Source organism: Kitasatospora sp. NPDC058190 (assembly GCF_042883685.1).
GTDB lineage: Bacteria > Actinomycetota > Actinomycetes > Streptomycetales > Streptomycetaceae > Kitasatospora.
Window position 1 is genome coordinate 1 of the sequence record NZ_JBHVVI010000049.1, and the last position, 57,671, is coordinate 57,671.

Genomic DNA, 57,671 nt, shown 5'->3' on the forward strand with positions numbered 1-57,671 from the left:
CCTTCGTCGTCGCCCTCAACGGCTTCGACGGGCACCAGCCGCACACCGCGGAAGAGGTCCGCGAGGCGCTCCAGCTCGGCGAGAACACCCCCGTCATCACGCTCGACGCCCGGCGCCGCGACAGCGCCAAGAGCGCCCTCATCACCCTCGTCGAACACGCCCTGCTCGCCCGACTTCGGTGACGCCCGCGCCGAGAGCGCCCCGAACATGCCTGCGGCCCACGGGACTTCACCAAGTCACGCGGGCCACAGGCATGTTCGGGGCGGCTACTCGGTCGGCTCCAGCCCGGCCCGGATCAGGCCGTAGGTGTACGCGTCCTCAAGTGCCAGCCAGGAGGCGGTGATCACGTTGTCGGCCACGCCGACCGTGGACCAGGTCGCGGTTCCGTCGGTGGACTCGATCAGGACCCGGGTCTTGGAGCCCGTGCCGTGCTGGCCCTCCAGGATGCGGACCTTGTAGTCCACCAACTCGAAGGTGGCCAGCGGCGGGTAGATGCCCTCCAGGGCACTCCGCAGCGCCTGGTCCAGCGCGTTCACCGGGCCGTTGCCCTCACCGATGGCGATCCGGCGCTCACCCTTGGCCCACAGCTTGACCGTCGCCTCGTTGCCGGAAATCCCGTTCGGCCCCTGCTCGCTGATGGTCCGCCAGGACTCCAGGGTGTAGAAGCGGTCGCGGCTGCCGCGCACCTCGTCGCGCAGCAGCAGCTCGAAGGAGGCGTCCGCGGACTCGTAGGTGTAGCCGAGGTTCTCCTGCTCCTTCACCCGGGCCACCACCCGGCCGGCCAGGTCCCGGTCGGTGGAGAGGTCGTAGCCGAGCTCCTTGCCCTTGAGCTCGACCGAGGCCCGGCCGGCCATGTCGGAGACCAGCATCCGCATGGTGTTGCCGACCAGCTCGGGGTCGATGTGCTGGTACAGGTCCGGGTCGACCTTGATCGCGGAGGCGTGCAGGCCCGCCTTGTGGGCGAAGGCCGAGAAACCGACGTACGGCTGGTGGGTGGACGGGGCCAGATTGACCAGCTCGGCGATCGCGTGCGAGATCCGGGTCATCTCGGCCAGCCGGCCCGCGGGCAGCACCCGCCGGTCGTACTTGAGCTCCAGTGCGCCGACCACCGGGAACAGGTTGGCGTTGCCGACCCGCTCGCCGTAGCCGTTGGCGGTGCACTGCACGTGGGTCGCGCCCGCGTCCACCGCGGCCAGGGTGTTGGCCACCGCGCAGCCGGTGTCGTCCTGGGCGTGGATGCCGAGCCGGGCCCCGGTCGCGGCGATCACGTCGGCGACGCTCTCCCGGACGCCGGCCGGCAGCATCCCGCCGTTGGTGTCGCACAGCACCACCACGTCCGCCCCGGCCCGGTGCGCGGTGCGGACCACCGCGAGGGCGTACTCGCGGTTGGCCCGGTAGCCGTCGAAGAAGTGCTCGCAGTCGATGAACACCCGCCGGCCCTGGGCGCGCAGGAACTCGACACTGTCCCGGATCATCTCCAGGTTCTCGTCCAGCGTGGTGCGCAGCGCCAGCTCCACGTGCCGGTCGTGCGCCTTGGCGACCAGGGTCACCACCGGCGCGCCGGAGGCGACCAGCGCGGCCAGCTGCGGGTCGTCGGCCGCCTTGCCGCCGGGCCGGCGGGTGGCGCCGAAGGCGACCAGCTGGGCGTTGCGCAGCTCCAGCTCGGCGGCGGCGCGGGCGAAGAACTCGGTGTCCCGCGGGTTGGCCCCGGGCCAGCCGCCCTCGATGAAGCCGACGCCGAACTCGTCCAGGTGCCGGGCGATGGCCAGCTTGTCGGCCACCGTCAGGTTGATGCCCTCCCGCTGCGCGCCGTCGCGCAGGGTGGTGTCGAACACGTGGAAACTGTCGTCGGTACGGCTGGCCTCGGTCATGGCCCCTGGTTCTCCGTTCGGGGAGGTTCGTACTGCTCTGCCGGATCTTCGTCCCGGCTCCACTGTCCAGGATCCCGCGTGCGCCCCCGGTGTCCCCGAGCCCCTTGTGGGGGCCGTCGGCCGGTCCGGGGAAACAAAAAGACCCCTCGCGGGTGCGAGAGGTCTGCGCGCGGGTCTGGACGCTCGTGGTCGCTCCGCATCGGGTCCTGCGGAAGCGGTCACTGCGGACCGGCGCGCCTGCTGCTAATAATCAGCGAAAGCGAGGACACGCTCGCAGTCTGGCACAGCCTCCACGATCCGGCCCGCCCGTCTCGCGATACGAAACGCGTCAGAACAGACGGCCGGTCGAAAGTTCGAACCCGAATTGTTCCGGCAGCCACAGAGGCTCTCCAACCGCGACATCCGTCGTAGTCGAATAGTCGCCCCGGCGCGGATCACTGTGCAGCGCAATCCGACCCCACGAGGTCTCGGCGTATCCGTGCGGCAATGCGGTCACGGTCCCTCCCACTGTGTTCGAGGACCCTGACGAGCGGAACGCTTCGAGGTTGCGGCCCGGGCGCCCCGGTGTCGCGGGGCGCCCCGGGCAGCGCGATCAGACGATCTTGTGCAGCCAGCCGTGGGTGTCGGGCGACTGGCCGCCCTGGATGGCCAGCAGGGCCCGGCGCAGCTCCATGGTGATCGGGCCGGGCTCGCCGGTGCCGACGGTCCAGTCGGCGGCGGCGGACTTGACCGAGCCGACCGGGGTGATGACGGCGGCGGTGCCGCAGGCGAAGACCTCGGTGAGGGTGCCGTCGGCGTTGGCCTGCTGCCACTCGTCGGTGGAGATCTTCCGCTCCTCGACCGCGTAGCCGAGGTCCGAGGCCAGGCGCAGCAGCGAGTCACGGGTGATGCCGGGCAGCAGGGCGCCGGACAGCTCCGGGGTGACGATCTTGGCGTCCTTGCCCTCGCCGAAGACGAAGTACAGGTTCATGCCGCCCATCTCCTCGACCCACCGGTGCTCGGCGGCGTCGAGCCAGACCACCTGGTCGCAGCCCTTCTCGGCGGCCTGGGCCTGGGCGACCAGCGAGGCCGCGTAGTTGCCCGCGCACTTGGCGGCGCCGGTGCCACCGGGCGCCGCCCGGACGTACTCCTTGGACAGCCAGACCGAGACCGGCTTGATGCCGCCCTGGAAGTAGGCGCCGGCCGGGGAGGCGATGATCATGAAGAGGTAGGAGTTCGCCGGTCGGACGCCCAGGCCGACCTCGGTGGCGAACATGAACGGGCGCAGGTAGAGACTCTGCTCCGGCTCGTTCGGGACCCACTCCCGCTCCTGCTGGACCAGCAGCTCGACGGCCTCGACGAAGGCCTCGACCGGCAGCTCCGGCATCGCCAGGCGGCGGGCCGAGGCCTGGAAGCGCAGGGCGTTGGCCTCCGGGCGGAAGGTCGCGATGGACCCGTCGGTCTGGCGGTAGGCCTTCAGGCCCTCGAAGATCGCCTGCCCGTAGTGCAGCGTCATGTTCGCCGGGTCCATCTCCACCGGCGCGTACGGGACCAGCTGGGCGTCGTGCCAGCCGCGGCCCTCGGTCCAGCGGATGGTGACCATGTGGTCGGTGAAGACGCGGCCGAAGCCGGGGTTGGTCAGCCGGGCCTCGCGCTCCGCTGCGGACAGCGGATGGGCGGAGGGCTTGAGGTCGAACGTGATGGGCGCCTGGGTGGGCGTGCTCATGGCTGTTTCCTTCACCGTGGGGTTGGTTCGGGCCGCCCCGCCGAAGGAACGTCACGGCGATCCAACGCCGGAACGGACGCACAACGGCACGGCCCACTGTCGATACTCGCATCCAGAGGGCCGTGCCGAACAGCTTCCCTCTCCTTGGGGAGCTGCAAGCTGCGGTTATGCGGTCCGGCCCACCTGGCCGGACCTTGTCGCGATCCGGCCGCTGGCCGGAACCCCGCATGTGGATCCGGCCCGCTGGCCGGAACCCCGCATGTGGATCCGGCCCGCTAGCCGGAACCCCGCATGTGGATCCGGCCCGCTAGCCGGATACTCGGGCGGCGAGCGCGTCGCCGACCTGGGAGGTGGAGCGGACGCCGGAGCGTTCGGCGAGGTCCGCCGCGACGGCGGCCTCCACCTGGGCCGCCTCGGCGGCGAAGCCGAGGTGCTCCAGCAGCATGGCGACCGACAGCACGGTGGCGGTCGGGTCGGCCTTGCCCTGGCCGGCGATGTCCGGCGCCGAGCCGTGCACCGGCTCGAACATGGCCGGGTACTCGCCGCTCGGGTTGATGTTGCCGCTCGCGGCGAGACCGATGCCGCCGGTCACGGCGGCGGCCAGGTCGGTCAGGATGTCGCCGAACAGGTTGTCGGTGACGATGACGTCGAAGCGCTCCGGCTGGGTGACCAGGTGGATGGTGGCCGCGTCGACGTGCAGGTACTCGGTGGTGACCTCCGGGAACTCCCGGCCGACCTCCGCGAAGATCCGCGACCACAGGTGCCCGGCGTGCACCAGCACGTTGTTCTTGTGCACCAGGGTGAGCTTCTTGCGCGGCCGCGCCTGGGCCCGGCGGAAGGCGTCGCGCACCACGCGCTCGATGCCGTACGCGGTGTTCAGGCTGACCTCGGTGGCCACCTCGTGCGGCGTGCCGGTGCGCAGCGAGCCGCCGTTGCCGACGTACGGACCCTCCGTGCCCTCGCGGACGACCACGAAGTCGATCTGCGGCTGTCCGGCCAGCGCGGACTGCACGCCGGGGAAGAGCCGGCCCGGCCGCAGGTTGATGTGGTGGTCGAAGGCGAACCGCAGCTTGAGCAGCAGGCCCCGCTCCAGCACTCCGGACGGCACGCTCGGGTCGCCGATGGCGCCCAGCAGGATCGCGTCGAAGGACTTCAGCTCGGCCAGCACGCTGTCCGGCAGCGTCTCGCCGGTCCGGTGGTAGCGCCGGGCGCCGAGGTCGTACTCGGTGGTCTCCAGCTTCACGTCGGAGGGGAGCACGGCCTCCAGGACCTTCAGGCCTTCGGCCACCACTTCCTGGCCGATGCCGTCACCCGGGACAACTGCGAGACGAATGGTGCGAGACATGTTCGGACCCTACTCCGGTGTCCCAGGTGCTGACACCTCGCGTCCAGCATCTGGACGATCAGGTCAGATCGATTTCCACTGGGAACGGCTGATCGACTTTCAACTGCTTGTGGTAGATCCCAGTGACGACATATGTCCGGGTCGCCGGTTCCAGCTCGTACACATAGACAATCGGCTTCCCATCGTCGTTGCTCTCCACGCGCCAGAAGTGCTTGATGCCCGCCGCCGCGTACTTGCGGGGCTTGGTCTCCCGGTCACGCTCCTCGGACTCCTCGGACACGACCTCGACGGCCAGCAACACGTCCGCCGCCTCACAGAAGGTCTGCTTCGGGCCGGTGACCCCTCGGTCGTCGACGACGAGCAGATCCGGTTCGGGTCGGTTACGCCGGTCCAACCTGACCGTCATCTCCCGCCAGACATCCCATCCCGTCGGTACGGCAGCCTCCAAGGCCCGCTCCAGCCTGCGGAGCGTGCGCATGTGGAACGTGGTCTGCGGACTCACGAAGATCAGGCTCCCGTCGATCAGCTCAGTGTGCGGCGGGAGATCAGGCAGCCGGTCAAGATCCTCTGCGGTGTAGCCACCAGCAGGAGGCCGAATCCAGTCGGGGTACGGCGCGATGCTCATGGTTCCTCCCATACGGGCATCCTGATGGCCCTCCCAGGCTACTCGGCAAAGCCTCCTCGGACGCCACTCCTTCGAGGGAGCGCGGGTGATCAGAGTTGCGCCGGGGGCGCCCGTAGGGTGGCGTGGTCCGGGGTTCCTGGCAGAAACGGGGCGCGTGCGTGAGGACCGAGCGGCGGCAGGAGGTGCTGGTCAGCGGGGGTGCGGCCGGGCTGGCGGCGGGCGGGTACGCGCTGGCCGCCGGGCTGCGCGGACGGTGGCCGGCCGGGGTGAGCGACCTCTCCGTGCCGTACCACGCCCACCTGTGGGACCTGCTGCACGGACGGGCCGCCGGGGACCTGCTGTTCAACTGGAACAGCGGCTACGGCGCCCCCTTCCTGCCGGACTTCTTCGCCTACCTGATGAACCCCTTCTCCTGGCCGGCCGCGCTGCTCCCGCGCGACCAGGGGCCGCTCGCCGTCTTCCTGGTCGCCCTGGCCACCATCGGCCTCGCCACCGCCCTGATGGCCCATCTGCTCGGCCGCCTGCACCCCGGCCCCCACTGGCTGCGGGCGCTCGCCGCCGTCGGGTACGGGCTCTGCGCCTGGGTGCTGGACGTGGGCGGCACGGCACCGATGTGGCTCTGGGGCCTGGTGTCGCTGCCGCTGCTCGGCCTGGTCGGGGACTGGTGCCTGCACGAGCGGCGCTGGGTGGCCGGCTCGCTGTGCGTGGCCCTCGTCTGGGCGGGCAACCTCTACACCGCCGCACTGGCCACCCTGATCGCCGGACTCCTGTTCGCCGTCCGCGCGTTCGCCACCCCGCGGCCGTTCCGGCACCGGGTCCGGGCCACCGGGCGGGCCGTCACCCTGACCACCACCGGGGTGCTGCTCGCCTCCCCCGTGCTGTTCGTCGCCGTCCGCGCCGCGCGCGGCGCCCAGCCCGAGTCCCCGGTGCAGCCGGTCGGCCCGGGTGGGCTCGGCGGCCACCTCGCCCGGCTGCTGCCCACCGCCCAGGCCGGGCAGCCGCTGCCGGACGTGGCGATCGGAGTGCTCGGGCTGCTGCTGGTGTGCGGGCTGGCGTTCAACCGCCGGGTGCGGATCCGCGAGCGGGGGGTCTGGTGCGCGGCACTGGTCCTGGTGGTGCTCAGCTTCGTCTGGACCCCGACCGTGCTGGTCTGGCACGGCCTGGCGCTCCCGGCCGGCGGGCCGTACCGGGCCGCCTTCGTGCTCAGCGGGCTGCTGGTGCTGGCCGGCTGGGTGTCGCTGGCCCACCGGCCGGACTGGCTCACCCTGCTGGGCGGCGCGGGCGTCACCGCGGTGGTCGCCGGGCTGGCGGCGAGCCGGCACGCGGTCCCCGCCTCCACCTGGGTGCTGCTGGGCGTCGGCGGCGTCGTGCTGCCGGCCGCGCTCCTGGTGCTGGACCGCCGGCACACCGACCACCGGGCGAACGTCCTCGCCACCTGGGTGCTCGGCGGCGCGGTGCTCGGCAACGCCGTCTGGTCCGGGTACGCGGCGCTCGGCGCGGCCCCGGCCGACACCACCTCCCCGGCCGCCGTGCGGGCCGGGTACGCGGCCGTCCGGGAGGCCGCCGACTGGCCGGACGGCCGCAGCGACCCCGGCCCGCACGCCTTCGGCGCCAACGACCCGCTGCTGCTGAACGGCCAGGGCGGCGGCTACTTCAGCGCCTCCCTGCCCACCGTCACCGCCCTGCTGCTGCACGACCTCGGCGCGGGCTGGACGGCCGGCGGGCGGCAGACCACCAGCGTCACCGACCCGGTCGGGCGGGCGCTGTTCGCGGTCCGCGCCCACCTGGACGACGGACCGCCCCCGGACGGCTTCATCCCCGTACGGGCGGCCGCGCCGCCGCTGGTCACCGTGCTGCCGCCGGGGGCCCGCCCGGACACCTCCTCGGTCTGGTCCCGGCAGGAGTCCCTGCTCGGCAGCCAGGTCTACGACACCCCGCTGCCCGTCCCGGCCGGCGGCCCGGCGCCCACCCTGCACGGCACCAGCGGCTGGTCGGTGCCGGGCGGCGGCGAGGGCACGGTGTTCACCGCCGACTGCACCCCCGGCGGAACGGCCTACTTCCACGGGGTCTGGTACCGCGGCACGGTCAGCGGCCTGGGCACCAGCTACCGCAGCGACGGCGAGCAGCCCACCACGGCGGTGGCGATCCACCGGCTGGGGACCGTCCCGGCGGACGGGGTGGTCCGGGTGACCCTGCGCTCGGACGTCGTCAGTCAGGTCCCCGCCCGCCCGATCGGCTGCCTGCGGGCCGGCGCCCTGGAGGCCGCCGTCGCCCGCCTCACCGCCACCGGCGCCACCCGCGTCGAGGCCGGCGGGCACACCGTCGCGGCGGCCCTCCCGGCGGGCTCGACCGGCACCGCGCTGCTCTCGGTCCCCGCCACCGAGGGCTGGACCTGCGCCGTCGACGGCCGCCCCGCCACCGCCCCCACCCCCGTCCTCGGCATGATCGGCGTCCCCCTGGGCGGCGGCGCCTCCCGCCTCACCTGCGCCTTCCGCCCGCCCGGCCTCACCGAGGGCCTCACCGTCACCTCCGGCACCGCCGCGGTCCTCGCCCTGGTCGCCGTCTTCGCCCGCCTCTCCCGCCGCCCGACCCGCATCCCGCGCCGCGACCGCCGCCTGGCCGTCCGGGGCCCCGGCGGGGCGTGACGAGGGGCGGCCCGCCGGAGTCCCGGCGGGCCGCCCCACTGGTCGGTGATCACGGCAGGGTGAGCACCTGGGCCCGCCGGTCCGCCGGGTTGAGGTGGTACAGCAGCAGGAGCCGGGAGCTGTCGCCCGCCGCCCGGTGCACGTCGAGGACGGTGCCCGGGCCGGCCGGGGCCACCACCGCGGCGGGGCCGGTGAGTCCGGCCTGGACGGCGAGGGCCGGGTGCAGGACGTCCAGCGGGACGGTCGGGCCGGTGCCGCGCAGGCCGATGGAGGAGTAGGCGTCGGCCGGATCGGGCCGGTCGGCGCCCACGACGCCGGTCCAGACGCCGTAGCGGACGGTGCTGTGGCCGGGCTTGACGCCCGGCAGGGCGCTCAGCCGGACCGGGAGGACCAGGACGTCGCTGTCCAGCAGCTCGGTGTCGGTGTCGCCCCAGCGGGCGTTGAGCGGCTGGACGTCGAGCTCGGCGCCGGTGCGCGCGTCCAGGGCTCGGGAGACCAGGACGTCGCTGCCGTGCAGCCGGTCGGCCTTGAGGATCACGTCGGTGACGCCGTCCCCGTCGGTGTCCAGCGACACCCGCACCCCGTACAGCCCGACCGGCGTCGCCGCCGGGGACCACAGCCGCACGCCCACGTACAGCTGGTCGGCGTCGGCCGCCGCCCCCGCCGCCCGCAGGTTGGCGGCCCGGTCGCCGGGGTGCTCGACGCAGAGGTCCCGCGGCTGGTCGGCCGGCTCGGCCGCGCCCGCGGGCCGGATGCCCGAACCGGGGCCGACGGCCTTGCCGCCGCCGGGCGGGCAGTCGGGCCAGCGGGCGGCCTCGCCGCCGAGGGCGAGGGCGCTGACCAGCCCGGGCCGCTCCCCGGGCGCCGCGCTGCCGCCGAGCATGACCAGGGTGCCGTCCCGAGTGGTCCGGACGGAGGCCGTCGCGGTCAGGTCGCTCGCCGGGCGCGGGGCGGCGAACACCGGCACCCGCAGCTGCGGCAGCGCTCCGTCGACCGGGCTGAGCAGCACCCGCCCGGAGAGCTCGCCCCGGTAGCTGCGGGCCTTGCCACCCTGCAGGGTGTCGATGGTCGGGTCCGGTGTGCGCCCCAACTCCCCCGGTACGGACAGCGTCACCTTCACCCGCGCGGTGCCGCCGGCCGGCACGTCCACCTTGGCGGGCGTCACCTGGTAGGAGGCGCCCGGGAGTTGGGTCGCGGCGGCGTAGCCGGTGCGGTAGGTCAGCGGAGAACCCGAGTAGTTGCGCAGCTCGATCTCCCGTCCGAGCGCCGTCGGCCCGCCGATCGCGACCGGGCCGAAGGAGACCCCGACGCTGCCCGCCTCGGCGCCCTCCCCCGCCGCGTAGGCGACCACCGGCGTGCGGACCGCCTGGTCGACCCGGGCCCGTCCGGCCCCGGTGCGCTCGGGCCCGTAGACCGGCCCGCCGTGGTCGTCGCCGAGCCAGGTGTCCGTGCTGGTGTTCATCAGCGCGGCCTTGACCTGCTCGACCGGCCAGTCCGGGTGCGCGGCGCGGACCAGCGCGGCCAGCCCGGCCACGTGCGGGGCGGCCATCGAGGTGCCGTTCTCGCGCTGGCCGCCGCTGCCGCTGCCGACCAGGGCCGACCAGATGGTCTCGCCGGGAGCCGCGAGGTCGGGCTTGACCACACCGGGCACGCCGATGCCCCGGGAGGTGAAGTCGGTGAGGGTGTCGACCCTGGACGGCTGGTTCTGGGGGACCGAGCCGTGCAGCGGGTTGCCGGGCGCGGCGAGCCGGACCCGGACGTCCCCGGCGGCCGCGGCCTTCAGCAGCCGCTCGCCGTCGGCGTGGCCGAGCAGCACGGCCGGGATCCGGTCGTCGCCCGAGATCTCGGCCAGGTGGTCGCTGTCGGCGGCGTAGAGCGCGCCGATCGCCCCGGCGTCGGCCGCGTGGTCGGCGCGCGGGCCGGAGTTGCAGGCCCGCTCGGCCTCGCCGGTGCGCCAGGTGAGCAGCGCGATCCTGCCCTTGAGCCGCTGTTTGTCGGCCGCGCTGAACGCGGTGCAGCCGTCCGCCTGGTCGACGGGCACGGCGAGCGCGCCGCTCACCTCGGCGGTGGACCAGCCCCGGTAGCGCTCGCTCCAGTGCCCGGGGACGACTCCGGCCAGCGGGGCGGGGTCGAGGACGGTGATGCCGTCCACGTCGGCGTGCCCGTGCACGGAGGCGGCGACGGTGACGGCCCGGGCGGCGGTGCCGGGGCTGCCGCCGATGCCGTACACGTCGCCCTCGTTGCCGGCGGCGGCGATCACCACGGTGCCGAGCGCGGCGAGCCGGTCGACGGCCAGGGAGTCGGCGTCGTCGGGGCTGCCGAAGCGGCTGCCGAGCGAGAGGTTGACCACGTCGAGCCGGTCGCCGAGGTCGCCGTCGCCGTTCGGGTCGGCGGCCAGGTCGAGCGCCTGGGTCATCCGGTCGGTGGCGCCGTCGCAGCCGAACACCCGGATCCCGTAGAGCTGCGCGCCGGGGGCGGCGCCTGGGCCGATCTTGAACGAGGCCGGGTCGAGCCCGGGCCGGTAGGGGCCGGTGTACGGACGGCCGTCGGTGGTGACGCCGTACCCGGCCGCCGTTCCGGCGACGTGGGTGCCGTGCCCGTTGCGCACGCAGTCGATCGGGTTGTCGCTGGGGTGCGGGACGGGCTGGTACTGCGGGGAGGACGGGTCGGGGTTGTAGTCGTCGCCGACCAGGTCCTTGCCGCCGACCACCTTGGCGTTGGGGAACAGCGCGGCCGGCGCGGGCTTGCCGCGCTCGACCGAGCGGAAGGCCGCCTCGGTACCGGGGCCGCCGAAGTCGGCGTGGGTGTAGTCGATGCCGCTGTCGATGATCCCGATCCGCATGCCCCGGCCGGTGTTCCCGGCGAGGGCCGAGTCGCCCTCCCAGACCTTCGGGGCTCCGATCAGCGGGACCGAGTAGGCGTTGTCGCGCTGCTTGTTCACGATCGGGTGGACGGCCTGGACACCGGGCAGCGCCCGCAGCGCGGGCATCCGGTCGGCGGGCGCGCTGACCGCGAGGCCGGTGAGCAGGGTGCGGGTGCGGTAGAGCTCGCGGGTGGCGGGCACCGCCCGGTGGACGGCGTCGGCGAGCCGGTCGAGCGCGTCCCCGGCCCGGCCGCGCTGGGCGGCTCCGGCCTGGGCAGCCTCCCGGCGGACGGCCTCCGGCGAGCGCTGGGCCCGTCGGGCCGTCTCGGCGGCCCGCTGCCAGGCGGGGCCGGCCGCCTCGGTGGTGAGTTCCAGCAGGACGGAGGCGGTACGGCCCCGGCCCGGGGGTCCCGCGCTGGACGGGCCGTCGGCCGCCGGGGCGGCGGCGAGCACGGCGCTGCTTGGAACGAACGCAGCTGCCAGCAGGACCAGGGTGAGACCGATCCGGGCGATCGGTCGGCGAACGGGTGGCAGACGCACTGGGCCCTCTCCCCCGGCCGGGGGACTGATCCGCACAGCGTGTCGCTGACGCCCGCCCGCGCGGACGTCGATCACCCTTCCGGGGGCCCCAAATTAGGATGATCGCGCCGGGGAGGGCGAGCAACTTCCCTCGGATGGAGTCGAGTTGCACCCTACGGAGTGACTCGCCGTCAGCCCGAACGGCCCAGTAGGCCGATGAACGCCACCGGCGGCACCGGTCAGTTGTGGCCGGTCACGCCGCCGTTGTCACGGCGGTCGAGCGAGCGCTGCAGGGCGGCGGCCGCGAAGGGGTTCCGCTCGGCGGCCCGGCGACGGCGCGGGGCGCGGACGGGGGTGGCGGCGGGGGCGGTGGTGACGTGGCGGTCAGCGGTGGAGGGCATACCGGACTCCTTGGAAGCGGCGCTGCGGACAAGCAGCACGAGAGGGAGACTCGAGAGGTGCCGCGCGATGGGGGTCCCCCGGCCGAAGGCCGGGGGAGCGTCCCAAAGGGGTGGCGCGGGCGACGGGTGGGAGCGCGGGAGCAGGGATCGCCTGCCCGTGAGGGCGCACGCGCACACGGGCCGCACGCCCTGGCTACAGGGGCGGCACACCGTATGGCTCCTCCACGGTAAGGCCCCGCCCCGGCCGTGTCTGCACGAATACTTGGATTTCCTAGTATCTGAGACGGGAACCGGCCGGGAGCACGCAGCAGGGCCCGGACCACCGTCCGAACGGCGGTCCGGGCCCTGTTCAGGCCGGGGGGATCAGCCCAGGTCGACCGAGCGCGCGAAGCGGGCGCCGATCTCGGTGGCGATCGCCGTCAGCACGTCCTGGGGGATCTCGCTGTCCACGGTGATGGAGGCGAGGGCGCTGCCGCCGTCCCGGGCGACCTGCATGCCCGCGATGTTGACGCCCGCGTCGCCCAGGTGGCGGCCGAGCACGCCGACCACGCCGGGGCGGTCCTCGTACTTGAAGAAGGCCATGTGGTCGGTGAGCGCCACGTCCACGTCGAAGGCGTCCACGCCGACGATCTTCTGGATCTGCTTCGGGCCGGACAGCGTGCCGGAGATCGCGATCTCCTCGCCGTTCGCGAGGGTGCCGCGCACGGTGATCACGTTGCGGTGCTCAGGGCTCTCGCTGGAGGTGGTCAGACGGACCTCGACGCCGCGCTCCTGGGCGAACAGCGGGGCGTTGACGTAGGACACCGTCTCCGCCACCACGTCCTCGAACACGCCCTTCAGCGCGGACAGTTCGAGCACCTTCACGTCGTGCTGGGTGATCTCGCCGCGGACCTCGACGTCCAGGCGGACGGCCACCTCGCCGGCCAGCGCGGTGAAGATCCGGCCGAGCTTCTCGGCCAGCGGCAGACCCGGGCGCACGTCCTCGGCGATCACGCCGCCCTGGACGTTGACCGCGTCCGGTACCAGCTCGCCGGCCAGCGCGAGGCGGACCGACTTGGCGACCGCGATACCGGCCTTCTCCTGCGCCTCGTCGGTGGAGGCGCCCAGGTGCGGGGTGGCGACCACGTTGTCGAAGGCGAACAGCGGGGAGTCGGTGCACGGCTCCTTGGCGTACACGTCCAGGCCCGCGCCGGCCACCCGGCCCTCGCGCAGGGCGGCGGCGAGCGCCTCCTCGTCCACGATGCCGCCGCGGGCGGCGTTGACGATGCGCACGGTCGGCTTGACCTTGTGCAGCGCCTCGTCGCCGATCAGGCCGATCGTCTCCGGGGTCTTGGGGAGGTGGACGGTGATGAAGTCCGAGATCTCCAGCAGCTCTTCCAGCGAGACCAGCTTGACGCCCATCTGCGCGGCGCGGGCGGCCTGGATGTAGGGGTCGTACGCGACGATCTTCATCCCGAAGGCGGACATCCGCTGGGCGACCAGGACACCGATCCGGCCGAGGCCGACCACGCCGAGGGTCTTCTCGCTCAGCTCGACGCCGGTGTACTTGTTGCGCTTCCACTCGCCGCCCTTGAGCGCGGCGTTGGCCGGGGAGATGTTGCGGGCGACCGAGATCAGCAGGCCGCAGGCGAGCTCGGCGGCGGTGACGATGTTGGAGGTCGGCGCGTTGACGACCATCACGCCGGCCTTGGTGGCGGCTGCGACGTCGACGTTGTCCAGGCCGACGCCGGCCCGGGCGACGACCTTGAGCTTGCGGGCGGCGGCCAGCGCCTCGGCATCGACCTTGGTGGCGGAGCGGATCAGGATCGCGTCCACGTCGGCGATCGCGGTGAGCAGCTCGGTGCGGTCGGCGCCGTTGCAGTGGCGGATCTCGAAGTCGGGGCCGAGGGCGTCGACGGTGGCGGGCGAAAGCTCTTCGGCGATCAGGACGACGCCAGATTTCACAGTGGTCGCAGTGCTCACGACAGTGTGTCCTTAACTGTCCGGTTCCCCGGCGCACGTGGGTGGCGTGGAGGGCGGGGGAAGGTGGCATGCCGCGTAGGTAGACGCACGACGCTGTGGGCCTGACGCGCACTCGGAGTGTATCGGCGGGCTCGGTGCCAGGCTGCTCCCGTCAGGCGAAATCACCCGGACGGGAGCAGCCTACTTGTACAAGGGCGTGACAAAATCAGCAGCCCCGAGGGGCTCAGGCCTTCTCGTTGACCCAGCTCATCAGCGAGCGCAGCTTCTTGCCGGTGGTCTCCAGCAGGTGGTTCTCGTCGGCCGTCTTGTACTCGTTGTACTTGGGCAGGCCCGCCTTGTACTCGGCGATCCAGGTGTTGGCGAAGGTGCCGTCCTGGATCTCGGCGAGGACCTTCTTCATCTCGGCCTTGGTGGCGTCGGTGATGATGCGCGGGCCGGTGACGTAGTCGCCCCACTCGGCGGTCTCGGAGACCGACCAGCGCATCTTCTCCAGGCCGCCCTCGTACATCAGGTCGACGATGAGCTTCAGCTCGTGCAGGCACTCGAAGTAGGCGATCTCCGGCTGGTAGCCGGCCTCGACCAGGGTCTCGAACCCGGCCTTCACCAGGGCGGCGGTGCCACCGCAGAGGACGGCCTGCTCACCGAACAGGTCGGTCTCGGTCTCCTCGGTGAAGGTGGTCTTGATGACGCCGGCCTTGGTGGCGCCCAGGCCCTTGGCGTACGACAGGGCCAGCTCGAAGGCCTTGCCGGAGGCGTTCTGCTCGACGGCGACGATCGCCGGGACGCCGCGGCCCTCCTCGTACTGACGGCGGACCAGGTGGCCCGGGCCCTTCGGGGCGACCATGCAGACGTCGACGTCCGCCGGGGGCTTGATGAAGCCGAAGCGGATGTTCAGGCCGTGGCCGAAGAACAGGGCGTCGCCGGACTTCAGGTGCGGGGCGATGTCCGCCTCGTAGACGTCGGCCTGGATCGGGTCCGGGACCAGGATCATGATGACGTCGGCCTCGGCCGCGGCCTCGGCCGGGGTGACGACGCGCAGGCCGGCCTCCTCGGCCTTGGCGCGCGACGTGGAGTCCGGCTTCAGGCCCACGCGGACGTCGGCGCCGGAGTCGCGCAGGGACAGCGCGTGGGCGTGGCCCTGGCTGCCGTAGCCGATGACCGCGACCTTGCGGCCCTGGATGATGGACAGGTCGGCGTCGTCTTCGTAGAACAGCTCGGCCACGGGGGCACATCTCCTTGCGTGTTGGTGCCGGGTGCGCGGGTCCTACCGTATGCGCAGCCGGGGGTGGTGTGGGGTCGTCGCCTCAGGGATTGAGACGGCGCTCGCGTGAGTCGCCGCGCTTGAGCCGGCGCTCGCTCAGGCGCTGCGGTCGAGGGCGCGCAGCGACCGGTCCGTGATGGAACGGGCGCCGCGGCCGATGGCGACCAGGCCGGACTGGACCAACTCCTTGATGCCGTAAGGCTCCAGCATCCGGAGCATGGCCTCCAGCTTGTCCGAGCTGCCAGTGGCCTCGATGGTCACCGCTTCGGGTGACACGTCGACGGTCTTGGCCCGGAACAGCTGGACGATCTCGACGATCTGCGACCGGGTCTCGTTGTCGGCGCGGACCTTCACCAGGACCAGTTCCCGCTGGATCGCAGCGGCCTGGTCGAGTTCGACGATCTTTATCACGTTCACGAGCTTGTTGAGCTGCTTGGTGACCTGTTCCAGCGGGAGGTCCTCGACGTTGACCACGATCGTCATCCGGGACACGTCCGGGTGCTCGGTCGGGCCGACGGCGAGGGAGTCGATGTTGAAGCCCCGACGGGAGAACAGCGCGGCGATGCGGGCGAGCACGCCGGGCTTGTTCTCGACCAGGACGGAGAGGGTGTGCTTGGACATGGGGTTCCTCAGTCGTTCTGGATAGGGGGCTGTCAGTCGAGGTCGTCGCCGAAGTCGGGGCGGACGCCCTTGGCGAACTGGATCTCGTCGTTGCTGGTGCCGGCCGCGACCATCGGCCAGACCATGGCGTCCTGGTGGACGATGAAGTCGATGACGACCGGACGGTCGTTGATCTCCATCGCCTGCTTGATGACCGCGTCCAGGTCCTCGGGGCGCTCGCAGCGCAGGCCGACGCAGCCCATCGCCTCGGACAGCAGGACGAAGTCGGGGATCCGGGTGCCCTGGGCCGGCGGCTCGATGCCGTCGTGGTCGGGGCCGGAGTGCAGCACGGTGTTGGAGTAGCGCTGGTTGTAGAACAGCGTCTGCCACTGCCGGACCATGCCCAGCGAGCCGTTGTTGATGACCGCGACCTTGATCGGGATGCCGTTCAGGGCGCAGGTGACCAGCTCCTGGTTGGTCATCTGGAAGCAGCCGTCGCCGTCGATGGCCCAGACCGCGCTGTCCGGCCGGCCGGCCTTGGCGCCCATCGCCGCCGGGACGGCGTAGCCCATGGTCCCGGCGCCGCCGGAGTTGAGCCAGGTGCCGGGCCGCTCGAAGCGGATGTACTGCGAGGTCCACATCTGGTGCTGGCCCACGCCCGCCGCGTAGATGGCGTCCGAGCCGACGAGTTGGCCGATCCGCTCGATGACCTGCTGCGGGGAGAGCTGGCCGCTCGGGGCCGGCTCGTAGCCCAGCGGGTAGGTCTTCTTCCACTCGTTGAGCTTCTCCCACCACTCCGAGTAGTCGCCCTTGTGGCCGGCGTCGAACTCGGCCTGGACGGCGACGATCAGGTCGGCGAGCACCTCGCGGGCGTCGCCGACGATCGGCACGTCCGCCGGGCGGTTCTTGCCGATCTCGGCCGGGTCGATGTCGGCGTGCACGACCTTGGCGTACGGGGCGAAGCTGTCCAGCTTGCCGGTGACCCGGTCGTCGAAGCGGGCGCCGAGGGTGAACAGCAGGTCGGACTTCTGCAGCGCGGTGACCGCCGGGACGGAACCGTGCATGCCGGGCATGCCCAGGTGCTGCGGGTGGCTGTCGGGGAAGGCGCCGAGCGCCATCAGGGTGGTGACGACCGGGGCGCCGGTCAGCTCGGCGAGGATCCGCAGCTCGGCGGTGGCCTGCGCCTTGATCACGCCGCCGCCGACGTAGAGCACCGGGCGCTTGGCGCTGACCAGCATCTTCGCGGCCTCGCGGATCTGCTTGGCGTGCGGCTTGGTGACCGGGCGGTAGCCCGGCAGCGCGGTCTCGACCGGCCACCGGAAGGTGGTGGTGGCCTGCAGGGCGTCCTTGGCGATGTCGACCAGGACCGGGCCGGGGCGGCCGGTCGCGGCGATGTGGAAGGCCTCGGCGATCACCCGGGGGATCTCGGCCGGGTCGGTGACCAGGTAGTTGTGCTTGGTGATCGGCATCGTGATGCCGCAGATGTCCGCCTCCTGGAAGGCGTCGGTGCCGATCGCCTTGGAGGAGACCTGGCCGGTGATCGCGACCATCGGCACGGAGTCCATGTACGCGTCGGCGATCGGGGTGACCAGGTTGGTCGCGCCTGGGCCGGAGGTGGCCATGCAGACCCCGACCCGGCCGGTGGCCTGGGCGTAGCCGGTGGCGGCGTGGCCGGCGCCCTGCTCGTGCCGGACCAGGATGTGGCGCACCTTGGTGGAGTCCATCAGCGGGTCGTACGCGGGAAGGATGGCCCCGCCCGGAATGCCGAAGACGGTGTCCGCGCCCACGGCCTCAAGCGAGCGGATGAGCGACTGGGCTCCGGTCATGGTCTCGGCGACGTGCTGGGGAGCGTGGGCGGCCGGGTTGTCCCCGCGGCGGGGGGATGCGGCGTGCTCAGTCATCTGCCTGTCTCTTCTCGGGTTTTGCCGGTCCGGTACTGCGGGCCCCGGTGCTGCGAGGGTGGGGTCCCGGTCCGGGCCGATCGCCGGCTCTGCCTCCATCGTCCCGCTCGAATCCGACGAATCGGACTTCTCGGGGCGATCGGGCCAGGGGTCTTGCGGGAGTGGAACAGCGTCAGTGCAACAAAAAACCCCTCGTGCCCAAGGGCATGCGAGGGGTGGCGCGTCGGTCTGTCACGAGCGGGGCGTGTGAGCCCACTCAGCCGACGCGCCCGCCAAGTACGAGAATTCGGGTGCGCATGGCAACGACCTTCCTCCTGACCGGGGTGGCGTGTCAAGCAGGTGGGATCGCTGTCTCGCCATGCGGACCAGCCCCTGGACCGGCGACGGTGCGGCGTTCGGGCAGGTCGGAGGCCCCGCGGTCGGGCTGGGGAGCCGCCTGGTGATCTCCGACACGACTCCCCGGGGCGTCCGCACAGCCACCCGTCCGGGTGTCCGCGGCCAGGCATCCGCGACGGGAGGAGAGCGAGCCGAGCGGCTTGGGCACCGGGTAGCCGCGGCGGGTCAGCGCCCGGCGCAGCCGGGTCTCGTCCAGCGGCGGGGCGAAGGCCGAACCCTGGGCCTGGCGGCAGCCCAGCTCCTGCAGCGCGGCGACCTGGCGGGGCAGGTCCACCCCTTCGGCGCCGGTGCTCATCCCGAGGTCGCGGCCGAGTCGCAGGGCGTGCCCGGCCAGGGTTCTGCTGAGCGCGGACTCTCCGAGGCCCTGGACCAGCGTGCGGTCCAGCTTGAGCCCGTCGAAGGGCAGCCGGGCGAGCGCCCCCAGCGAGCCGCTCCCGGCACCGTAGCCGGCCAGCCAGGTGGAGACGCCGAGCAGGCGCAGCGCGGCCAGCCGGCGGCCGAGTTCGTCGGCGAGCGAGTCCGGCCCCATCCGGGCCACCTCGATCACCAGCTCGCCGGCCGGCAGTCCGCTGTCGCGCAGCGCCGCGGCCACCGTCTCGTACAGGCCGGGCGAGCAGAGCCGCTGGGCGGAGAGCCGCACGGCCACCGGGAGGGGCGCCGAGCCGCCGCAGCCGCGGCCGGACAGGGCGCGCCGGTCGGCGGCGGCCGCGACCGCCTCGTGCACCAGCCAGCGGGAGAACCGGGTGCCCGCGTCGCCGCGCTCGGCCGAGCGCAGGAACTCGGCCGGGGTGAGCAGCAGGCCGCCCGCCGAGCGCCAGCGGGCCTGCGCCTCGACGCCGGTCACCGCGCCGCTGCCGAGGTCGATCAGGGGCTGGTGGAGCAGGGTGAAGCCGCCCTCCCGGACGGCCACCCGCAGCCGCTCCTCCAGCTCGCTGCGGCGCTCCAGGTCGGCCCGCATCGCCGGGGCGTAGAGCACCACCCGGCCCTTGCCCTCGGACTTGGCCCGGTACATCGCGAGGTCGGCGTTGCGCATCAGCTCGTCGGCCGCGGCTCTGGGGTCGACGGCCGGGCCCCGCTCGGGGGTGCCGAAGGCGATGCCGATGCTGGCGGCGACGCCGAGTTCGGCGCCGCCGATCCAGTACGGCGCGGAGAGCGCGGCCCGCAGCCGTTCGGCCAGCTCCTGAACCTGCAGCCGGCCGAGCGGGCCGCAGACCAGCGCGGCGAACTCGTCGCCGCCGAACCGGGCGACGGTGTCCCCGCAGCGCACCGCACCCTGCAGCCGGCGGGCCGCCTGCACCAGCAGTTCGTCGCCGACCTGGTGGCCGGCGCTGTCGTTGACGGCCTTGAAGCCGTCCAGGTCGAGGAACAGCACCGCGATCCCGGCGCCCGTCCCGCCCTGCTGGCCGCGGGCGCCGAGGGCGCCGCGCAGCCGCTGGGTGAACAGCGCCCGGTTGGGCAGGTCGGTGAGCGGGTCATGGAAGGCGTTGTGCTGCAACTGGGCCTGGAGCATGACGCGTTCGGTGACGTCCCGGCTGTTGAGCAGCAGGCCGTCGCGGTGCCGGCTGACCGCCGACTCGACGTGCAGCCACTCGCCGGCGCCGGAGCTGATCCGGCACTCCACCCGGGCCGGGGGCTCGGCGGTGCCCGGGGTGCGGTGGGCGGCGAGCCGCACCCGCGCGAGGTAGCGACGGACCTCGGAGAGCACCCGGTCCACGTCCTCGGGGTGGACCAGGTCCAGCAGGTTGCCGCCGACCAGCTCCTCCGGGTCCCGCCCGTAGACACCGAGCGCGGCCGGGGAGACGTACGAGAGCACGCCGTTGGCCCCGGCGATCATGATGACGTCGCTCGACCCCTGCACCAGGGAACGGAAGTGCGCCTCCTTGTGGCCGAGCTCCTGGGCCAGCGACAGGTTGTCGAGCAGCATCACGCCTTGCCTGAGGATCAGTGCCAGCCCTACGGTGCAGGCGGCCGCGGCCACCACCCGGTCCAACTCGCGCCCGCCGAGGGCGTTGTAGAGGATTCCGGCGGTGCACACGGCGGCCGCCGCGTACGGGGTGAGCGCGCTGAAGGTGGTGGCCACCCGACGGCGCGGCAGGCCGCCGGCCGAGGGGTGTTCGCGCAGCGGACGGCGCCAGCGCGGGGACCACGGCGCCCAGGCGAGCAGCAGGCTGCCGGAGAACCAGCCGGCGTCCAGCAGTTCGCCGGAGTGGTAGTTGCTGTGCAGCTCCGGGGAGGTGAACAGGGCGTCGCACAGCACGGTGAGGGCGAGCGCGAGCATCGCGGTGTGCACGGATGCCCGGTTGCCGTCCCGGCCACGGAAGCGCAGGCCGATCACCAGGCTGACCAGCAGGATGTCCAGCACCGGGTAGGCCAGGCTGAGGGCGATGCGCAGCGGGGAGCCGTCCTCGCCGGCCGCGATCCGGCCGAGCGCCAGGCTCCAGCTGAGGGTGAACAGCGAGCCCGCGATCAGCCAGCCGTCGAGCAGCAGGCAGAGCCAACCGGCCGCCGAGCGCGGGCGCTGGGCGAGCACCAGGACGCCGATGATGGAGAGCGGGGCGAACAGCAGGAACGCGTACGCGGCGAGCGAGTCCTGCGGTAGCGGGGTGCGCACGACCAGCTCGTACCAGCCCCAGGTGCCGTCGCCGAAGGCGACCATGAGCGAGGAGAGGCCGAACAGCAGCCAGGCCGGACGGGCGTGCCCGTCGACCGCACAGCCGTACACCAGGCAGGACAGGGCGGCCGCGAGGGCCGCCGCGGCCAGGCCGAAGTCGCCCATGAAGATGGAGAGTTGGCACGATCCCCAGCCGGCGGCCGCGCCCAGCGCGTAGGCCAGGCAGAGCCCGCCGAGGGCGAGGCCGGGCAGCGCGCCGCTCCCCAGGAGCCGGCGCAGCGGGCCGCGCCGGGCGGGTGCCGGCGGGTCGACGGCGGACGTGTCGGCGGGCGGCACGCCCGGCCGTCCGGCTCCGGGCAGCACCGTGTCGGTGGAGCTCACTCGGCCTCTCCCCCTCCGGCCCGGGGCCCGGCGCCCCGGCCACGGACCACCGGCCGCGCACCTCTCGGCCGTACGCGGTGACCTGGCGCCCCGTCAGGACGGTGGCCCAGGGGGTGGGCGGCCTTCCGGCCGCCGCACCGCACCGATGCTCCCGATCGGGACCCTACACCAATTCCGTCACTCAATGACACGCACACTCAACTTAGAGTAATGGCGACACGGTGGGTGGATGCACCGGATTCCGACGGATCGGCCCGGTTGGCGGCGGCGCGCGGGCAGGGGCTCACGCGGCGCGCACGGGAGCACGCGACGGCGCCCACCCGCCCCGCCCGTGCCGCGCGCCGACCGTCCGGGCACGGTCGGCTTCCTGCGGTCTCAGCGACCCGCGGGGTCCAGGTCGTCGGGGAACAGGCGCAGTCGGTGGGCCAGCGCGGCCGCCTCACCGCGACCGCCGACCCCGAGCTTGCCCAGGATGTTGGACACGTGCACGCTCGCCGTCTTCGGAGAGATGTACAGCTCCTCGGCGATCTGCCGGTTGGTCCAGCCACGCGCGAGCAACCGAAGCACGTCCCGCTCACGGGGGGTGAGGCCGAAGGAGTCCCCCGGGGACCCGGTCGGCGCGGCCTCGGCGGCCGGGCGACCGGCCGGGGCCAGGTTCAGCCCGGCCCGCTCGGCCAGCGCGGTGATCTGCGAGCCCAGCAGCCGGTCACCCCGGGCGGCCGCCAGTTCGGCCGCCTCGCGCAGCAGTTCGGCCGCCGCCTCGCGCCGCCCGGCCTGCACCTCGGCCTCGCCGCCGCGCAGCAGGGCGAGCGCCAGCGGGTACGGCAGTGCGGCCGCCCGCAGCGCGGTGACCGCCTCGGCCCACTGCCCGGGGGTGTCCGCCCCCCGGGCCCGGTCCAGTTCGGCCTCCAGCAGCCGGGCCCAGCCCTGGTGCAGCGGTGCCCGGGGGCGCAGTTCGGCGGCCGCCGCGGCGATCGCGGCAAGCGCCTCGGCCCGTCCCGCCTCGGCCTCGGGCAGGCCGCGGCTGTCCGCCTCCACCCCGGCGGCCTCCACCAGCAGCGGGTAGACGTCGGACTCGTGGCCGATCCGCCCGTCCTCGGCGAGCGCGGCGAGCAGTTCGGCCCGGGCTTCCAGCGGCCGCCCGCCGTACGCGGCGACCCGCATCGCCAGCCGGCTGATCGGCACGCTGTGCTGGGCCTGGCCGACCCGGTTGGCCGCCCGCGCCTGGGCCAGCATGGTCGCCGCGGTGGGCAGGTCCCCCGCCAGCAGGGCGAGTTCGCCGCGCATCCGGTCCAGGAACTCGGCGTGGGTGCCGCTCAGGCTGCTCAGCTCGCAGGCGGAGAGCACCTCGTCGGCCTCCTGCACCCGACCGAGGTCGAGCAGCGCCTCGACCAGGTTGCCGGTCAGGATGGTGCCGATGTTGCGCAGCAGGCCGTTGCCGTCCGCGAAGTCCAGGCCCTCCCGGGCCAGCCGGACGGCCTCCTCGGCCCGGCCCATCCCGCGCTGCGCGCTGGCCAGGTTGTTGATGCCGCGCAGCAGCAGATCCGGCACGCCCAGCCGGCGGGCCGCGTCGACCGCCCCGACCAGCTCGGCCAGCCCGCCGTCGGCGTCGCCCTGCACGTCGTGGCGCAGACCGCCGAGGGTCATCCGGGCGTGCACCTCGACCGAGTGCGCACCGACCTGCTGGGCGATCCGGATCGCCCGCTCGGCCAGCTCGATGTGCTCGGGGCCGGCCTTCTTGAGCATCGCGGTCCCGGCGGCCAGCGCGAACACCTCGGCCTGCACGGCGGACGGCGACAGGTGGTCGACCAGCGCGTACGCGCGGGCGATCTCCTCGTCGTCACCGGAGCGGCGCAGGTTGCCCAGCATCCGGGCCCGGTTGATCCGGAACCAGGCCGCGCGCACCGGGTGCTCGTTCTCGTCGACCAGCCGGATCCCGCGCTTGGCCAGGCTCAGGCCGCGCTCGCGGTCGCCGCAGCGCCGGGCCGCGACCACCGCCTCGGCCAGCACGTCGACCAGCTGGATCCGGTCGCAGTCCGCGTCGGCGGAGCTGTGGTCGCAGGAGCCGGGCGGGTAGGTCTCGGCCCAGTCGTACGGGCGCAGGGTGTGCGCCAGCACCTCCTCGGAGACCATGTCCCACAGCTCCAGGGCGCGTTCCAGCAGGCCGAGCTGCTCGGCGAAGGCGTTGCGGCGCCGGGCCGCGCGGGCGGCGTCCAGGGCGGTCGGCAGGGCTCGGGCCGGGTCGTGCGCCTGGTACCAGTAGTTGGCCAGCCGGGCGGGCAGCGCGTCACCGGGGACGAGCTGCGGCTGAGCCTCCACGGCGAGCGCGAACTTGCGGTTGATCCGGTGCCGTTCGCCGGGCAGCAGGTCGTCCGAGACCGCCTCGCGGACCAGCGCGTGGCGGAAGCGGTAGCCCTCGCCCTCGCTGTCCGGGCGCAGGATGTTGGCGCCGACGGCCGCGCGCAGCGCCTCGATCAGCGCCTCCTCGTCGTCCTCCAGGACGGCGGCCAGCAGGGCGTGTTCGACGTGCGATCCGCCCTCGGCGGCGATCCGCACCACCCGCTGGGCCTCCTCGTCCAGGCCCTCGACCCGGACCAGCAGGATGTCCCGCAGCGAGTCGGTCAGCCCGGCGCCGCAGCCGTCCTGGAAGGAGGTGGCCAACTCCTCGACGAAGAACGGGTTCCCCTCCGAGCGGCGGTGGATGCGGTCCACCAGCTGCTGGTCGGGGGCGGCGGTGCCGAGGATGCCGGCCAGCTGGGCGGCGACCTCGCGGCGGCGGAACCGCTCCAGCTCCAACCGCTGGACGGTGCGCAGCCGTTCGAGCTCGGCCAGGAAGGGGCGCAGCGGGTGGCGGCGGTGCAGGTCGTCGGTGCGGTAGGTGGCGACCAGCAGCACCCGGGAGCGGTGCAGGGTGCGCACCAGGAAGGCCAGCAGTTCGCGGGTGGAGCGGTCGGACCAGTGCAGGTCCTCGACGGCGAGGACGAGGGTACGCTCCGCGCCGAGCCGTTCGAACAGCCTCGCGGTGTGCTCGAACAGCCGGGCCCGGCTGTACTCGTCGTTGGGTTCGCCGTCCACCTCGCCGAACTCGGAGAGCAGGAGGGCGAGATGCCCCTCACTGCCGGCCGCGGCGGCCTCCAGTTCGGTGCCCAGCGAGCGGTGCAGCCGGCGCAGCGCGCCGGCCAGCGGCGCGTACGGCAGGCCCTCGGCGCCGACCTCCAGACAGCTGCCGAGCGTGATGACCGCTCCGCGGTCGCAGGCCCGCTGCAGGAACTCCTCCAGCAGCCGGGTCTTGCCGACGCCGGCCTCGCCGCCGATCAGGACGGCCTGGGGGCTGCCGGTGCCCGCCCGGCGCAGCGCTTCGGTCAGTTCGGTGATCTCGCTGCCGCGGCCGACGAAGACGGGACTGACCGATATCTGCTGCATGGAGGCGAGCATGCCATAGCCGGTGGCGGCGGGAGGAGGGGTTATCTCCCCGGGCGAACGCCCGGCCTCGGTCGTCGACGAGGGCGTGGACGAGGGCGTGGTGGAAAGCCCGGAGGGGGAGGCGCTCACCCGCGGCGCCTCCCCCTCCGGACCTCCCTCGGCACCGTCACGGTGCCGGACCGTCAGCATTCGGTCTGACGCGCGGGGCGCCGCTGGAAGCGGGCGGCGACCGGACGGCGGCGCAGGCGGCGCGCCTCCTTGGCCTCGCGCACCAGGCGCTCGTGTTCGGCGCGGGCCTCGAGCTCGTGGGCCTGCTGCTGGATGATCTCGTACTCGATCACTTCGGGTTCCCCTTTTGGGTCTCACTGCGTTTCGCTGTCGAGTAAGAGCTTCCTCCCCCAGGCGGGGGTGCCACATCGGGAGCGTGCCCGATCTTCCGGGGCCCGGATGCCTTAGATCGGGCCTGGAAAAAGGTTTAAGGCCCGGTCTCACCCCAATACAGAGGTGAGACCGGGCCTTAGGCCTTACTTAGAGGGCCTTAGATGCCTTAGATGCCTTAGGAAGGCAGGGTTGACAGCCTAGGTGCCCCTCAGGACTCAGGCAGCGCCCAGCTTCTCCAGGATCAAGTCCTTCACGCGGGCGGCGTCCGCCTGGCCGCGGGTGGCCTTCATGACCGCGCCGACCAGCGCGCCCACGGCCTGGACCTTGCCGTCGCGGATCTTGGCGGCGATCGCCTCGTTCTCGGCGATGGCCTGGTCGACGGCGGCACCCAGCGCGGAGTCGTCCGAGACCACGGCCAGGCCGCGCTTCTCGACGACCTCGTCCGGCTCGCCCTCGCCGGCCAGCACGGCCTCGATGACCTGGCGGGCCAGCTTGTCGTTCAGCTTGCCCTCGGCGACCAGCGCGGCGACCCGGGCGACCTGCGCCGGGGTGATCGGCTGCTCGGTCAGCTCGGTGCCGGTCTCGTTGGCGCGGCGGGCCAGCTCGCCCATCCACCACTTGCGGGCCTGGTCGGCCGGGGCACCGGCCGCGATGGTCTCCTGGATCGGCTCCACCGCACCGGCGTTGAGCACGGACTGCATGTCCTTGTCGGACAGGCCCCACTCGGCCTGCAGCCGGGCGCGGCGCACCCGCGGCAGCTCCGGCAGGGCGGCGCGCAGCTCCTCGACCCACTCGCGGGCGGGGGCCACCGGCACCAGGTCCGGCTCCGGGAAGTAGCGGTAGTCCTCGGCGTTGTCCTTGATCCGGCCCGAGGTGGTGGTGCCGTCGTCCTCGTGGAAGTGGCGGGTCTCCTGGACGATGGTGCCGCCGTCGGTCAGCACGGTGGCGTGCCGCCGGATCTCGAACCGGGCGGCCCGCTCCACGCTGCGCAGCGAGTTGACGTTCTTGGTCTCCGAGCGGGTGCCGAACGTCTCGGTGCCGTTCGGGCGCAGCGACAGGTTGACGTCGCAGCGCATCTGGCCCTTGTCCATCCGGGCCTCGGAGACGCCCAGCGAGCGGATGACCTCGCGCAGCTCGGCGACGTACGCCTTGGCGACCTCGGGGGCGCGCTCGCCGGCGCCGGTGATCGGCTTGGTGACGATCTCGATCAGCGGGATGCCGGCCCGGTTGTAGTCGAGCAGCGAGTGGGTGGCGCCGTGGATGCGGCCGGTCGCGCCACCGACGTGGCTGGACTTGCCGGTGTCCTCCTCCATGTGGGCGCGCTCGATCTCCACGCGGAAGGTCGAGCCGTCCTCCAGCTGCACGTCGAGGTAGCCGTTGAAGGCGATCGGCTCGTCGTACTGCGAGGTCTGGAAGTTCTTGGGCATGTCCGGGTAGAAGTAGTTCTTCCGCGCGAACCGGCACCACTCGGCGATCTCGCAGTTCAGCGCCAGGCCGATCTTGACGGCCGACTCCACGCCCACCGCGTTGACCACCGGCAGCGAGCCCGGCAGGCCCAGGCAGGTGGGGCAGGTCTGGGTGTTCGGCTCGGCGCCCAGCTCGGTCGAGCAACCGCAGAACATCTTGGTCTTGGTACCGAGCTCGACGTGGACCTCAAGGCCCATCACCGGGTCGTAGGACGCGAGAGCGTCCTCGTAGGAGACCAGGTTCATGACGCTCACAGCGTCCCTTCTCACTTGAAGCTTGGGAGGTACGGGCCCGGCCGCCGCGTGACGCGGGGCCGGGCCGGGGCGCTCAGCTCAGCCCAGCAGCACGTCGTCGGAGCCCAGCTGACGCAGCTCGCGCACCAGCAGGGCGGTGCCGGTGATCAGCGCGGCGGCACCGACCAGGGCGTTGACCAGCTTGAGGGTGTCGCTCTCCTCGCGGGCCTTGCGGACGTCCTTGACCACGGAGACGGCACCGAAGGCGCTGGTGCCGATGGACAGCCAGAGGCCGGGCTTGGTGTGCTTCCACCCCTTCAAAGAGGCAGACTGGGCCTTGGCCTTCTCGATCTTGCTCACAGTGCCGGTACCTCCTCCAGCAGGGTGTGCCCCCACTTGTCGTTGAGTGCGGCCTCGACGGCGCCACCCACGCGGTACAGGCGGTCATCCGCCATCGCGGGCGCGATGATCTGCAGGCCGACCGGGAGATTGTCCTCCGGGGCCAGGCCGACCGGCAGCGACATGGCCGCGTTGCCCGCCAGGTTCGACGGAATCGTGCACAGGTCGGCCAGGTACATCGCCATCGGGTCGTCGGCGCGCTCGCCGATCGGGAAGGCGGTGGTCGGCGTGGTCGGCGAGACCAGCACGTCCACCCCGGCGAAGGCGGCGTCGAAGTCGCGCGAGATGAGCGTGCGCACCTTCTGGGCCGAGCCGTAGTAGGCGTCGTAGTAGCCCGAGGACAGGGCGTAGGTGCCCAGGATGATGCGGCGCTTGACCTCGTCGCCGAAGCCGGCCTCGCGGGTCAGCGCGGTGACCTCCTCGGCCGAGCGGCTGCCGTCGTCGCCGACCCGCAGGCCGTAGCGCATCGCGTCGAAGCGGGCCAGGTTGGAGGAGCACTCCGACGGCGCGATCAGGTAGTAGGCCGGCAGCGCCAGGGTGAAGGACGGGCAGGAGACCTCGACGACCTCGGCACCCAGCTCGCGCAGCAGCTCCACCGACTCGTTGAAGCGCTGCATCACGCCGGCCTGGTAGCCCTCGCCGGCGAACTCCTTGACCACGCCGATCCGCATGCCGCGGACGTCACGCAGCTTCGCGGCCTCGACCACGGCCGGGACCGGCGCGTCGATCGAGGTGGAGTCCAGCGGGTCGTGCCCGGCGATGGCCTCGTGCAGCAGGGCCGCGTCCAGCACGGTGCGGGCGCACGGGCCGCCCTGGTCCAGGCTGCTGGAGAAGGCGACCAGGCCGTAGCGGGACACCGAGCCGTAGGTCGGCTTGACGCCGACGGTGCCGGTGACGGCGCCGGGCTGGCGGATCGAGCCGCCGGTGTCGGTGCCGATCGCCAGCGGGGCCTCGAAGGCGGCCAGCGCGGCGGCCGAACCGCCGCCGGAGCCGCCGGGGATGCGGGTGAGGTCCCACGGGTTGCCGGTCGGGCCGTAGGCGGAGTTCTCGGTGGAGGAGCCCATCGCGAACTCGTCCATGTTGGTCTTGCCGAGGATGACGACGCCGGCGTCCTTGAGACGGCTGGTCAGCGTGGCGTCGTACGGCGGGATCCAGCCCTCGAGCATCTTGGAGCCGCAGGTGGTCGGGACGCCCTTGGTGGTGAAGACGTCCTTCAGCGCCAGCGGGACGCCGGCCAGCGGGCCCAGCTCCTCGCCCTTGGCGCGCTTGTCGTCGACGGCCTTGGCGGCGTTCAGCGCGCCCTCGGTGTCGACGTGCAGGAAGGCGTTGACCTTCTTGTCGACGGCCTCGATGCGGTCCAGGTGCGCCTGGGCCACCTCGACGGCGGACACCTCGCCCTTGGCGATGGCGGCGGCGGTCTCGGCCGCGGTGTAGCGAATCAGCTCGGTCATCTCGGTCAGTCCTCCCCGAGGATCTGCGGCACACGGAAACGCTGCTCCTCGGCGGCGGGGGCGCCGGACAGCGCCTGCTCCGGGGTGAGCGACGGCCGCACCTCGTCCGCGCGCATGACGTTGGTCAGCGGCAGCGGGTGGGAGGTCGGCGGGACGTCCTGTCCGGCGACCTCGGAAACGCGGGCGACCGCGCCGATGATCACGTCGAGCTGCTCGGCGAAGTGGTCCAGCTCTTCGGGCTTCAGCTCAAGACGCGACAGCCGGGCGAGGTGGGCGACCTCCTCGCGCGTGATGCCAGGCATGCAGCGATCCTCAGGGTGAGTTCTGGTGAGACCCGGCGTCGCCTGCGGCGGTGCCGGGCCCGGGCAGGAGCAGCCTGGTTCGGCGCTCCGTCCTCGTGGTCTTTGGACCCCATCCTATGGGGCCGGGCCCGGCCCCCTTCCAACGAGTTACGGTGTGCCCCCCTTCATCACGGGCGGCGCGGCGTCCCGAGGCGCGGCTACTGCGGCCTGGTACGGGCCCAACCCTGGGTGCCGGGCGCCTTGATCTCCAGCTGCGCGGCCTGCAACGGCTGGCTGCACGGCACGGCCCGGACGGCCGGGGGCAGCACCGGCGGCAGCACCGGGGGCAGCACCGGGGGCAGCGGGGTTGGCAGCGGGGTGGGCTGGGCGACCGGCGGGGCGACCGGCTTGATGATCGACGGGAGCTGCGGCGGGGCGCCGAGGCGCTCCACCGGCGGGGCGGAGGTGGTGCGGTGCACCCGCAGCCAGGCGGTGGCCTGCTCGGCGGGCAGCGCGGCCGACACCAGCCAGCCCTGGACGGCGTCCACGCCCATGCGGTGCAGCCGCTCCCAGGTCTCGTCGTCCTCGACGCCCTCGGCCACCACGGTCAGGCCGAGCGAGTGGGCGAGCTCCACCGAGCAGCGCACCACCGCCGCGTCGTGGTCGTCGGCGACCATCCGGGAGACGAAGGAGCGGTCGATCTTCAGCTCGCCGACCGGCAGGCTGCGCAGCCGCACCAGCGAGGAGTGTCCGGTGCCGAAGTCGTCCAGGGACATCCCGACGCCGTAGCCGCGCAGCTCGGCCAGGGTGTCGGCGGCTCGCCGGGAGTCGTCCAGCAGCAGCCGCTCGGTGATCTCCAGCTGGAGCGCGTGGGCCGGCACCTGGTGGCGGACGAGGTGTCCGGCGACGCGCTGGGCGAAGCCGGGGTTGAGCACGTCGCGCGGCGAGACGTTGACCGCGACCTGCACCTGCAGGCCCATGTCGCGCCAGTAGGCGAGCTGGCCGACGGCCGCCTCCAGCACGTAGTCGGTGAGCCGGGGCATCAGGCCGCTGGACTCGGCGAGCCCGACGAACTCGTCCGGCGAGACCCTCCCCTGCCCGGGCCGCTCCCAGCGCAGCAGCGCCTCCAGGCCGACCACCCTGCCGTCGAAGGCCACCTTCGGCTGGTAGTGCAGCTGCACCTCGCCGGTCTCCAGGGCCCGGCGCAGGTCCCCGAGCAGCCCGATCCGGTACGGGGTGTCGGCGTCCTGGGTCTCGTCGTACTGGGCGACGCCGCTGCACTCGCGCTGGGCGTGGCCCATCGCCACGTCGGCGCGGCGCAGCAGCGACTCGGCGTCCTGGGCGTCCTGCGGGTAGACGCAGACACCGGCGCTGGCCTCCAGCACCAGCAGCAGGCCGTCCAGGCGGATCGGCGCGGCGAGTTCGGCGATCAGCGCCTTGGCGACCCGCTCCAGGCTGTCCGGGCAGTTGATGCCGGGCAGCAGCACGGCGAACTCGTCGCCGCCCATCCGGGCCACCATCGGGCGGCCGCGCCGGTAGTGCCGGGGCAGGCCGACGAAGACGTCGTCGATGGACTCCCGGGTGGCGCTGCCGGCCGTGCCGCCGGAGCGCAGCGCGCGGTGGAGCCGGCGGGCGATGTGAACCAGCAGCCGGTCACCAGCCGTATGTCCTAGTGTGTCGTTGAGTGATCGGAATCGATCGAGATCGAGCAGGATGAGACCGACGCTGTAGCCCTCCTCGCGCTCGGCGATCGCCTCCTGGGCGGCCAGCAACAGGGCCTGACGGTTGGGCAGGTCCGTCAGCGGGTCGGTCAGCTGGTCGCGGGCGCGGTCCCGGGCGATCCGCCAGGCGGCCACCAGCACCGCCAGCGGCACCGCGAACAGCGGCAGCAGTTCGGGTTCGTACCGGTAGACCAGGACGGCCAGCGGGATGAGCGGAGCGGCTCCGGCCAGCAGCACGCCGAGCAGCAGGACCGCACCCGCCACCCCCTGCGGCGGGCGTGTGGGCACGCCGCCGGTCGTACGATCCATAAGCCCTGTCCTCCGTCGGGCCCGCCCCCGTCAGGCCGCCTTACGGTGAGGCACCGCGCTGGTACCGACAGCTGCCGGGCATGGAGCGACCCCGAGGAGCCCCGGCTCAGCCGGTGCCCCCACCCCTGCTGACACTCTGTTGCGCTCCAGGGTATGCCGGGGTCCACCCGGTGGGCAGACTTTCGGACAACCGGAAACGCGCCACCGCGCCCGGGTGCCGCACAGTGACACAATGCCCGCTTTCACTGAACGACACCCGGTGACGCTGCATCAGGACGATAACAACACGGATCGGGGCACCGGCCGCTCGGGGCGGCCTCGGATCAGCCCTCGGTGGGCGCCTCCTGCGGCTCGACGGCCGCCTCCGGCTCCGGAAGTCCCAGGTGGGCGCGGGCGGCCGACGGTCCGTCGGCGAGCAGGACGGCGAAGCCCGCGTCATCCAGCACCGGCAGTCCGAGCTGAACGGCCTTGTCGTACTTGGACCCCGGGTTGTCACCGGCGACCACAAAATCGGTCTTCTTCGAAACCGAGCCGGTCACCTTCGCTCCGCGCGAGGTCAGCGCCTCCTTGGCACCGTCCCGGGTGTGCCCGGCCAGGGTGCCGGTGACGACCACGGTCAGGCCCTCCAGCGGGCGCTCCGCCTCCTCCTCGTCCGCGAACTCCTCGGTGAAGCCGACGCCGGCGGCGCGCCACTTCTCCAGGATGTCGCGGTGCCACTCCTCCTGGTACCACTCGACCACCGACCGGGCGATGATCGGCCCGACCCCCTCGACCGCGGCCAGCTCCTCCTCGGTGGCCGAGAAGATCCGGTCCAGGTCACGGAACTCGCGGGCCAGCTCCTGCGCCGCGACCGGGCCCACGTGCCGGATCGAGAGGCCGTTGAGGAACCGCCAGAGCGGGCGGTCCTTCACCTTCTCCAGGTTCTCCAGCAGCACGCTGGCGGTCTTCTTCGGATCGCCCTTCTGGTTGGCGAAGAAAGTGGCCTCCTTCTCCTTGCCGGTGCGGTCGTCCAGCTTGGGCATGCCCGTCTTCTGGTCGCGCACCAGCACCTTGATCGGCAGCAGCTGTTCCATCGTCAGCCCGAAGATGTCGCCCTCGTCCTTCACCGGCGCCTCGGCCGGCTCCAGCGGCTGGGTCAGCGCGGTGGCCGCGACGTAGCCGAGGCCGTCGATGTCCAGCGATGAGCGACCGCCCAGGAAGGCGATCCGCTCGCGGATCTGCGCCGGACAGAACTGGGCGTTGGGGCAGCGCAGGTCGATGTCGCCCTCGGACATCGGACGCAGCTCGGCCCCGCACTCGTGACAGTGCGAGGGCATCACGAACTCCTGCTCGGTGCCGTCCCGCAGATCCTCCACCGGCCCGAGGATCTCCGGGATCACGTCACCGGCCTTGCGCAGCACGATGGTGTCACCGAGCAGCACGCCCTTCGCCTTGACGACCTCCTGGTTGTGCAGCGTCGCGTACTGGACCATCGAGCCGGCCACCTTCACCGGCTCGGCCAGCACCGCGTACGGGGTGGCCCGGCCGGTGCGACCGATGCCGACCTTGATCTCGGCCAGCTTGCCGGTGACCTCCTCCGGCGGGTACTTCCAGGCGATCGCCCAGCGCGGGGACTTGGAGGTGGAGCCGAGCCGGCCCTGCAGGGCGATCTCGTCGACCTTGACGACCACGCCGTCGATCTCGTGCTCGACCGAGTGCCGCTGCTCCCCGAAGCGCTTGATGAACGCCCGCACTTCGTCGAGGGTCTTGACCACCTCGTTGTGCCGGGCGGTCGGCAGGCCCCACTCGCGCAGCAGGTCGTAGGCGTGCGACTGGCAGTCGATGTCGAAGCCGACCCGGGCACCGATGCCGTGCACCACCATGTGCAGCGGGCGGGAGGCGGTGACGTGCGGGTCCTTCTGGCGCAGCGAACCGGCGGCGGCGTTGCGGGGGTTGGCGAACAGCTTGACAAGGGCCTGCGGGCGCTTGCCCTCCTTGGCGCGTGCCTCGTTCTCCGTCCTGCGGCGCTCGTTCTCCGCCGCGAGTGAGGCGTTCAGCTCCTCGAAGGCCTCGGTCGGGAGGTACACCTCGCCGCGGATCTCGACCAGTTCGGGGACGTTGTCGCCCTTGAGCCGGTGCGGGATCTCCTTGATGGTGCGGACGTTGGCGGTGATGTCCTCGCCGACCCGGCCGGTGCCGCGGGTCGCGGCGAGCACCAACTCGCCCTTCTCGTACGTGAGGTTGACGGCCAGGCCGTCCACCTTGAGTTCGCACAGGTAGTGGTAGTCGATGCCCGCCAGCTCCCGGGCGACCCGCTCGGCCCAGGCGGCGAGCTCCTCGTCGTCCATGGCGTTGTCCAGGCTGAGCAGGCGCTCCCGGTGCTCGACCTTGGTGAAGCCCTCCGCGACGTCGCCGCCGACCTTCTGGGTCGGCGAGTCCGGGGTGATCAGGGCCGGGTGCCCGGCCTCGATCGCCTCCAGCTCGCGCATCAGCGTGTCGAACTCGGCGTCGCTGACGATCGGAGCGTCCTGCTCGTAGTACCGGGTCCGGTGGTCGGTGATCTCCGCCGCCAGTTCGGCGTGCCGCCTGCGCACCTCCGCCGGGATGTCCTCCCAGCCCTCGACAGCCGTCACCGCAAGCCCTCCTACGTTCTCATTCCGGGTTGTCCACCAGGCTCCGTGCCGCCCGATCGGCGAGCGACAGCGCCTTGCGCGCGTACGCCGGGGAGGCCCCGGCCAGCCCGCAGGTCGGTGTCACCAGCACGCGGCGGCCCAGCAGCTCCGGGGCGAACCCGAGCCTGCGCCACAAGGTCCTGACACCCTGGACACTACCGGCAGGGTCCGACACCGCCTGGTCGGTGGAGGGGACGACACCAGCGAGGATCGCCGTGCCCGCCTCGACCGCCTCGCCGAGGTCGTCGTCCTGGCGCTCGCCGAGGAGCGAGAAGTCGAGCGAGATCCCGGCGACTCCGGCGCGACGCAGCAGCGGGACCGGGACGTCCGGAGCGCAGCTGTGCACGACCACGGGCACGTCCAGGCCGCGGATCAGCTCCCGCAGCACCTCCTCCGCGATCTGCCGGTCGACGGCGCGCAGCCGCTGGAAGCCGCTCGCGGTCTTCACCCGGCCCGCGAGGACGGCGGGCAGCGAGGGCTCGTCCAGCTGGAGGACGAGTTGTGCGCCCGGGACGCGCTTGCGGACGTCCGCGAGGTGGCGGCGCAGGCCCTCGGTGAGCGAGCCGGCGATGTCCCGGCAGGCGCCGTGGTCGGCGAGCGCCTTCTCGCCGTGCTTGAGCTCGATGCTCGCCGCCAGCGTCCACGGGCCGACGGCCTGGACCTTGAGCGCGCCCTGGTAGCCCTGGGTGAACTCCTCCAGCGCGTCCAGGTCCTCACCGAGCCAGGAGTGGGCGCGCCGGGTGTCCCGGCCAGGGCGGTCGGCGAAGCGCCAGCCGCTGGGCTCGGTCTGCGCGAACAGCTCGACCAGCAGGCCGGCGCTGCGGCCGATCATGTCGGCGCCCGGGCCGCGCGCGGGCAGCTCGGGCAGGAACGGCAGCTGCTCCAGCGCCCCGGTGGAGGTCTTGGCGGCCTCGCGGGCGTCGGTGCCGGGCAGCGAGCCGACGCCGGTCGCGGCGCCGCGCAGGTCGGGGAAGGGGTGTGGGGTGCTCACCCGTCCGAGCCTACTCATGCGGACGGCCCCGGTGCCGAGCGCGGGGCTCGGGACCGGGGCCGTCGGTTGGGGACCGGGGTCAGCGGGATCAGTACCCCTGGTAGCCGAACTCGTCGACCACGAGGTGCAGCGGGGCGCCGCTCGCGTTGTAGAGCGAGATCTTGCCGTCCTTCACGGGGACCACGACCTGGTTGGGGATGGTCTCGCCGGGCAGGAAGTTGAGGTTCGACGCGTCCGGCAGGGTGTCACCGTGCGGGTAGACGGTCAGGTGGCCCTGGGCACCCGGCTCGGTGACGGTCACGTTCAGGGTCATCGCCGTGGCGTTGGGGACCTCGCCGACCGGGATGTCCAGGGTGCCCCAGGCCGGAACGGTGCCCGCGGGGCGGACGCCCGACTCCCAGTAGGTGTCCTCACGGGTGTCGACGACCCGGATCGGGCCGAGCGGGCGGTAGGTGACCTTGCCCTCGGTGGCGTAGTAACCCGCGAGGTCGGCGATCACGTGCACCGTGCCACCGGAGGCGTTGTAGAAGGAGACCTTGCCGTCCTTCACCGGCACCGTCACCAGGTTCGGAATCGTCCGGCCCGCGACCCAGTTCAGGTTGGAGGCGTCCGGCAGCGCGTCACCGTGCGGGAAGACGGTCAGGTGGCCGTCCTGCTGCGGCTCGGTCACCGTCACGTTCATCGTCACAGCCGTCACACCGGTGGCCGGAACCCCGGCCACACCCGTCACCGGCAGATCGACGGTGCCCCACGCCGGGACGGCCTGCGCCACCGGGACGCCGATCGGCTGACGGGTGTCCAGCAGACGCGTCGGACCCTGGGCGTGGAACAGCGAGCCCTTGGGGCTGTAGTAGCCCTCCAGGTCGGCGATCACGTGCACCGTGCCGCCCGAGGCGTTGTAGAAGGAGACCTTGCCGTCCTTCACCGGCACCGTCACCAGGTTCGGAATCGTCCGCCCGGCCGTCCAGTTGAGGTTGGACGCGGTCGGCAGGGCGTCACCGTGCGGGTAGACGGTCAGGTGGCCGTCCTGCTGCGGCTCGGTCACCGTCACGTTCATCGTCACAGCCGTCACACCGGTGGCCGGAACCCCGGCCACACCCGTCACCGGCAGATCGACGGTGCCCCACGCGGGCACGGCCTGCGCCACCGGAACGCCGATCGGCTGACGGGTGTCCAGCAGACGCGTCGGACCGGCCGGAGTGAAGGCACTGCCGAAGTCCTGGTCCTCGATCGCACCGCGGTCGCGGAAACCGCTGCCCGTACCGGTGTTGGGCACCGTCGGGTCGTCCACCGGGGCGTAGCCACCACGGTCGGTGGGCAGCATGCCCGGGGCGTTCTCGTCGGCCGAGTCGATCCGGTGGTCGACCGGAGCGTTCGGGCCCTTCGGCACGTAGGTCAGGTCGACGAAGTCGTGTGCGCCCTGACCGGTGTTCGCGGTGAACTGGTTCTGGGTGGTGAAGTTCGCACCGGCCCAGCTGTAGGCGGCGCCACCGCTGCGCGGGTCGATCAGGTTGTAGTCGACCGTGGTGCCGGAGGTCGCGTTCGCCGCGACGCTGATCCCGGTGGCGTTGGCCGGGGTGTCGCAGGCCGCGTTCTGGTTCTTCGCGGTGTTCACCACGTTGTTCTCGACCACCGCACCGGTCGACGTGCCGTCCAGCACGATCCCGTTGAAGCAGGGCGAGTTGATGGTGTTGGCCACCACGACGGTGTTGGGGGCGTCCTTGACCAGGATGCCGGTCATGTTGTCGACGCTGTTGGGCTGGATCACGTTGGTGGTCAGGACGGTCCCGGTGGAGCCGCCGTCGACCTGGAGCAGCGGGCCGGGCGCGTAGGCGAACTCGCCGCGGGCCCAGGTCACCTTGTCGGAGGCATTGGTGATCTTGACGCCGCCGCCCGAGGCCGCGATGTTGGTGAACGTGATGTCGTGCCCACCGTCGACGATGACGGACGGCCGCTGGTTGCTCGCGAGCGACAGGTTCTCGAACCGGAGGTGGTCGGCACCCTTCACCACGAGGGCGCTGTCCGGGTAGTTCGGCGCCCCGCCGGAGAAGTGCGCCTGGCTGCCCGCCGAGTACTGCTGGGCCGGGCCGCGGAAGGTGATCGGGGCGTCGGCGGTGCCGGAGTGGGTCACGGTCACCGCGGAGCCGTTGTAGCCCCCCGCGGCGATCTCGACCGTCTGCCCCGGCTGGACGACCGCTGCTGCGGCGGCGATGGTGCAGAACGGCGCCGACTGGGCACCGGCGCCGCTGTCGGTGCAGTTGGCACCCGCGGCGTTGTTGACGTAGAGCGTGCTGCCCTCGGCAGCCGCACCGCTCGCACCGACGACCGGCAGACCGACCGTCCCGACGAGCAGCGCGCCGACGGTCAGCGCGGTACGGGTTCTGGAAATGGGAGTCCCCCTGGGCATGTTCTCAGCGTGAAGGACGCTTTGTGGCCCTCCACTGTCCGAACATGATCGAACGGAGGGCGGAGCGGATCATTCCACAGCCAAGGGGGCCCCGCCAACGCGGTTTTGACCGGCCTTGGGCCTGCACATGAACGGCCCCCGGTGCCGAGCGCGGAGCTCGGCACCGGGGGCCGCCGGTGGTTCGGAAGCGGGGTCAGTACGCCTGGAAGCCGAACTCGTCGACCACGAGGTGCAGCGGGGCGCCGCTCGCGTTGTAGAGCGAGATCTTGCCGTCCTTCACCGGGACGACCACCTGGTTGGGGATGGTCTCGCCGGGCAGGAAGTTGAGGTTCGACGCGTCCGGCAGGGTGTCACCGTGCGGGTAGACGGTCAGGTGCCCCTGGGCGCCGGGCTCGGTCACCGTGACGTTCAGGGTCACCGCCGCGGCGTTGGGGAGCTCGCCGACCGGGATGTCCAGGGTGCCCCAGGCCGGAACGGTGCCCGCAGGGCGCGAGCCTTCCTCCCACTGGGTGTCCTGTCGGGTGTCGACGAGCCGGTACGGGCCGAGCGGGCGGTAGGTGAGCTTGCCCTCGGTGGCGTAGTAGCCCGCGAGGTCGGCGATCACGTGCACGGTGCCGCCGGAGGCGTTGTAGAACGACACCTTGCCGTCCTTCACCGGCACCGTCACCAGGTTCGGAATCGTCCGGCCCGCGACCCAGTTCAGGTTGGACGCGTCCGGCAGCGCGTCACCGTGCGGGAAGACCGTCAGGTGCCCGTCCTGCTGCGGCTCGGTCACCGTCACGTTCATCGTCACCGCCGTCACACCCGACGCCGGAACCCCCGCCACACCCGTCACCGGCAGATCGACGGTGCCCCAGGCGGGCACGGCCTGCGCCACCGGAACGCCGATCGGCTGACGGGTGTCCAGCAGACGCGTCGGACCCTGGGCGTGGAACAGCGAGCCCTTCGGGCTGTAGTAGCCCTCCAGGTCGGCGATCACGTGCACGGTGCCGCCGGAGGCGTTGTAGAACGACACCTTGCCGTCCTTCACCGGCACCGTCACCAGGTTCGGAATCGTCCGCCCGGCCGTCCAGTTCAGGTTGGACGCGTCCGGCAGCGCGTCACCGTGCGGGTAGACGGTGAGGTGCCCGTCCTGCTGCGGCTCGGTCACCGTCACGTTCATCGTCACCGCCGTCACACCGGTGGCCGGAACCCCGGCCACACCCGTCACCGGCAGATCGACGGTGCCCCACGCGGGCACGGCCTGCGCCACCGGAACGCCGATCGGCTGACGGGTGTCCAGCAGACGCGTCGGACCGGCCGGGGTGAAGGCGCTGCCGAAGTCCTGGTCCTCGTACGCGCCGCGGTCGCGGAAACCGCTGCCCGTACCGGTGTTGGGCACCGTCGGGTCGTCGGCCGGCGCCACGCCGATGAGGTCGGTGGGCAGCATGCCCGGAGCGTTCTCGTCAGCCGAGTCGATGGTGTGGTCGACCGGCGAGTCGGGGCCCTTGGGCGCCCAGCTGGGCGCCACGAAGTCGTGCGCGCCCTGACCGGTGTTCGCGGTGAACTGGTTCTGGGTGGTGAAGTTCGCACCGGCCCAGCTGTAGGCGGCGCCACCGCTGCGCGGGTCGATCACGTTGTAGTCGACCTTGGCGCCGGAGACGGCGTTCGCCCCGACGCTGATCCCGGTGGCCCTGGCCGGGGTGTCGCACGGCTTCTGCATGAACTGCGCGGTGTTCACCACGTTGTTCTCGACCACCGCACCGGTCGACGTGCCGTCCAGCACGATCCCGGCGAAGCAGGACGCGTAGACGGTGTTGGCCACCACGTCGGTGTTCGGCGCGTCCTTGACCAGGATGCCCACCATGTTGTCGACGTAGTTCGCCTGGACCACATTGGTGGTCACGACCGTGCCGGTGGAGCCGGCGTCCACGGTGATCGCCGGGCCCTGGGCGTAGCCGAACTGGCCGCGCCCGTAGCGCACGTCGGCGGAGCCGTTGGTGATGTGCACACCGCCACCGCTGTAGATCATCGTCCGGTCGAAGGACACGTCGCGGGCGCCGTCCACCAGCAGGGTGGTCTTCTGGAAGGCCCCGTTGATGGCGAGGTTCTCGAAGCGCAGGTGCTGGGCGCCCTTGACGGTGAATCCGTCGACGGGCTTGTCCCACGTCCCGATCTGGGTGCCCGCGCTCTGCGGGGAGGCGGACCAGTCCGCCTTGGTGGCGCGGAAGGTGATCGGCGCCTCGGCCGTGCCCGACCGGGTGATGGTCAGGTTCTCGTTGTAGGTACCGCCCGCGATCTCGACCGTCTGCCCCGGCTGGACGACCGCCGCGGCCGCGCCGATGGTGCAGTACGGCGCCGACTGGGCGCCGCTGCCGCTGTCGGTGCAGTTGGCACCCGCGGCGTTGTTGACGTAGAGCGTGCTGCCCGCGGCAGCCGCGCCGCTCGCACCGACGACCGGCAGACCGACCGTCCCGGCCAGCAGCGTCGCACCGACGGCCAGAGCCGTACGGGATCTGGAAATTGGAACCCCCCATGGGCATGGCGATGTGGCATCGCCTACGAAGAGCCCCTGCCCCCGCACTCGGGGGAAGGGCGCGGCATATCGTGCCATGGGCGGCTGGACGAGACCAGGAAGTTCGGTCGAACTCCGTGGTGCGGGCGGACGGCCGGGCCGACCGCCCGCACCACGGTGGCCTACCGCCCCGGGCGGACGGTGAGGTCGGTGATCTCGGCGTCCCGGGAGGCGTCCAGGGCGGCGATGATCGCCTTGGCCACGGACTCCGGCGCGATCCAGCGGCCGGCGTCGTACTCCTTGCCCTCCTGCTGGTGCACCTTGACCTGCATCGCGGTGGCGGTGCGACCGGGGTAGACCGAGGTGACCCGGACGCCGTTCGCGTGCTCCTCCTGGCGCAGCGCGTCGGCCAGCGCCTTGAGGCCGTGCTTGCTGGCCGCGTACGCCGACCACTCGGCGTGGGCGGTGAGGCCGGCGCCGGAGTTGACGAAGACCACGTGGCCCTTGGCGAGGCGGAGCGAGGGCAGCAGCAGCCGGGTCAGCTCGGCGGGGGCGACCAGGTTGACGTTGAGCGTCTCCTGCCAGGCCTTCACCGGCAGCTCGCCGACCGTGCCGAGCTCGACCATGCCCGCGACGTGCAGCAGCGAGTCGAGGGTGACGGGCAGTGCCTGGTGCCCGAAGGCCCAGGACAGCTTGCCGGGGTCGCCGAGGTCCCCCACCAGGGTGCGGGCGCCCGGGAAGCGGTCGCGCAGCTCGGCGGCCCGACGGGCGTCGCGGGCCAGCAGCCAGAGCTCGTCCCCGCGCTCGGCGAGCTTCTCGGTCAGGACGGCGCCGATGCCGGAACCGGCGCCGGTGATCAGATGTGCAGCCATGGCTCCGATCCTCTCAGGCCTTGAGCTGCGCAAAAACCTCGGCGGGCGTGTCGGCAAAGCTGATCAGCTCGGAGAGCGACCGCGGCAGGAATCCCTCGGCGTCCATCCGCTCCAGCTGGGTGCGCAGACCTGCGTAGAAGCCCTCGGTGTCCAGGACGACCACCGGCTTGTCGAAGATCCCGTGCTTCTTGAGCTCCAGCACCTCGGTGACCTCGTCCATGGTCCCCAACCCGCCGACCAGCACCACGATGGCGTCCGCACGGGCAGCCAACTCCCGCTTCCGCTCGGCCAGATCGGCGGTCATGACGAGCTCGTCGGCGCCGGCGTACCCCTTGTGCTTCAGCATCTCGACCAGCACGCCGACCAGTCGGCCGCCCGCCGCCTTCACCTCGTCGGCCAGCAGCCCCATCAGCCCGGCGTTGGACCCGCCCCAGACCAGGGTGTGGCCGCCCTCCCCGAGGAGCCGGGCGAACTCGGCGGCGGGGGCGGAGTAACGGTCGTCGAGCGAGTACGCGGAGCAGAAGACGCAGATATTCATAATGCCGACTGGTCTATCACGCCCACCCGCCCCCACTCACCGGCATTACGCGCAGCTACCGGCAGCCTCTAGGGTGCTGCCCTGTGCGTGCGCCAGGCCCTCGGTCGGGCCGCCCGCCGCCTGGTCGGCCCCGAGCAGCTCACCGAGGCCACCCGATGACGCCCGCCGTGCCGCTCGTCCTGCTCGGCCTGGTCGACGCGGCCTTCAGCGGCTTCCGCGCCTACGCCGGACGCGACGCCCGCATCCGCAAGCACCAGGGCAACCTCCGGGCCGCCGGGCGCGGGCTGGCAGTGGGGGCAGCCCTGCTGCTCGCGCCCGCGCTGGCCGCCGCCCTCCCGCTGCTCACGGCCTCCGACCAGGGGTGGACCTACGCCGCCCTGGCCGCCGGCGGCTGGGGCTACCTGCTCCCCCTCGCCCTCTATGCGGCAGCCGTCCTGCTCTCCCTCGCCGCCTACTTCACCCTGCCGTTCCGCGCCAGCACCCTCGCCATGGTCATCGGCCTCGGCCCGCTGACCCTGCTGCGCCCACTCGCAGTCGCCGTCGCCTGCGTCGGCGCCCTCCTCAACGGCGGCGGTGCGCCCGCCCTGCTGGTCGGCGCGGTCGCGGGCGCCGCCGTCCTGTGCGTCGAGCCCCTGGTGCACCGGCGCTGGTACAGCAAGGTGCAGTAGCGCCCCCTCACCCGCAGTTCCGGAGCATCAGTCCTTGTAGGGAACGAGCTTCGACAGGCTCAGCGTGAAGCCGAAGGGCTCGGGAATCGTGATCGCATCGCCGAACTTCCGGTCGCTACGGGTGTGATACCGGTCGTGGTTCGGCTCGGAGAACAGCGTCACCGTCTGCTGACGCGGGTCCACGATCAGATAGAGCGGGATGCGCATCACGGCGTAGTCGTGCAGCTTGTCCATCCAGTCGTTGCCCGGGTTGGACGGCGACACGATCTCCACCGCGATCAGAGCTTCCGCGGCTGGGGCCTTGTTGCCCGACGCGGAGAGGACGTCGATCGGAAGGTACGTCAGGTCCGGCTCGCGTCCCTTCGAGACGTCCGGGCTGACGATTTCGCTCCGCTCACTGGGCAGATAGCCCTCAGGAGCATGCTGCTCGAATTGCCTTCTCACCTGGGCCACGTTGAGCTGATGAATGTTGGACGGCGATGCCTGCATGATCAGCGTGTCCCCGGACCATTCGATCCGGACGCCATCCGGGGCGATCCGCTCCAGCTCCTCGATGAAGTCGCGGTGCTGCTCGTAGAAGGTCATGCCGTCCACTATGACGGACCTCGCCAACACCTCAGCCGGAAGCGCCCGCTCACTGCGGGTCGGCCCGGCGGTTCGCTCAGCCTGTGACGGGCCGATCTTCCCGGCGGCCCGCTCGGTGAGCAGGCCGCCGGGTCACAACAGGTGTCGGCCGTCGTGGGTTCGGATGCTCGGTGCCATGTCGTCCCGAAGCGCGTCCAACAGCCGCACGGCATAGACCTCGGCCATGCGGTCAGAGACCTCGGCCGGTGTGAGCCAGCCGACTTCGACCGTCTCGTTCGAGAGCCGTTCCGTCCCGCTCTCCGGTCGGCAGCGGAAGACCAGGGCGACGATCCCGCGATTCACGTTCTTGTAGACGCCGGTCAGCCGCTCCACACCGACCTTGATCCCGGTCTCCTCGTAGACCTCGCGGCGCACGCCGTCTTCGACCGACTCGGCCAGCTCCAGCACCCCACCTGGAGGCTCCCAGGTCCCGTTGTCGGCTCGCCGAATCGCCAGCACCCTGCCGTCCTCGCGCACCACCGCGCCCGCGACGGACACCGAGTGGAGCGGCGTTGACTGGGACTTTCCAGCGCTGTTACTCATGTGCAGGAGAATAGGAGCCCTGAAGGACTATGGCGAACGGTGAGGTGGCCTCGTCGGCCACAGCGAAGTACCTGCAGATCGCGGCTGATCTCGCGACGCAGATCAAATCGGGTGCGCTCGCCCCCGGTGCGACCGTGCCCAGCGAAGCCGAGCTTATGCAGCGGTATGGAGTCGCATCCGGGACGGTTCGTAAGGCCATCGCCGAGCTGCGCACATCTCAGCTGATCGAGACGCACCACGGCCGGGGCTCGTTCGTCCGCTCCCGCCCGCCAGTTCAGCGGAAGTCCGCAGACCGGTTTCGCCGTGCCCACCGCAACGCCGGCAAGGCCGCGTACCTCGCCGAGGCTGAGCGCTCTGATGGTGTCCCGTCCGTGACCGTGCTGTTCGTGGGCCCCACTCCGGTACCGCCAGACATCGCCGATCGGCTGGACCTTCCGGTCGGCACTCAAGTACTTGCCCGCAAGCGCCGGTACTTCCGGGATGGGGTACCGACCGAGGAGGCCACGTCGTATCTGCCGTGGGACGTGGTCAAGGACATCCCTGAAGTCTTCGCCGAGAACCCCGGCGGTGGCGGCATCTACGCCCGACTCGAAGAACACGGGCACCCCCTCGCAGAGTTCACCGAGACCGTGCGTGCCCGGCTCGCGACCAAGCCAGAGAGCAAGGCACTCGACCTGAGCCCCGGCGCGCCGGTGATCCATCTCGTTCGCGAGGCCATTGCCACGGACGGCCGGGTGGTGGAGGTGTGCGACACCGTCATGGCCGCCGACCAGTTTGTTCTTGAATACCGCTTCCCCGCAGGCGACTGACGAAGGATCAACTCTCTCAACCCGTCGCGAGATCCTCTCGCGACGGGTTGACTCATATACAGGAGTCGGGCACTCTTTTCCTCGTCACTCATGTACATAAGTGACGAGTGCTACCTCATCTAGAGGAGATGGCCGTGTGCGAAGGCCTACGCCTTGGAGATCCCATGCAGCGCGCCTTGCTGGAAGCTCGCGCGTCTTCCGACGACAATTCGATGCCGGGCGCTGAGACGGCCGAGGTGCTGCTGCCCTACCTGCCAGAGTCGGCGAGCCAGGCACGTCGCTTCCTCCGGAAAACGCTGACGGAGTGGGGCTTGGTCGAGCTGATCGACGCGGCCGAGTTGGTCGCCTGCGAGTTGGTTACCAATGCTGCGAAGACCGGATGCCGACGACAGATGACGGTCACCATCCGGCGCGTCTCACAGCTGATCGTGCGAATCTCGGTGCGCGACGGGTCACGCGCCCTGCCGGTCCTGATCCAGGCATCTCCCGATGAGGAGTGCCATCGCGGGCTGGCACTGGTGGATCGCCTGACCGCCGGCCGGTGGGGTGCGAGCGTCGAACCCCTTGGAAAAGTGGTCCACGCCGATCTCGCGATGCCCAAGCCCGTTCCTCAGTGAATCGGGATCGACCGGACGACGGTTCCGACCCCGAGGACACGCCACCCTCCGGGCCTGATCCACTCCGAGTCTGGGCCGCCTACGGGGTGTCAGCAGCGGCCGCGCTGCACGTCGTCGCCGCTGCCCTGGTGCTGATCAACCGCTCCCGCTGAACTCCCGCCCGCGCCGCCGGGTCGGCGGCGCGGGCGGGACGCCAATGCACCACCGATCGAGAGGAATCTCGCCGTGGCCACTCCGCAGCCTCCGCCGCCCGTGCCGAAACCTGACGGTCGTCCGTCACCTCGGCCACCGGATCGCTAGCAACCTGGCAGATCAAGCCTGCGACAGGTAGTAATCCCCACCAACTTCCGCTGTCCGACAGCGGAGGCACCACCCGGCAGGCGATCGCCTGCCGGGCCAACCAGCACACGGAGGTACGAACATGGGCAAGCACGGAGGCGGCTCCGGCGACGGCAAGGGCGGCAAGCAGCAGGACGACAGCAACCGGGGCGCCGGGCACGGCGGCGGCGGGTCGGACGAGGGCGGGAACACCTCGGACGGTTCGTCCCCGGCGGGCGGCGGCAAGTGACCGGCGAAACGCATGAGGAGGCGGGCCCCCAGGGGCTCGCCTCCGCGCTGGTGGCCGGCGGCGCGCTGTCCTCGGACTGGCTTCCCTCCTTCAACGCGGTGCCCCGTGAGCTGTTCGTCCCGGATCGCATCTGGCCGGGTATTGCGGACGGCACAAAACAGAACCCCGTGGTGCACCGGTCGCAGGACCCCGAAGCCTGGCATCGCGCGGTCTACTCGGACGTCCCGCTGACCACCCAGTGGGACGATGGAGAACATGAAGGGGATGGGCTCGGCACGACGCCGAGTTCCTCCAACTCCATGCCGACCATGGTGTTTTCGATGCTCCAGGATCTGGACGTCCGCCCGGGCGACAGGGTGCTGGAGGTTGGCACCGGGACGGGGTGGAATGCGGGCCTGCTGGCTCACCGCCTGGGCAGCGCCAACGTGGTCACCGTCGAGTACGACCCGGACGTTGCTCTCGGTGCCCGGGAGAACCTGCGCCGGGCCAGAGTTGGGCCGACCGTCGTCCAGGGCGACGGGCGCGCCGGGTGGCCGGAGGGTGCTCCGTACGATCGGGTCATCGCCACCTGCTCCCTGTTGGAGATCCCTCCGATGTGGCTGGAACAGACAGCCCCCGGCGGGATCATCGTCGCTCCGTTCGGCACCGAGTACGGCGGCGAGCTGATCGTCCGCCTGACCGTCGATGACAACGGCGCGAGCGGGAGGTTCACCCGGGGTTCGGCGTTCATGCGGCTGCGCCAACAGCGCACCGACCGGCCACCGTTCGAGGACTACCTACATGGGGAACCGTGGCCGGCCGACGGAGTGAGGAGCACCACCACCCTCGCCCCTCCCGACACGGGAGGGTGGTTCGTGCAGTTCGTCATCGGGGTGGGCGTGCCCGGCGCGTTCTGGCGGGCGGAGCGCTACGACGACGGCGCGTACACGCTGTGGCTCTACAGCCGCGACACCCTGTCCTGGGCCTCCGTCGACTACGAGCGGGGTCACACGGAGTTCGAGGTGTACCAGTCCGGCCCCCGCAAGCTGTGGGACGAGGCGGCCGCCGCGTACCAGTGGTGGGCCGACCAGGGCCGCCCCGGGTACGAGCGGTTCGGCCTGACGGTCACCTCGGAGGGGCAGTACGGCTGGCTGGATTCACCGGACAATCCCGTCCCGCAGCACTGAACGGGCCCGGCCGTCCGCGCCGGACGGCCGGGCCCCGGGGCGATCACGGGTGCTGGAAGAGCACCTCCGGGTTCGCCGTCGACGGGCCGTCGAGCAGGGGCTGGTGTATGCCCCTCAGGGTCTGGTCGAAGAAGGCTCCGACGTACTCCCGGGTCAGCTGCATCCCGCGCGCCGGCGAGGTGGTCGTCCCCGGCGGGAGCGGCAGGCCGATCTCGGCGGCCAACACCTCGACGTCCGTGAAGCTGCCGTGGTTGGTGCCCGCGACCGCCAGCCAGGGCTTGTAGCCCTTCCAGCCGGCCCAGGCCTCGCCCCAGGACGTGTCCCCGCCGCCGACGGCGTGGTCGCTCTGCTTCCCGAGCAGGAGGAAGGAGCGCCCGTCGAGCCGGTCGGTCGGGAACCCCGGCCAGAACCCGCCGTCCATGTTCACCCCGGCCAGGATCCGCCGGTCGTCGGCCATCGCGTTCAGCGCGGACGCGCCGCCGACCGAGTGGCCGGCCATACCGATCCGGTCGCGGTCGATCAGGTGGGAGAGGCGCCAGGCCGGGTGCTGCCCGGTCAGCCGGTCCAGCACGAAGGACACGTCCTTCGCCCGGCTCTCGGGCAGCGCGTCCGGGGCGCCGGTGTCGCACAGGGCGCAGCCCGGGGTGCTGCCGTCGGCGAGCGTCTCGCCGGAGTCCTCGTAGGTGTGGCCGACCAGGGCCACCACGTAGCCGTGGCTGGCCAGGTCGGCCGCCAGGCCGGTCAGCGTGGCGCGGGGGTTCTCGAAGCCCGGGGAGAGGACCACCAGCGGGAACTTCCCGCCTGCGGCCTTGGCATCGGTGTAGGCGTGGGTCCTGGTGTCCACGAAGTCCTGCGGCTGGACTCCGGTACCCGGCGGGACCCGCGTCGCCACGAAGCCCTGTGCTTCACCGAGGGTCATGTACGGAGCGGGCTCGCCGGTGTCCTGCCGAGCCGGGTAGAACATCGACACCGCCAGCTGCCGCGGCCCGGCCGAGGGCACCCAGGGGTCGGTGCGGTCCTGGTCGGTCAGGTGCAGCACCTCCTCGCCGGCCGCGTACGGCCCGGTCGGGCGGGGCAGCTCGCCGTGGAGGGCGGCCGGGGCCGAGGCCATGGACACGGTGGCGGAGGGCAACGATGGCGAGGCCATGGCAGCCCCGGCGAGCGGGAGCGGAAGAGCGAGGACGAGGGCGGCGACGGCCGCGATACGGCGGGATCGAGTCATGCCCCCGACGTTAGGTTCGCGGCCCAACTCCCCGAATCAGCCCGGCGAATGCCCTCTCCGGCCCCGGTCATCCGCCCGATTCAGCGGCGTCATCCGGAGGGATGACGCCGCCGTAGCCCACTCAGGCGTTGACGGCCGGGCGCTCGGTGGTGGCGATGGTGGCGGAGCCGATGACGCGGGTGCCGTCGTACAGCACGACGGCCTGGCCGGGGGCGATGCCGCGCGCCGGGGTGTCCAGGCGGACGTGGAGCTCGCCGTCGACCATCGAGGCGGTGACCGGGACCTCTTCGCCGTGGGCGCGCAGCTGGGCGGTGTAGCGGCCCTCGACCAGCTGCTCGCTGCCGCACCAGCGGGGGCGGATGGCGGTCAGGGCGGTGACGTCGAGGCCCTCGACCGGGCCGACGGTGACGGTGTTGTTCACCGGGGAGATGTCCAGCACGTAGCGCGGCTTGCCGTCGGCCGCCGGGCGGCCGATCCGCAGGCCCTTGCGCTGACCGATGGTGAAACCGTAGGCGCCGTCGTGCTCGCCGAGCTTGGTGCCGTCGACGTCGAGGATGTCGCCGGTGGCGGTGCCGAGGTGCTTGGCCAGGAAGCCCTGGGTGTCGCCGTCGGCGATGAAGCAGATGTCGTGGCTGTCGGGCTTCTTGGCGACGGCCAGGCCCCGGCGCTCGGCCTCCTCGCGGATGGCTTCCTTGGTGGTGTCGCCGAGCGGGAAGAGCGAGTGGGCGAGCTGGTCGGCATCGAGCACGCCGAGGACGTAGGACTGGTCCTTGGCGGCATCGACGGCGCGGTGGAGCTCGCGCTCCCCGGACGGCAGGTCGACGATCCGGGCGTAGTGGCCGGTGCAGACCGCGTCAAAGCCCAGCGCGATCGCCTTGTCCAGCAGCGCGGCGAACTTGATCTTCTCGTTGCAGCGCAGGCAGGGGTTGGGGGTCCGCCCGGCCGCGTACTCGGCGACGAAGTCGTCGATCACGTCCTCGCGGAAGCGCTCGGCGAGGTCCCAGACGTAGAAGGGGATGCCGATCACGTCGGCCGCCCGCCAGGCGTCCCGGGAGTCCTCGATGGTGCAGCAGCCGCGCGCCCCGGTACGGAAGGACTGCGGGTTCGCGGACAGCGCCAGGTGGACGCCGGTCACCTCGTGCCCCGCTTCGACGGCGCGGGCGGCGGCGACGGCGGAGTCGACTCCGCCGGACATCGCCGCGAGCACACGCAGACGGCCGGTGGACGGAGTGGTCGGGGCACCCGGGAAGTCAGTCATGGTGCATACAAGAGTACGGGGCCGCGGAACATGCCCGGCCCCGTACCGGAGCTACCGCCGGACGGAGGCCAGACCCGCGTTGCGGGCGCGCTGGACGGCCGGGGCGATGGCCTCGACCAGCGCCGTGACGTCCTCGCGCACCGAGGTGTGCCCGAGCGAGAACCGCAGCGAGGCACGGGCGAGCAGCGGGTCCACGCCCATCGCCAGCAGCACGTGGCTGGGCTGCGGCACCCCCGCCGAGCAGGCCGAGCCGGTGGAGCACTCGATGCCCTGGGCATCCAGCAGCATCAGCAGCGCGTCGCCCTCGCAGCCGGGGAAGGAGAAGTGGGCGTTGGCGGGCAGTCGGCCCTCGGCGGCCGGGTCGCCGTTGAGCACCGCGTCCGGCACGGCGGCCAGCACCCCGGCCACCAGTTCGTCGCGCAGCGCGCCCAGGGTGACCGCGTGCTCGGCGCGGTGCTCGACGGCCCAGGCCGCGGCGGCCGAGAAGCCGGCGGCGGCGGGAGCGTCCAGGGTGCCGGAGCGCACGTCGCGCTCCTGCCCGCCGCCGTGCAGCAGCGGGACGGGCGCGGCGCCGCGGGAGAGCAGCAGCGCGCCGATGCCGAACGGGCCGCCGATCTTGTGCCCGGTGACGGTGAGCGCGGTGAGCCCCGACTCGGCGAAGGAGACCGGAACCTGACCGAGCGCCTGCACCGCGTCGGCGTGCACCGGGATGCCGTACTCGGCGGCCACGGCGGCCAGTTCGCGCACCGGCTGGACGGTGCCGACCTCGTTGTTGGCCCACATCACGGTGACCAGCGCGACCGAGGACGGGTCGCGCTCGATCGCCTCGCGCAGCGCCTCGGGGTGCACCCGGCCGTGCCCGTCCACCGGCAGGTAGTCGACCGACGCGCCCTCGTGCTCGGAGAGCCAGTGCACCGCGTCCAGCACCGCGTGGTGCTCGACCGGGCTGCACAGCACCCGGGTGCGGGCCGGATCGGCGTCCCGGCGGGCCCAGTACAGGCCCTTGACGGCCAGGTTGTCGGACTCGGTGCCGCCGCCGGTGAGCACGATCTCGCTCGGGCGGGCACCCAGCGAATCGGCGAGCGACTCGCGGGACTCCTCGACCACCCGGCGGGCCCGGCGGCCGGCCGCGTGCAGGGACGAGGCGTTGCCGACCACCCCCAGGTGCGCCGACATCGCGGCGATCGCCTCGGGCAGCATCGGCGTGGTCGCCGCATGGTCCAGGTATGGCATAACCATCCGATTGTAGAGGGCACCCCGGTGCCGTGATCCAGACCTGCGCACCGATCCGGCCATCGGGGCGCGGGCCGGCCGGACGGCGGTGTCCGGGACTGGTTTGTACCACTGCGCCGCCCAGCGGTTAGCCTGACGAACACTTCTCGAGCGAGTTCCAGGGGGGCGTCATGTCGCAGTCGGTCGACCGCGCGCTGACCCTGCTCGGCTCGCTCGGCGACGGACCGCTCTCGCTGGAGCAGGCCGCGAGCAGCCTCGGGGTGCACAAGTCCACCGCGCTGCGGCTGCTGCGCACCCTGGAGGAGCACGGCTTCGTCCGGCGCCAGCCCGACCGGCGCTACCGGGTCGGCGGCCGGGTGCTCTCGCTGGCCGACCGGGCGCTGGAGGACTTCGACGTCCGGCAGGTGGCCGCGCCCTACCTGGCCGCGCTCAACGCGCGCTGCGGCTACACCGTCCAACTGGCCGTGCTGCACGACGGCGAGGTGCTCTACCTGGACGAGGTGGCCGGGCCCTGGGCGGCGCGGCCGTCGCGGATCGGACGCCGGGCGCCGGTCACCGGGACGGCGGTCGGCCGGGTGCTGCTCGCCGGGCTGCCCGCGGACGGGCCGTGCGAGGAGACCGAGCTGGCGGCGGTGCGCCTGCGCGGCTGGGCGGCCGAGTCCTCCGAGCACCGGGAGCCGGTGACCTGCGTGGCCGCGCCGGTCGCGGGCAGCGGCGGACGGACGGTCGCGGCCTGCGCGCTGAGCGCCCCGGCCAGTCAGGTGCGGCCGGCCGAACTGGCCCGGATGGTGCCGGAGCTGCTCTGCACGGCCGAGGCGATCTCGCTCGCGTACGGCGGCTCGCCTACTCCTCGCTGGTGCGAGAACCGTTGCGGTGCCAGGCCCGCGGGGCGCGCCAGCCGTACTTCAGGGCGAGCATCCGCAGTCCGAAGGCGGTGAGCGCGGCGGCGGTGCCGGTGACGCCGGTGAGCCGGTTCGCGCCGATCAGCACGGCCACCAGGGCGGCGCCGACCAGGGCCGGGACGGCGTAGATCTCCCGGTCCCAGCGCAGCAGCGAGGGGATCTCCCCGGCCAGCACGTCGCGGATCACGCCGCCGCCGGCCGCGGTCACCATGCCGAGCGCGACGGCGGCGACCGCGCCCAGCCCGTAGTCGTGCGCCTTGGCGGTGCCGGTGACGCAGAACAGCCCGAGGCCGAGGGCGTCCAGGGTCTGCACCGCCCGGTTGATCCGCTCGACCTCGGGGTGCAGGAAGAACACCACCAGTGCGGCGGCCAGCGGGGTGAGGAAGTAGCCGAGGTTGGTGAAGGCGGCCACCGGGGTCGCGCCGATCACCAGGTCGCGCATCACCCCGCCGCCCAGGGCCGTGACCTCGGCCAGCACACAGATCCCGAAGATGTCCATGTTCTTGCGGACGGCGAGCAGCGCTCCGGAGAGCGCGAAGACGAAGATGCCGACGAGGTCCAGCGACTGCTGCACGTCGGAGGGGAAGATCTGCGAGGTCACCACACAACTATGACCTGTCCGGAATCCTCCCCTCCGCTGCGCCCGAGCTCAGCCCTCGTTCTCCGGGAAGTGACACGCCACCTGGTGCCCGGTCTTCAGTGCCGCCAGCGGCGGCTCCTGGGTGGCGCACACCTCCTGTGCCTTCCAGCAGCGCGTCCGGAACCGGCAGCCGCTGGGCGGGTTGATCGGCGAGGGAACGTCGCCCTTGAGCAGGATCCGCTCGCGCCCGGCCCGCTGGCGCCGGCGCGGGTCCGGCACCGGGACCGCCGACATCAGGGCGTTGGTGTACGGGTGCATCGGGCTGAGGTAGAGCGAGTCCCGGTCGGCGATCTCGACGATCTTGCCGAGGTACATCACCGCCACCCGGTCCGAGACGTGCCGGACCACCGAGAGGTCGTGCGCGATGATCAGGTAGGTCAGGCCCAGCTCCCGCTGGAGGTCGTCCAGCAGGTTGACCACCTGCGCCTGGATCGACACGTCCAGCGCGGAGACCGGCTCGTCCGCGACGATCATCTTCGGCTTGAGCGCGAGCGCCCGGGCGATGCCGATGCGCTGGCGCTGGCCGCCGGAGAACTCGTGCGGGTAGCGGTTGTAGTGCTCGGGGCTGAGCCCGCACAGCTCCAGCAGCTCCTGGACGGCCTTCTTGACCCCGCCCTCGGGCTGCACGCCCTGGAGCTTGAACGGCGCGCTGACGATGGTGCCGACGGTGTGCCGGGGATTCAGCGAGGAGTACGGGTCCTGGAAGATCATCTGGATGTCGCGGCGCATCGGCCGCATCGCGCCGACGCCCAGGTGGCTGATGTCGGCGCCCTCGAACTCGATCGTCCCGGCGGTGGGTTCGTCGAGCCTGGTGACCAGCCGGCCCATGGTCGACTTGCCGCAGCCGGACTCGCCGACGACGCCCAGCGTCTCACCGGCGTTGACCGTGAAGTCGATGCCGTCGACGGCCCGCACCGCGCCGGTCTGGCGCCGCAGCAGTCCGCCGCGGATCGGGAAGTGCCGGGTCAGGCCGGTCACCCTCAGCAGCGGCTCGCGGTCGGAGGCGGGCGCCGGGGCAGGGATCGTTGCCCCCTGAGTGTCCGTCATCGGTTCTCTCCAGAAAGGTGGTACGAGGCCGGGCTCACAGCCGGGGCGCGATCTCTTCGGCGAAGATGCGGTGCCGCTCGTCGGCCGGCAGGTGGCAGGCCGCGAAGTGGCCGGGCGCGGCCTCGGTCAGCACCGGGAGCTCGCTCGTGGAGCGCCCGCCGGTCAGGGCGGCGTACGGGCAGCGCGGGTGGAAGGCGCAGCCCGACGGCACGTTGATCAGGCTGGGCGGGGTGCCCTTGACCGGCACGAGGCGGTCCTGCAGCTCCCGGTCCAGGCGCGGCATCGATCCCAGCAGGCCCCAGGTGTAGGGGTGTTCGGGGGCGTCGAAGAGGGTCTCCGCGGGGCCGCGCTCGATGCACTTGCCGCCGTACATGACCAGGATGTCGTCGGCGAGCTCGGCGACCACCCCGAGGTCGTGGGTGATGATGATGACGGCGGAGCCGAACTCCTGCTGGAGGTCGCGGATGAGGTCCAGGATCTGCGCCTGGACGGTGACGTCCAGGGCGGTGGTGGGCTCGTCGGCGATCAGCAGCGAGGGGTCGTTGACCAGGGCCATGGCGATCATCGCGCGCTGGCGCATGCCGCCGGAGAACTGGTGCGGGTAGTCGTCCACCCGGCGGTCCGGCTGCGGGATGCCGACCCGGTCGAGCATCTCGACCGCACGGGCCCTGGCCTGCTTCTTGGAGGCCTGGGGGTGGTGCACCCGGTACGCCTCCATGATCTGCGCGCCGACCGTGTAGTACGGGTGCATCGCGGTCAGCGGATCCTGGAAGATCATCGCCAGTTCGCGGCCGCGCAGTTGGCGCACCCGGTCCGGTCCGGCCGCGATCAGCTCCTCGCCGCCCAGCCGGATCTCACCGCTGATCCTCGCCCGCTTGGAGCGGTGCAGGCCCATGATGCCCAGCGAGGTGACGGACTTCCCGGAGCCGGACTCGCCGACGATGCCCAGGGTGCGGCCCTTGTGCAGGTCGAAGCTGACCCCGTCCACCGAGCGGACCAGGCCGTCGTCGGTGTCGAAGTGGATCCGCAGGTCGCGGACGGACAGGAACGGGTCGCCCAGGGGCGTCGGCGCGGCGTCCGCCGGTGCGGAATCGGCGTCCGCCGGAGTCTTCTTGAGCTCGGTCACGAGAGCCTCACGCGGGGGTCGACGAGGGCGTACAGGAGGTCGACCACGAGGTTGCAGACGACGATGAAGAAGGCGGCCAGCAGGGTGACGCCGAGGATTTTGGGCAGGTCGTTGTCGGTGATCGCCTGGACGGCGAACTGGCCGATGCCGTTGAGCGAGAAGACCTGCTCGGTGATCAGCGCACCGCCGAGCAGCAGACCGAGGTCCATGCCGAAGATGGTGACGATCGGGGTGAGCGCGGAGCGCAGCCCGTGCTTGACGACCACCTTGCGCTCGACCAGGCCCTTGGCCCGGGCGGTGCGGATGTAGTCCTCGCTCATCGTCTCCAGCATCCCGGCGCGGGTGAGCCGGGCGTAGAGCGCGGAGTAGAGGAAGGCCAGCGAGATCCACGGCAGGATCAGGTTGCGGGCCCACATCAGCGGGTCGTCGGTGAAGTCGACGTAGTGCAGGTTGTCCAGGATCGGCCACTCGTAGCTGAACACCGTCAGCAGCAGGGCGCCGGTGAAGAAGACCGGCAGCGAGACGCCGGCCAGGGCGACGCCCATGGAGAGCCGGTCGAAGATCGACCGCGGCTTGAGGGCCGAGATCACGCCGGTGGTGATGCCGGAGACCAGCCAGAGCACCGACGCGCCGATGGCGAGCGAGATGGTGACCGGGATCCGGCTGGTCATCAGCGGCCAGACCTCGAGGTGGCTCTTGAAGGAGTAGCCGAAGCAGGGCACGTGGCAGGTGGCCGGTTCCGGCCCGAACTTGTACTCGGCGCCGGCGACCAGCGCCTTCAGGAAGTGCCAGTACTGGGTGTACAGGGGCTGGTCGAGACCGAGGTTCTGCTTGACCGCGGCGATCGCCGTGGGCCCCGGGTCCTTCCCGATGTACTGCGCGGCCAGCTGGTCGGTGGTCTCGCCGGCCAGGCGCGGGAGCAGGAAGAAGATCGCGAAGGTGACGGCGCTGACGACCAGCAGCAGCACCACGGCCGCGAAGATCCTGCGGATGATGTAGGCAAACACAGTTGGGCGGCTCCGGCGGCCCGCCGCCGTCCGGGGTCTTCCGGACGGCGACGGGCGCCGCTGCCTTCACCTGCCTTCAGGGATGCGGAGCCAGGCTCTTACTTGGTGGTGCCGATGTTCAGGTAGTCGTACTCACCCGAGAAGGCCGAGGTGGAGGCGACGTTGGTGGCGCTGTCCGGGCGGTACAGGAAGACCTTGAAGTCGGTCAGCGGGACGTAGGACGCGGACTCCATGACCTTCTTGTCGATGTCGCCGTAGATCTTCTCGCGGGCGGCCTTGTCGGGGTTGATCGCGGCGTCGTCGATCATCTTGTTGACGTCGGGGTCGTTCAGCTGGGCGAGGTTGCTGTTGCCGGAGGGCTTGATCGCCCGGCCGTCGACGATCTGCTGCAGGAAGCCGTAGCCGGTCGGCCAGTCAGCGCCCCACTGCATCATCATCAGACCGATGTTGTGGTCCTGGGTGAACTGCGGAGCACCGGCCGAGTCGGTCAGGTACTTGCCCTGCGGGTACTGCTGGATCTCGACGTTGATGCCGATCTTCTTCAGCTGCGCCTGGATGGCGGTGGCCGCGGCGACCTCGGTGGCGCGCTCGGTGCGGGCCGACAGCACGGTGCTGAAGCCGCCGTCCTTGCCGCAGGCCTTCAGGGAGTCCTTGGCCTTGGCCTCGTCGCCCTTGTTGTCCTTGGTCTCGTACAGGTTGAAGTCCTGGTGGCCCGGGATGTCCGGCGGGAGCACGGTGTTGGCCACCTGGCCGCGGATCGGGCCGCCGAGCGCGGTCTGCACCGAGACCTTGTCGATCGCGTACTGGACGGCCTTGCGGCAGTCGATGTTGTCGAACGGCGCGACCTTGGTGTTGATCGCCATGTAGACCAGGCGGCCGCCGTAGGCGTTGTCGGTCTTGGCCTTGAGCTTCGGGTCGCGCAGGATCTGCGCCTGGGTCTGCGGGTCGACGCCGCCGCCCACCAGGTCGACCTGGGCGTTGCCGGCCAGCAGGTCCTTGTCGATGGTGGCCTGGTCGATGTTCATCTTGAGCACGATCTTGTCCGGCAGCTGCTTCCGGATCGGGTCGGTGCCCTTGTCCCAGTTGGTGTTCGGCACCAGGACGGCCTGCTTGCCGTCCTCGTAGGACTCGAACTTGTAGGAGCCCGAGGACACGATGTGCTTCACGTAGTCGGCACCGGTGTCCTTGGCCTGCGGGACCGGCGCGGTCTGCGGGGCGCTGACCAGGTAGTCGAAGTCGGCGAAAGGGTGCTGGAGGTGGAAGACGATCGTGGTGTCGTCCGGCGTCTCGATCGACTTCAGGTCGCCGGTCTTGTCCTTGTACGGACCCTGGTACGGCGTGGGGTTGTCGACCAGCAGGTCGTGGAAGTACGTCGGACCGTTGGAGTTCACCTCGGGTGCGTAGTTCGAGCGCTCCACGGCGTACTTGACGTCCTTGGAGGTGATCGGGGTGCCGTCGTCGAACTTCAGGCCGGCGCGCAGCTTGTACGTCCAGGTCAGGCCGTCCGCGCTGGGCTGGCCCATCGACTCCGCGAGGTCCGGGACCAGCTTGTTGCCGTCCTGGCCCGGCGCCGGGTTGAAGGTGGTCAGCGAACGGGCGTACAGGCGCGCGAAGTTGTAGATGTACGCGTAGTAGGTGTTGCCCGGGTCGAGGGAGTCCGGGGTGCCCTTCATCTCGTAGGTGACCGTCCCGCCCTTCTTGTCCGAGGCGTTGACGATCTGCTTGGTTGCCGCGTCGGCGCCGCCGGCGCTCGCGTCGTTGGAGCCTGCCGAGGACGAGGAGCCGCTGTCGCCGCCCTTGGAGCTGGACGAACAGCCGGTGACGACCAGGACCGCGGCGGCGGCCGCGGCGGTCAGTGCGACGGTACGAGACCTACGCATGGGTGAGATCAACCCCTTGAGGATGTGGAGGAGGGAGTGTCCTGACGCAGTGTCAGTTGCTCTTGGGATCGAGGGCGTCACGCAGCCCGTCGCCGAGCAGGTTGAACGCGAGCACGGTGATGAAGATCGCCAGGCCGGGGACCACCATGTACTGGGGGTCGACCTGGTAGTAGTTCTTCGCGTCGGCGAGCATGCCGCCCCAGGAGGACTGCGGGGGCTGGATGCCGACGCCGAGGAAGCTCAGCCCGGCCTCGAAGAGGATGTTGGTCGGGATCAGCAGGGTCGAGTAGACCAGGATCGGGCCGGCCAGGTTGGGCAGCAGTTCCTTGAACAGGATGAACGGGCCGCGGGCGCCGAGGCTGCGGGCCGCGTGGACGAACTCCCGCTCGCGCAGCGACAGCGTCTGTCCGCGCACGATCCGGCCCATGTAGGGCCAGTTGAAGAAGCCGATCACGAAGATCAGCACCATGATGTGCAGCGGGAGGCCGTGCAGGCCGAACGCGCCGCCCTGGAGGGAGGCGGAGATCGCGATGGCGAAGAGCAGCAGCGGGAACGCCAGGAAGACGTCCATCAGCCGGCTGATCAGGGTGTCCACCCAGCCGCCGTAGTAGCCGGCCATCACGCCGAGCACACTGCCGATGGTGTTGGACAGGACGGTCGCGCCGAAGGCGACCAGCAGGGAGACCCAGGAGCCGTCGACCACGCGGGCGAGCAGGTCACGGCCCTGCAGGGGGTCGATGCCGAGCGGGTGGTCCGCGCTCATGCCGCCCCAGTCCCCGAGCGGCAGGCCGCCGAGGTTGGCGTCCAGCAGGTCCGGGTTCGGGTTGTCGGGGTCGAGCCCGAACAGGGACTCGATCGGCCCGGACAGCACGGCGAGCAGGATCAGCAGGATCACCACGATGCCGCCGGCGACGGCGGCCTTGTCCCGCTTGAAGCGGGTCCAGGCGATCCGACCGAGGGAGCGGCCCTCGATCGTCTTGGCCGGGCTCGCGGTGGCTGGTGCCTCCGGTTCGTTCCCGGCGGTGGTCACGGATGCGGTCATGGTCAGTTGGGTCCCCTCGCCGACGGTGGCCGGCCCACGGGTGCCGGGCGCCGGCTTCGGCGGTGCGGCTGCGGACGTGCGGAGGTGCTTAGGAGGAGCGGGTGTTCACGGCAGTGCTTCGTGCACAGGTACTGCCGCCACGCGGGATGGGCGTCGCGTGGTGGAGCGGTCGGCGTGCGCGCTCACCTTTGTGGGGTATCCAGTACGCGCGGTGCGTTGCGCAGAACTCTCTGCCATCCGAACAGGCTTGCGCCAGCCCTGCCAAGCGACAGATGCCCAACTGTGATCTGCGCGCATGCACCTCCCCGGTCATCGGCATATCCCTCTTCACACGGCCGTAACAGCCATGCCAGGATGTGCGGACTCCGACAGAGGGGTAATTCGTCCGGAAAGCACCGAAGCCGACCTGATGGGGAATCAAGTCGGCTTCGCGGTAAAGGTTTTAGCTGGAAACGGGTTTCGGCAATCAGCGGCCGGGGTAACCGGGCCACGACTGCGGGGCCTGCCGCCCCCAGCCCGGCGCGGGCGGCTGGGTGCCGTAGGCCCATCCCGGTGTCGGCTGCCCCGGCACCGGCTGGCCCGGCATCGACTGTCCCGGGTACGGCGGCGCCGCCG

42 protein-coding genes and 2 pseudogenes (1 of these 44 running past the window's edge) are annotated in these 57,671 nt (G+C 71.9%); 8 read left to right on the forward strand and 36 right to left on the reverse strand.

The window, feature by feature from the left end:
- Nucleotides 1-182, forward strand: a pseudogene (locus tag ACFVWU_RS22395) (ATP-binding protein); the annotation flags it as partial.
- A gap of 84 nt (nucleotides 183-266) precedes the next feature.
- On the opposite strand, the gene cimA reads toward ACFVWU_RS22395, so the two are convergent.
- The 4 genes from cimA to ACFVWU_RS22415 all read right to left on the reverse strand — a co-directional run bounded on the left by cimA (nucleotide 267) and on the right by ACFVWU_RS22415 (nucleotide 5,546).
- Nucleotides 267-1,871: a citramalate synthase gene (cimA, locus tag ACFVWU_RS22400; protein ID WP_387623692.1), complete on the reverse strand. Its 1,605-nt coding sequence runs from the start codon at nucleotides 1,869-1,871 to the stop codon at nucleotides 267-269.
- Nucleotides 1,872-2,463: 592 nt separating this feature from the next.
- The gene (locus ACFVWU_RS22405; protein ID WP_387623694.1) at nucleotides 2,464-3,576 is read right to left on the reverse strand and encodes a branched-chain amino acid aminotransferase; all 1,113 of its coding nucleotides are present in this window, start codon (nucleotides 3,574-3,576) and stop codon (nucleotides 2,464-2,466) included.
- A 307-nt stretch (nucleotides 3,577-3,883) separates the two neighbouring features.
- A complete protein-coding gene (locus ACFVWU_RS22410) occupies nucleotides 3,884-4,921 on the reverse strand; it encodes a 3-isopropylmalate dehydrogenase (protein ID WP_387623696.1) in 1,038 nt (345 codons plus the stop codon).
- A 58-nt stretch (nucleotides 4,922-4,979) separates the two neighbouring features.
- Nucleotides 4,980-5,546: a Uma2 family endonuclease gene (locus ACFVWU_RS22415; protein ID WP_387623699.1), complete on the reverse strand. Its 567-nt coding sequence runs from the start codon at nucleotides 5,544-5,546 to the stop codon at nucleotides 4,980-4,982.
- 158 nt (nucleotides 5,547-5,704) lie between these two features.
- Here ACFVWU_RS22415 and ACFVWU_RS22420 point away from each other — a divergent pair, with 158 nt between their 5' ends.
- A complete protein-coding gene (locus ACFVWU_RS22420; protein WP_387623701.1) occupies nucleotides 5,705-8,191 on the forward strand; it encodes a YfhO family protein in 2,487 nt (828 codons plus the stop codon).
- A 49-nt stretch (nucleotides 8,192-8,240) separates the two neighbouring features.
- On the opposite strand, the gene ACFVWU_RS22425 is transcribed toward ACFVWU_RS22420, so the two are convergent.
- From ACFVWU_RS22425 to ACFVWU_RS22520, 20 genes and pseudogenes are all read right to left on the reverse strand, one after another.
- The gene (locus ACFVWU_RS22425) at nucleotides 8,241-11,594 is read right to left on the reverse strand and encodes a S8 family serine peptidase (protein ID WP_387623704.1); all 3,354 of its coding nucleotides are present in this window, start codon (nucleotides 11,592-11,594) and stop codon (nucleotides 8,241-8,243) included.
- Between the two features lie 218 nt (nucleotides 11,595-11,812).
- Nucleotides 11,813-11,974: a hypothetical protein gene (locus ACFVWU_RS22430; RefSeq protein ID WP_387623708.1), complete on the reverse strand. Its 162-nt coding sequence runs from the start codon at nucleotides 11,972-11,974 to the stop codon at nucleotides 11,813-11,815.
- Between the two features lie 363 nt (nucleotides 11,975-12,337).
- Complete coding sequence (gene serA / locus ACFVWU_RS22435) at nucleotides 12,338-13,918, reverse strand: phosphoglycerate dehydrogenase (protein ID WP_387623791.1); 1,581 nt, start codon at nucleotides 13,916-13,918, stop codon at nucleotides 12,338-12,340.
- A 241-nt stretch (nucleotides 13,919-14,159) separates the two neighbouring features.
- A complete protein-coding gene (gene ilvC, locus ACFVWU_RS22440) occupies nucleotides 14,160-15,158 on the reverse strand; it encodes a ketol-acid reductoisomerase (protein WP_387623710.1) in 999 nt (332 codons plus the stop codon).
- 135 nt (nucleotides 15,159-15,293) lie between these two features.
- Nucleotides 15,294-15,818 (reverse strand): acetolactate synthase small subunit, encoded by a 525-nt coding sequence (ilvN, locus tag ACFVWU_RS22445; RefSeq protein WP_097236150.1) that lies wholly within the window; start codon nucleotides 15,816-15,818, stop codon nucleotides 15,294-15,296.
- 32 nt (nucleotides 15,819-15,850) lie between these two features.
- Entirely contained in the window at nucleotides 15,851-17,698 is a 1,848-nt protein-coding gene (locus tag ACFVWU_RS22450) for an acetolactate synthase large subunit (protein ID WP_387623712.1), read from the reverse strand.
- Between the two features lie 331 nt (nucleotides 17,699-18,029).
- The gene (locus ACFVWU_RS22455) at nucleotides 18,030-20,984 is read right to left on the reverse strand and encodes a putative bifunctional diguanylate cyclase/phosphodiesterase (RefSeq protein WP_387623794.1); all 2,955 of its coding nucleotides are present in this window, start codon (nucleotides 20,982-20,984) and stop codon (nucleotides 18,030-18,032) included.
- 477 nt (nucleotides 20,985-21,461) lie between these two features.
- Nucleotides 21,462-24,509, reverse strand: a complete 3,048-nt coding sequence (locus tag ACFVWU_RS22460) for an AAA family ATPase (protein WP_387623715.1) — start codon at nucleotides 24,507-24,509, stop codon at nucleotides 21,462-21,464.
- Between the two features lie 182 nt (nucleotides 24,510-24,691).
- Nucleotides 24,692-24,850 carry a hypothetical protein gene (locus tag ACFVWU_RS22465; protein ID WP_387623718.1) on the reverse strand — a complete coding sequence of 53 codons (159 nt, stop codon included), beginning with the start codon at nucleotides 24,848-24,850 and terminating at the stop codon, nucleotides 24,692-24,694.
- Between the two features lie 255 nt (nucleotides 24,851-25,105).
- Nucleotides 25,106-26,611 carry an Asp-tRNA(Asn)/Glu-tRNA(Gln) amidotransferase subunit GatB gene (gatB, locus tag ACFVWU_RS22470; protein WP_387623720.1) on the reverse strand — a complete coding sequence of 502 codons (1,506 nt, stop codon included), beginning with the start codon at nucleotides 26,609-26,611 and terminating at the stop codon, nucleotides 25,106-25,108.
- Between the two features lie 78 nt (nucleotides 26,612-26,689).
- Nucleotides 26,690-26,950: a hypothetical protein gene (locus ACFVWU_RS22475; protein WP_387623723.1), complete on the reverse strand. Its 261-nt coding sequence runs from the start codon at nucleotides 26,948-26,950 to the stop codon at nucleotides 26,690-26,692.
- On the reverse strand, nucleotides 26,947-28,440 hold the full coding sequence (gene gatA / locus ACFVWU_RS22480) for an Asp-tRNA(Asn)/Glu-tRNA(Gln) amidotransferase subunit GatA (RefSeq protein WP_387623725.1): 1,494 nt from the start codon (nucleotides 28,438-28,440) through the stop codon (nucleotides 26,947-26,949). Before gatA ends, ACFVWU_RS22475 begins: the two co-directional genes overlap by 4 nt.
- A 5-nt stretch (nucleotides 28,441-28,445) precedes the next feature.
- Entirely contained in the window at nucleotides 28,446-28,742 is a 297-nt protein-coding gene (gene gatC / locus ACFVWU_RS22485) for an Asp-tRNA(Asn)/Glu-tRNA(Gln) amidotransferase subunit GatC (protein ID WP_030057414.1), read from the reverse strand.
- 458 nt (nucleotides 28,743-29,200) lie between these two features.
- Nucleotides 29,201-30,688, reverse strand: a pseudogene (locus ACFVWU_RS22490) (putative bifunctional diguanylate cyclase/phosphodiesterase); the annotation flags it as partial.
- Nucleotides 30,689-31,074: 386 nt separating this feature from the next.
- Entirely contained in the window at nucleotides 31,075-33,363 is a 2,289-nt protein-coding gene (gene ligA, locus ACFVWU_RS22495; RefSeq protein ID WP_387623728.1) for an NAD-dependent DNA ligase LigA, read from the reverse strand.
- A gap of 19 nt (nucleotides 33,364-33,382) precedes the next feature.
- Complete coding sequence (locus ACFVWU_RS22500; RefSeq protein WP_387623731.1) at nucleotides 33,383-34,411, reverse strand: methionine synthase; 1,029 nt, start codon at nucleotides 34,409-34,411, stop codon at nucleotides 33,383-33,385.
- A 70-nt stretch (nucleotides 34,412-34,481) separates the two neighbouring features.
- Nucleotides 34,482-36,800 (reverse strand): right-handed parallel beta-helix repeat-containing protein, encoded by a 2,319-nt coding sequence (locus ACFVWU_RS22505; protein WP_387623733.1) that lies wholly within the window; start codon nucleotides 36,798-36,800, stop codon nucleotides 34,482-34,484.
- Between the two features lie 193 nt (nucleotides 36,801-36,993).
- Nucleotides 36,994-39,393, reverse strand: coding sequence for a right-handed parallel beta-helix repeat-containing protein (locus ACFVWU_RS22510; protein WP_387623736.1), 2,400 nt, complete (start codon nucleotides 39,391-39,393; stop codon nucleotides 36,994-36,996).
- Between the two features lie 83 nt (nucleotides 39,394-39,476).
- The gene (locus ACFVWU_RS22515; protein WP_387623739.1) at nucleotides 39,477-40,166 is read right to left on the reverse strand and encodes an SDR family oxidoreductase; all 690 of its coding nucleotides are present in this window, start codon (nucleotides 40,164-40,166) and stop codon (nucleotides 39,477-39,479) included.
- A gap of 13 nt (nucleotides 40,167-40,179) precedes the next feature.
- Entirely contained in the window at nucleotides 40,180-40,704 is a 525-nt protein-coding gene (locus ACFVWU_RS22520) for a TIGR00730 family Rossman fold protein (RefSeq protein WP_387623741.1), read from the reverse strand.
- Nucleotides 40,705-40,859: 155 nt separating this feature from the next.
- On the opposite strand from ACFVWU_RS22520, the gene ACFVWU_RS22525 reads away from it, so the two are divergent.
- Nucleotides 40,860-41,372 carry a hypothetical protein gene (locus ACFVWU_RS22525; protein WP_387623744.1) on the forward strand — a complete coding sequence of 171 codons (513 nt, stop codon included), beginning with the start codon at nucleotides 40,860-40,862 and terminating at the stop codon, nucleotides 41,370-41,372.
- Nucleotides 41,373-41,399: 27 nt separating this feature from the next.
- Here ACFVWU_RS22525 and ACFVWU_RS22530 read toward each other — a convergent pair whose 3' ends face one another.
- Nucleotides 41,400-41,957, reverse strand: a complete 558-nt coding sequence (locus tag ACFVWU_RS22530) for a Uma2 family endonuclease (protein WP_380612433.1) — start codon at nucleotides 41,955-41,957, stop codon at nucleotides 41,400-41,402.
- A gap of 132 nt (nucleotides 41,958-42,089) precedes the next feature.
- Nucleotides 42,090-42,551: an NUDIX hydrolase gene (locus tag ACFVWU_RS22535; RefSeq protein ID WP_387623796.1), complete on the reverse strand. Its 462-nt coding sequence runs from the start codon at nucleotides 42,549-42,551 to the stop codon at nucleotides 42,090-42,092.
- A gap of 17 nt (nucleotides 42,552-42,568) precedes the next feature.
- On the opposite strand from ACFVWU_RS22535, the gene ACFVWU_RS22540 reads away from it, so the two are divergent.
- The 4 genes from ACFVWU_RS22540 (at nucleotide 42,569) to ACFVWU_RS22555 (ending at nucleotide 45,699) form a co-directional block, all read left to right on the forward strand.
- Nucleotides 42,569-43,348: a GntR family transcriptional regulator gene (locus ACFVWU_RS22540; protein ID WP_387623748.1), complete on the forward strand. Its 780-nt coding sequence runs from the start codon at nucleotides 42,569-42,571 to the stop codon at nucleotides 43,346-43,348.
- Nucleotides 43,349-43,512: 164 nt separating this feature from the next.
- Complete coding sequence (locus tag ACFVWU_RS22545) at nucleotides 43,513-43,965, forward strand: ATP-binding protein (RefSeq protein WP_387623750.1); 453 nt, start codon at nucleotides 43,513-43,515, stop codon at nucleotides 43,963-43,965.
- A 421-nt stretch (nucleotides 43,966-44,386) separates the two neighbouring features.
- A complete protein-coding gene (locus ACFVWU_RS22550; protein ID WP_387623752.1) occupies nucleotides 44,387-44,533 on the forward strand; it encodes a hypothetical protein in 147 nt (48 codons plus the stop codon).
- Nucleotides 44,530-45,699, forward strand: a complete 1,170-nt coding sequence (locus ACFVWU_RS22555) for a methyltransferase domain-containing protein (RefSeq protein ID WP_387623754.1) — start codon at nucleotides 44,530-44,532, stop codon at nucleotides 45,697-45,699. The genes ACFVWU_RS22550 and ACFVWU_RS22555 overlap by 4 nt, the downstream gene beginning before the upstream one ends.
- Nucleotides 45,700-45,742: 43 nt before the next feature.
- On the opposite strand, the gene ACFVWU_RS22560 is transcribed toward ACFVWU_RS22555, so the two are convergent.
- The 3 genes from ACFVWU_RS22560 to ACFVWU_RS22570 all read right to left on the reverse strand — a co-directional run bounded on the left by ACFVWU_RS22560 (nucleotide 45,743) and on the right by ACFVWU_RS22570 (nucleotide 49,412).
- Complete coding sequence (locus ACFVWU_RS22560; RefSeq protein WP_387623757.1) at nucleotides 45,743-46,921, reverse strand: alpha/beta hydrolase family protein; 1,179 nt, start codon at nucleotides 46,919-46,921, stop codon at nucleotides 45,743-45,745.
- Between the two features lie 121 nt (nucleotides 46,922-47,042).
- Nucleotides 47,043-48,179 (reverse strand): tRNA 2-thiouridine(34) synthase MnmA, encoded by a 1,137-nt coding sequence (gene mnmA / locus ACFVWU_RS22565; RefSeq protein WP_387623759.1) that lies wholly within the window; start codon nucleotides 48,177-48,179, stop codon nucleotides 47,043-47,045.
- Nucleotides 48,180-48,230: 51 nt separating this feature from the next.
- Nucleotides 48,231-49,412, reverse strand: a complete 1,182-nt coding sequence (locus ACFVWU_RS22570; RefSeq protein WP_387623762.1) for a cysteine desulfurase family protein — start codon at nucleotides 49,410-49,412, stop codon at nucleotides 48,231-48,233.
- 170 nt (nucleotides 49,413-49,582) lie between these two features.
- Here ACFVWU_RS22570 and ACFVWU_RS22575 point away from each other — a divergent pair, with 170 nt between their 5' ends.
- Nucleotides 49,583-50,350 (forward strand): IclR family transcriptional regulator, encoded by a 768-nt coding sequence (locus ACFVWU_RS22575; protein ID WP_387623765.1) that lies wholly within the window; start codon nucleotides 49,583-49,585, stop codon nucleotides 50,348-50,350.
- Here ACFVWU_RS22575 and ACFVWU_RS22580 read toward each other — a convergent pair.
- The 7 genes from ACFVWU_RS22580 to ACFVWU_RS22610 form a co-directional block, all read right to left on the reverse strand.
- The gene (locus tag ACFVWU_RS22580; protein ID WP_387623768.1) at nucleotides 50,256-50,915 is read right to left on the reverse strand and encodes a trimeric intracellular cation channel family protein; all 660 of its coding nucleotides are present in this window, start codon (nucleotides 50,913-50,915) and stop codon (nucleotides 50,256-50,258) included. The two genes, ACFVWU_RS22575 and ACFVWU_RS22580, sit on opposite strands and share 95 nt — an antisense overlap.
- Nucleotides 50,916-50,963: 48 nt before the next feature.
- Nucleotides 50,964-52,001 (reverse strand): ABC transporter ATP-binding protein, encoded by a 1,038-nt coding sequence (locus ACFVWU_RS22585; RefSeq protein WP_387623771.1) that lies wholly within the window; start codon nucleotides 51,999-52,001, stop codon nucleotides 50,964-50,966.
- 34 nt (nucleotides 52,002-52,035) lie between these two features.
- The gene (locus ACFVWU_RS22590; RefSeq protein ID WP_387623774.1) at nucleotides 52,036-53,127 is read right to left on the reverse strand and encodes an ABC transporter ATP-binding protein; all 1,092 of its coding nucleotides are present in this window, start codon (nucleotides 53,125-53,127) and stop codon (nucleotides 52,036-52,038) included.
- Entirely contained in the window at nucleotides 53,124-54,134 is a 1,011-nt protein-coding gene (locus ACFVWU_RS22595; RefSeq protein ID WP_387623776.1) for an ABC transporter permease, read from the reverse strand. The genes ACFVWU_RS22590 and ACFVWU_RS22595 overlap by 4 nt, the downstream gene beginning before the upstream one ends.
- A gap of 98 nt (nucleotides 54,135-54,232) precedes the next feature.
- Nucleotides 54,233-56,014, reverse strand: a complete 1,782-nt coding sequence (locus ACFVWU_RS22600) for an ABC transporter substrate-binding protein (protein ID WP_387623779.1) — start codon at nucleotides 56,012-56,014, stop codon at nucleotides 54,233-54,235.
- Between the two features lie 52 nt (nucleotides 56,015-56,066).
- Nucleotides 56,067-57,056 (reverse strand): ABC transporter permease, encoded by a 990-nt coding sequence (locus ACFVWU_RS22605; RefSeq protein ID WP_380612445.1) that lies wholly within the window; start codon nucleotides 57,054-57,056, stop codon nucleotides 56,067-56,069.
- Nucleotides 57,057-57,522: 466 nt separating this feature from the next.
- On the reverse strand, nucleotides 57,523-57,671 hold the final stretch of the coding sequence (locus ACFVWU_RS22610; protein ID WP_387623798.1) for an enhanced serine sensitivity protein SseB C-terminal domain-containing protein. It continues 718 nt past the right edge of the window; only the last 149 of its 867 coding nucleotides appear in the window; its start codon lies beyond the right edge, outside the window; the stop codon is at nucleotides 57,523-57,525.

Bases quoted from the DNA above. Each gene is read 5' to 3' on its own strand.
- ACFVWU_RS22600 (WP_387623779.1), bottom strand. From the start codon at position 56,014: ATGCGTAGGTCTCGTACCGTCGCACTGACCGCCGCGGCCGCCGCCGCG.
- ACFVWU_RS22410 (WP_387623696.1), bottom strand. From the start codon at position 4,921: ATGTCTCGCACCATTCGTCTCGCAGTTGTCCCGGGTGACGGCATCGGC.
- gatC (WP_030057414.1), bottom strand. From the start codon at position 28,742: ATGCCTGGCATCACGCGCGAGGAGGTCGCCCACCTCGCCCGGCTGTCG.
- ACFVWU_RS22510 (WP_387623736.1), bottom strand. From the start codon at position 39,393: ATGGCACGATATGCCGCGCCCTTCCCCCGAGTGCGGGGGCAGGGGCTC.
- ACFVWU_RS22415 (WP_387623699.1), bottom strand. From the start codon at position 5,546: ATGAGCATCGCGCCGTACCCCGACTGGATTCGGCCTCCTGCTGGTGGC.
- ilvN (WP_097236150.1), bottom strand. From the start codon at position 15,818: ATGTCCAAGCACACCCTCTCCGTCCTGGTCGAGAACAAGCCCGGCGTG.
- ACFVWU_RS22570 (WP_387623762.1), bottom strand. From the start codon at position 49,412: ATGCCATACCTGGACCATGCGGCGACCACGCCGATGCTGCCCGAGGCG.
- ACFVWU_RS22585 (WP_387623771.1), bottom strand. From the start codon at position 52,001: ATGACGGACACTCAGGGGGCAACGATCCCTGCCCCGGCGCCCGCCTCC.
- ACFVWU_RS22545 (WP_387623750.1), top strand. From the start codon at position 43,513: ATGCAGCGCGCCTTGCTGGAAGCTCGCGCGTCTTCCGACGACAATTCG.
- ACFVWU_RS22530 (WP_380612433.1), bottom strand. From the start codon at position 41,957: ATGACCTTCTACGAGCAGCACCGCGACTTCATCGAGGAGCTGGAGCGG.
- ACFVWU_RS22515 (WP_387623739.1), bottom strand. From the start codon at position 40,166: ATGGCTGCACATCTGATCACCGGCGCCGGTTCCGGCATCGGCGCCGTC.
- ACFVWU_RS22500 (WP_387623731.1), bottom strand. From the start codon at position 34,411: ATGAGTAGGCTCGGACGGGTGAGCACCCCACACCCCTTCCCCGACCTG.
- ACFVWU_RS22525 (WP_387623744.1), top strand. From the start codon at position 40,860: ATGACGCCCGCCGTGCCGCTCGTCCTGCTCGGCCTGGTCGACGCGGCC.
- ACFVWU_RS22550 (WP_387623752.1), top strand. From the start codon at position 44,387: ATGGGCAAGCACGGAGGCGGCTCCGGCGACGGCAAGGGCGGCAAGCAG.
- ACFVWU_RS22605 (WP_380612445.1), bottom strand. From the start codon at position 57,056: ATGACCGCATCCGTGACCACCGCCGGGAACGAACCGGAGGCACCAGCC.
- ACFVWU_RS22505 (WP_387623733.1), bottom strand. From the start codon at position 36,800: ATGCCCAGGGGGACTCCCATTTCCAGAACCCGTACCGCGCTGACCGTC.
- cimA (WP_387623692.1), bottom strand. From the start codon at position 1,871: ATGACCGAGGCCAGCCGTACCGACGACAGTTTCCACGTGTTCGACACC.
- ACFVWU_RS22520 (WP_387623741.1), bottom strand. From the start codon at position 40,704: ATGAATATCTGCGTCTTCTGCTCCGCGTACTCGCTCGACGACCGTTAC.
- ACFVWU_RS22460 (WP_387623715.1), bottom strand. From the start codon at position 24,509: ATGCAGCAGATATCGGTCAGTCCCGTCTTCGTCGGCCGCGGCAGCGAG.
- ACFVWU_RS22560 (WP_387623757.1), bottom strand. From the start codon at position 46,921: ATGACTCGATCCCGCCGTATCGCGGCCGTCGCCGCCCTCGTCCTCGCT.
- ACFVWU_RS22450 (WP_387623712.1), bottom strand. From the start codon at position 17,698: ATGACTGAGCACGCCGCATCCCCCCGCCGCGGGGACAACCCGGCCGCC.
- gatA (WP_387623725.1), bottom strand. From the start codon at position 28,440: ATGACCGAGCTGATTCGCTACACCGCGGCCGAGACCGCCGCCGCCATC.
- ACFVWU_RS22430 (WP_387623708.1), bottom strand. From the start codon at position 11,974: ATGCCCTCCACCGCTGACCGCCACGTCACCACCGCCCCCGCCGCCACC.
- ACFVWU_RS22575 (WP_387623765.1), top strand. From the start codon at position 49,583: ATGTCGCAGTCGGTCGACCGCGCGCTGACCCTGCTCGGCTCGCTCGGC.
- ACFVWU_RS22540 (WP_387623748.1), top strand. From the start codon at position 42,569: ATGGCGAACGGTGAGGTGGCCTCGTCGGCCACAGCGAAGTACCTGCAG.
- mnmA (WP_387623759.1), bottom strand. From the start codon at position 48,179: ATGACTGACTTCCCGGGTGCCCCGACCACTCCGTCCACCGGCCGTCTG.
- ACFVWU_RS22405 (WP_387623694.1), bottom strand. From the start codon at position 3,576: ATGAGCACGCCCACCCAGGCGCCCATCACGTTCGACCTCAAGCCCTCC.